Annotated in this window: 49 protein-coding genes and 3 pseudogenes; 29 read left to right on the top strand and 23 right to left on the bottom strand. The window is 71.4% G+C overall.

Annotated elements, in window-relative coordinates:
• Positions 1-750 precede the first annotated feature (750 nt).
• From OIE51_RS05350 to OIE51_RS26865, 3 genes and pseudogenes are all read left to right on the top strand, one after another.
• Positions 751-1,389, top strand: a complete 639-nt coding sequence (locus OIE51_RS05350) for a choice-of-anchor C family protein (RefSeq protein ID WP_326595908.1) — start codon at positions 751-753, stop codon at positions 1,387-1,389.
• A 234-nt stretch (positions 1,390-1,623) separates the two neighbouring features.
• Positions 1,624-1,836, top strand: a complete 213-nt coding sequence (locus tag OIE51_RS05345) for a hypothetical protein (RefSeq protein WP_326595906.1) — start codon at positions 1,624-1,626, stop codon at positions 1,834-1,836.
• A 254-nt stretch (positions 1,837-2,090) separates the two neighbouring features.
• Positions 2,091-2,315: pseudogene (locus tag OIE51_RS26865) on the top strand (transposase); the annotation flags it as partial.
• Positions 2,316-2,745: 430 nt separating this feature from the next.
• Here OIE51_RS26865 and OIE51_RS05335 read toward each other — a convergent pair.
• Positions 2,746-3,735: a hypothetical protein gene (locus OIE51_RS05335; RefSeq protein ID WP_326595902.1), complete on the bottom strand. Its 990-nt coding sequence runs from the start codon at positions 3,733-3,735 to the stop codon at positions 2,746-2,748.
• Between the two features lie 674 nt (positions 3,736-4,409).
• Here OIE51_RS05335 and OIE51_RS05330 point away from each other — a divergent pair.
• The 5 genes from OIE51_RS05330 to OIE51_RS05310 all read left to right on the top strand — a co-directional run bounded on the left by OIE51_RS05330 (position 4,410) and on the right by OIE51_RS05310 (position 8,080).
• Complete coding sequence (locus OIE51_RS05330; RefSeq protein ID WP_326595900.1) at positions 4,410-4,922, top strand: hypothetical protein; 513 nt, start codon at positions 4,410-4,412, stop codon at positions 4,920-4,922.
• A complete protein-coding gene (locus tag OIE51_RS05325) occupies positions 4,919-5,362 on the top strand; it encodes an ATP-binding protein (protein ID WP_442811867.1) in 444 nt (147 codons plus the stop codon). Before OIE51_RS05330 ends, OIE51_RS05325 begins: the two co-directional genes overlap by 4 nt.
• On the top strand, positions 5,359-5,760 hold the full coding sequence (locus OIE51_RS05320) for a hypothetical protein (RefSeq protein ID WP_326595896.1): 402 nt from the start codon (positions 5,359-5,361) through the stop codon (positions 5,758-5,760). The genes OIE51_RS05325 and OIE51_RS05320 overlap by 4 nt, the downstream gene beginning before the upstream one ends.
• Positions 5,761-6,330: 570 nt before the next feature.
• Positions 6,331-6,933 carry a hypothetical protein gene (locus OIE51_RS05315; RefSeq protein ID WP_326595894.1) on the top strand — a complete coding sequence of 201 codons (603 nt, stop codon included), beginning with the start codon at positions 6,331-6,333 and terminating at the stop codon, positions 6,931-6,933.
• 223 nt (positions 6,934-7,156) lie between these two features.
• Positions 7,157-8,080 (top strand): endonuclease/exonuclease/phosphatase family protein, encoded by a 924-nt coding sequence (locus tag OIE51_RS05310; RefSeq protein ID WP_326595893.1) that lies wholly within the window; start codon positions 7,157-7,159, stop codon positions 8,078-8,080.
• A 731-nt stretch (positions 8,081-8,811) separates the two neighbouring features.
• Here OIE51_RS05310 and OIE51_RS05305 read toward each other — a convergent pair.
• Positions 8,812-9,978 carry a Dyp-type peroxidase gene (locus OIE51_RS05305; protein WP_326595890.1) on the bottom strand — a complete coding sequence of 389 codons (1,167 nt, stop codon included), beginning with the start codon at positions 9,976-9,978 and terminating at the stop codon, positions 8,812-8,814.
• Between the two features lie 103 nt (positions 9,979-10,081).
• Here OIE51_RS05305 and OIE51_RS05300 point away from each other — a divergent pair, with 103 nt between their 5' ends.
• The gene (locus OIE51_RS05300; RefSeq protein WP_326595888.1) at positions 10,082-11,422 is read left to right on the top strand and encodes a right-handed parallel beta-helix repeat-containing protein; all 1,341 of its coding nucleotides are present in this window, start codon (positions 10,082-10,084) and stop codon (positions 11,420-11,422) included.
• A 7-nt stretch (positions 11,423-11,429) separates the two neighbouring features.
• Here OIE51_RS05300 and OIE51_RS05295 read toward each other — a convergent pair whose 3' ends face one another.
• Positions 11,430-12,320, bottom strand: coding sequence for a hypothetical protein (locus OIE51_RS05295; RefSeq protein ID WP_326595887.1), 891 nt, complete (start codon positions 12,318-12,320; stop codon positions 11,430-11,432).
• A gap of 141 nt (positions 12,321-12,461) precedes the next feature.
• Between OIE51_RS05295 and OIE51_RS05290 the strand changes: the two genes are divergently transcribed.
• A complete protein-coding gene (locus OIE51_RS05290) occupies positions 12,462-14,987 on the top strand; it encodes an SdrD B-like domain-containing protein (protein WP_442811866.1) in 2,526 nt (841 codons plus the stop codon).
• A gap of 125 nt (positions 14,988-15,112) precedes the next feature.
• Here OIE51_RS05290 and OIE51_RS05285 read toward each other — a convergent pair whose 3' ends face one another.
• On the bottom strand, positions 15,113-15,343 hold the full coding sequence (locus OIE51_RS05285) for a hypothetical protein (RefSeq protein WP_326595885.1): 231 nt from the start codon (positions 15,341-15,343) through the stop codon (positions 15,113-15,115).
• Between the two features lie 389 nt (positions 15,344-15,732).
• On the opposite strand from OIE51_RS05285, the gene OIE51_RS05280 reads away from it, so the two are divergent.
• Positions 15,733-16,866 (top strand): cation diffusion facilitator family transporter, encoded by a 1,134-nt coding sequence (locus tag OIE51_RS05280; protein WP_326595884.1) that lies wholly within the window; start codon positions 15,733-15,735, stop codon positions 16,864-16,866.
• A 13-nt stretch (positions 16,867-16,879) separates the two neighbouring features.
• Positions 16,880-17,533, top strand: coding sequence for a class I SAM-dependent methyltransferase (locus OIE51_RS05275; protein WP_326595882.1), 654 nt, complete (start codon positions 16,880-16,882; stop codon positions 17,531-17,533).
• A 61-nt stretch (positions 17,534-17,594) separates the two neighbouring features.
• Here OIE51_RS05275 and OIE51_RS05270 read toward each other — a convergent pair whose 3' ends face one another.
• Complete coding sequence (locus OIE51_RS05270; protein WP_326595880.1) at positions 17,595-17,777, bottom strand: hypothetical protein; 183 nt, start codon at positions 17,775-17,777, stop codon at positions 17,595-17,597.
• Positions 17,774-18,439, bottom strand: a complete 666-nt coding sequence (locus tag OIE51_RS05265; protein ID WP_326595878.1) for a class I SAM-dependent methyltransferase — start codon at positions 18,437-18,439, stop codon at positions 17,774-17,776. Before OIE51_RS05265 ends, OIE51_RS05270 begins: the two co-directional genes overlap by 4 nt.
• A gap of 86 nt (positions 18,440-18,525) precedes the next feature.
• Between OIE51_RS05265 and OIE51_RS05260 the strand changes: the two genes are divergently transcribed.
• The gene (locus OIE51_RS05260) at positions 18,526-19,164 is read left to right on the top strand and encodes a TetR/AcrR family transcriptional regulator (RefSeq protein ID WP_326595876.1); all 639 of its coding nucleotides are present in this window, start codon (positions 18,526-18,528) and stop codon (positions 19,162-19,164) included.
• 717 nt (positions 19,165-19,881) lie between these two features.
• Here the strand turns inward: OIE51_RS05260 and OIE51_RS05255 are convergent.
• The 7 genes from OIE51_RS05255 to OIE51_RS05225 form a co-directional block, all read right to left on the bottom strand.
• Positions 19,882-21,402: an amidase gene (locus OIE51_RS05255; RefSeq protein ID WP_326595875.1), complete on the bottom strand. Its 1,521-nt coding sequence runs from the start codon at positions 21,400-21,402 to the stop codon at positions 19,882-19,884.
• A 232-nt stretch (positions 21,403-21,634) separates the two neighbouring features.
• Complete coding sequence (locus OIE51_RS05250) at positions 21,635-21,982, bottom strand: hypothetical protein (RefSeq protein ID WP_326595874.1); 348 nt, start codon at positions 21,980-21,982, stop codon at positions 21,635-21,637.
• 132 nt (positions 21,983-22,114) lie between these two features.
• Positions 22,115-23,101: a LacI family DNA-binding transcriptional regulator gene (locus OIE51_RS05245; RefSeq protein WP_326595872.1), complete on the bottom strand. Its 987-nt coding sequence runs from the start codon at positions 23,099-23,101 to the stop codon at positions 22,115-22,117.
• Positions 23,102-23,217: 116 nt separating this feature from the next.
• Positions 23,218-24,111, bottom strand: a complete 894-nt coding sequence (locus OIE51_RS05240) for a carbohydrate ABC transporter permease (protein WP_326595871.1) — start codon at positions 24,109-24,111, stop codon at positions 23,218-23,220.
• Positions 24,108-25,070 carry a carbohydrate ABC transporter permease gene (locus tag OIE51_RS05235; protein WP_326595870.1) on the bottom strand — a complete coding sequence of 321 codons (963 nt, stop codon included), beginning with the start codon at positions 25,068-25,070 and terminating at the stop codon, positions 24,108-24,110. Before OIE51_RS05235 ends, OIE51_RS05240 begins: the two co-directional genes overlap by 4 nt.
• Before the next feature lie 68 nt (positions 25,071-25,138).
• The gene (locus OIE51_RS05230) at positions 25,139-26,521 is read right to left on the bottom strand and encodes an ABC transporter substrate-binding protein (protein WP_326595869.1); all 1,383 of its coding nucleotides are present in this window, start codon (positions 26,519-26,521) and stop codon (positions 25,139-25,141) included.
• Positions 26,521-28,011, bottom strand: a complete 1,491-nt coding sequence (locus OIE51_RS05225) for a GH32 C-terminal domain-containing protein (protein WP_326595868.1) — start codon at positions 28,009-28,011, stop codon at positions 26,521-26,523. Before OIE51_RS05225 ends, OIE51_RS05230 begins: the two co-directional genes overlap by 1 nt.
• A 123-nt stretch (positions 28,012-28,134) precedes the next feature.
• Here OIE51_RS05225 and OIE51_RS05220 point away from each other — a divergent pair, with 123 nt between their 5' ends.
• A complete protein-coding gene (locus tag OIE51_RS05220; RefSeq protein ID WP_326600818.1) occupies positions 28,135-28,386 on the top strand; it encodes a hypothetical protein in 252 nt (83 codons plus the stop codon).
• 127 nt (positions 28,387-28,513) lie between these two features.
• On the opposite strand, the pseudogene OIE51_RS05215 reads toward OIE51_RS05220, so the two are convergent.
• Positions 28,514-28,960, bottom strand: a pseudogene (locus tag OIE51_RS05215) (LysR substrate-binding domain-containing protein); the annotation flags it as partial.
• Here OIE51_RS05215 and OIE51_RS05210 point away from each other — a divergent pair.
• On the top strand, positions 28,878-29,051 hold the full coding sequence (locus OIE51_RS05210; protein WP_326600817.1) for a hypothetical protein: 174 nt from the start codon (positions 28,878-28,880) through the stop codon (positions 29,049-29,051). The pseudogene OIE51_RS05215 and the gene OIE51_RS05210 overlap by 83 nt on opposite strands.
• 78 nt (positions 29,052-29,129) lie before the next feature.
• Here the strand turns inward: OIE51_RS05210 and OIE51_RS26860 are convergent.
• Positions 29,130-29,249 (bottom strand): annotated as a pseudogene (locus OIE51_RS26860) (helix-turn-helix domain-containing protein); the annotation flags it as partial.
• A gap of 360 nt (positions 29,250-29,609) precedes the next feature.
• On the opposite strand from OIE51_RS26860, the gene OIE51_RS05205 reads away from it, so the two are divergent.
• Positions 29,610-30,968, top strand: coding sequence for a cation:dicarboxylate symporter family transporter (locus OIE51_RS05205; protein WP_326595867.1), 1,359 nt, complete (start codon positions 29,610-29,612; stop codon positions 30,966-30,968).
• Between the two features lie 358 nt (positions 30,969-31,326).
• Here OIE51_RS05205 and OIE51_RS05200 read toward each other — a convergent pair whose 3' ends face one another.
• The 5 genes from OIE51_RS05200 to OIE51_RS05180 are packed head-to-tail and all read right to left on the bottom strand — an operon-like array spanning position 31,327 to position 35,767.
• Entirely contained in the window at positions 31,327-32,364 is a 1,038-nt protein-coding gene (locus OIE51_RS05200) for an amidohydrolase family protein (protein ID WP_326595866.1), read from the bottom strand.
• Positions 32,361-33,380: a 4-hydroxy-2-oxovalerate aldolase gene (gene dmpG, locus OIE51_RS05195; RefSeq protein WP_326595865.1), complete on the bottom strand. Its 1,020-nt coding sequence runs from the start codon at positions 33,378-33,380 to the stop codon at positions 32,361-32,363. The genes OIE51_RS05200 and dmpG overlap by 4 nt, the downstream gene beginning before the upstream one ends.
• On the bottom strand, positions 33,377-34,336 hold the full coding sequence (locus OIE51_RS05190; RefSeq protein WP_326595864.1) for an acetaldehyde dehydrogenase (acetylating): 960 nt from the start codon (positions 34,334-34,336) through the stop codon (positions 33,377-33,379). The genes dmpG and OIE51_RS05190 overlap by 4 nt, the downstream gene beginning before the upstream one ends.
• A 13-nt stretch (positions 34,337-34,349) precedes the next feature.
• Positions 34,350-35,138 carry a 2-keto-4-pentenoate hydratase gene (locus OIE51_RS05185; RefSeq protein ID WP_326595863.1) on the bottom strand — a complete coding sequence of 263 codons (789 nt, stop codon included), beginning with the start codon at positions 35,136-35,138 and terminating at the stop codon, positions 34,350-34,352.
• Positions 35,138-35,767, bottom strand: a complete 630-nt coding sequence (locus OIE51_RS05180; RefSeq protein WP_326595861.1) for a TetR/AcrR family transcriptional regulator — start codon at positions 35,765-35,767, stop codon at positions 35,138-35,140. The genes OIE51_RS05185 and OIE51_RS05180 overlap by 1 nt, the downstream gene beginning before the upstream one ends.
• 154 nt (positions 35,768-35,921) lie before the next feature.
• Between OIE51_RS05180 and OIE51_RS05175 the strand changes: the two genes are divergently transcribed.
• Genes OIE51_RS05175 through OIE51_RS05165 form a run of 3 tightly spaced genes read left to right on the top strand, consistent with a single transcriptional unit; the run spans position 35,922 to position 39,399 of the window.
• A complete protein-coding gene (locus OIE51_RS05175) occupies positions 35,922-37,502 on the top strand; it encodes a bifunctional 3-(3-hydroxy-phenyl)propionate/3-hydroxycinnamic acid hydroxylase (RefSeq protein ID WP_442811865.1) in 1,581 nt (526 codons plus the stop codon).
• A gap of 11 nt (positions 37,503-37,513) precedes the next feature.
• Positions 37,514-38,386, top strand: coding sequence for an alpha/beta fold hydrolase (locus tag OIE51_RS05170; RefSeq protein WP_326595858.1), 873 nt, complete (start codon positions 37,514-37,516; stop codon positions 38,384-38,386).
• On the top strand, positions 38,383-39,399 hold the full coding sequence (locus tag OIE51_RS05165) for a VOC family protein (RefSeq protein ID WP_326595857.1): 1,017 nt from the start codon (positions 38,383-38,385) through the stop codon (positions 39,397-39,399). Before OIE51_RS05170 ends, OIE51_RS05165 begins: the two co-directional genes overlap by 4 nt.
• Before the next feature lie 320 nt (positions 39,400-39,719).
• Here OIE51_RS05165 and OIE51_RS05160 read toward each other — a convergent pair whose 3' ends face one another.
• Entirely contained in the window at positions 39,720-40,601 is an 882-nt protein-coding gene (locus OIE51_RS05160) for a diacylglycerol/lipid kinase family protein (protein WP_326595855.1), read from the bottom strand.
• Positions 40,602-40,646: 45 nt separating this feature from the next.
• The gene (locus OIE51_RS05155; RefSeq protein ID WP_326595854.1) at positions 40,647-42,272 is read right to left on the bottom strand and encodes an FAD-binding oxidoreductase; all 1,626 of its coding nucleotides are present in this window, start codon (positions 42,270-42,272) and stop codon (positions 40,647-40,649) included.
• A gap of 71 nt (positions 42,273-42,343) precedes the next feature.
• Between OIE51_RS05155 and OIE51_RS05150 the strand changes: the two genes are divergently transcribed.
• The 8 genes from OIE51_RS05150 to OIE51_RS05115 all read left to right on the top strand — a co-directional run bounded on the left by OIE51_RS05150 (position 42,344) and on the right by OIE51_RS05115 (position 51,714).
• A complete protein-coding gene (locus tag OIE51_RS05150) occupies positions 42,344-42,940 on the top strand; it encodes a TetR/AcrR family transcriptional regulator (RefSeq protein ID WP_326595852.1) in 597 nt (198 codons plus the stop codon).
• Entirely contained in the window at positions 42,937-44,511 is a 1,575-nt protein-coding gene (locus tag OIE51_RS05145) for a glycerol-3-phosphate dehydrogenase/oxidase (RefSeq protein ID WP_326595851.1), read from the top strand. The genes OIE51_RS05150 and OIE51_RS05145 overlap by 4 nt, the downstream gene beginning before the upstream one ends.
• A 324-nt stretch (positions 44,512-44,835) precedes the next feature.
• Positions 44,836-46,896: a dynamin family protein gene (locus OIE51_RS05140; protein ID WP_326595850.1), complete on the top strand. Its 2,061-nt coding sequence runs from the start codon at positions 44,836-44,838 to the stop codon at positions 46,894-46,896.
• Positions 46,897-46,959: 63 nt separating this feature from the next.
• The gene (gene fxsT, locus OIE51_RS05135) at positions 46,960-49,089 is read left to right on the top strand and encodes an FxSxx-COOH system tetratricopeptide repeat protein (protein ID WP_326595848.1); all 2,130 of its coding nucleotides are present in this window, start codon (positions 46,960-46,962) and stop codon (positions 49,087-49,089) included.
• Between the two features lie 163 nt (positions 49,090-49,252).
• Positions 49,253-49,864, top strand: coding sequence for an RNA polymerase sigma factor (locus OIE51_RS05130; protein ID WP_326595847.1), 612 nt, complete (start codon positions 49,253-49,255; stop codon positions 49,862-49,864).
• The gene (locus OIE51_RS05125) at positions 49,861-50,508 is read left to right on the top strand and encodes a hypothetical protein (RefSeq protein ID WP_326595846.1); all 648 of its coding nucleotides are present in this window, start codon (positions 49,861-49,863) and stop codon (positions 50,506-50,508) included. Before OIE51_RS05130 ends, OIE51_RS05125 begins: the two co-directional genes overlap by 4 nt.
• A gap of 329 nt (positions 50,509-50,837) precedes the next feature.
• Positions 50,838-51,347: a hypothetical protein gene (locus tag OIE51_RS05120; RefSeq protein WP_326595845.1), complete on the top strand. Its 510-nt coding sequence runs from the start codon at positions 50,838-50,840 to the stop codon at positions 51,345-51,347.
• Positions 51,337-51,714 carry a DUF5955 family protein gene (locus tag OIE51_RS05115; protein ID WP_326595844.1) on the top strand — a complete coding sequence of 126 codons (378 nt, stop codon included), beginning with the start codon at positions 51,337-51,339 and terminating at the stop codon, positions 51,712-51,714. Before OIE51_RS05120 ends, OIE51_RS05115 begins: the two co-directional genes overlap by 11 nt.
• Before the next feature lie 210 nt (positions 51,715-51,924).
• Here OIE51_RS05115 and bla read toward each other — a convergent pair whose 3' ends face one another.
• Positions 51,925-52,806: a class A beta-lactamase gene (bla, locus tag OIE51_RS05110; protein ID WP_326595843.1), complete on the bottom strand. Its 882-nt coding sequence runs from the start codon at positions 52,804-52,806 to the stop codon at positions 51,925-51,927.
• Positions 52,807-53,415: 609 nt separating this feature from the next.
• On the opposite strand from bla, the gene OIE51_RS05105 reads away from it, so the two are divergent.
• Positions 53,416-53,997: a TetR/AcrR family transcriptional regulator gene (locus OIE51_RS05105; RefSeq protein WP_326595841.1), complete on the top strand. Its 582-nt coding sequence runs from the start codon at positions 53,416-53,418 to the stop codon at positions 53,995-53,997.
• A gap of 94 nt (positions 53,998-54,091) precedes the next feature.
• A complete protein-coding gene (locus OIE51_RS05100) occupies positions 54,092-56,578 on the top strand; it encodes a molybdopterin-dependent oxidoreductase (RefSeq protein WP_326595840.1) in 2,487 nt (828 codons plus the stop codon).
• Positions 56,579-57,037: the final 459 nt, after the last annotated feature.

Raw genomic sequence — 57,037 nt, 5'->3', positions numbered from 1 at the left:
CTGCCGCGCATTTCATTTGAGCATAAGGGCTGGTCTCACCGCCGCTGCCGAGGGAAAGTAACCGAATTAATTTCAACGCCCCTCGCAACGAACGCCGGTGCGTCGTACGGTACGGCGTTCCCTGAATCGTTGAGGTTCGTGCCCGCCGGGAGGCGGCGGCGGAATCGCCTGCTCGGTCTCCATCAGCACACCGCCGACAAGTGGCAGCGCGAAGCCGGAGCCCTCGGAGCCGAGTACGCCGCCGACCTCACACATCGCTGAGATCCGAGGGCGACGCCAGCGGATACTGATCAAGCCAGCGTGACGAGCACAGCGGACTCCCAGCCTGGCCCCACTCCCGGGCATGACATCGCGTGTCGGCGGACGGTGTTCTCTCCCCAGCTACGAACATGCGAAAGCTACGAACACGCGAACGTGGCCAGCTGCTTGGACGGCGAGCGGCGGGGCCGTCTGATAGCCAACGTCTTTCCGGCTGCGTATCTCGATCAGGCTGCGGCATCACGGCGGAGCACGGACCAGCCGGGAAGGGGCACCCTTTACTCGTTGCTCACGAGACCGACGAGCCACTCGCCTATCGCAGGGATTTTGCCAAAACCAGCAGTTGGACCAGATACCGGGAAGGCGGCTATCAACGCGCCCGTCGGTCGCCTCGGCGCGCCCCCGTCCCGGGGTGGCCCTGCCCGATGCCGGGCTTGAGAGTGAGGTCAACGGCGCCCATCAGGGCGACGAACCCATCACCAGGGAGGGAACATGGTGGTCAACCGCACCGTGCTGGCCGCGATCGGCATGGCGGGCGTGCTCGTCTTCGGGAGCGGGACCGGGACCGCGCTGGCCGTGTCCGCAGACAGTGCCGGCATGGCGGGCCCCGCGCCCCAGCAGTCCATCCTCGTCAGCTACTTCGACGACGGGAGCTTCGAGTACCCCACCGTGCCGGCCAACTCGTACGCCACGTTCAGCGCGGGGCAGTCCATCGGCCCGTGGCTGGTCACCAGCGGGGGCGTGGACCTGATCCACAGCGGCTTCTGGCAGGCCGCCGAGGGCAACCAGTCCGTCGACCTCAACGCCCTCCAGCCGGGAACGGTGGCCCAGACCTTCACCACGACTCCTGGGACGACGTACACGGTGACCTACGCGGTGGCCGGCAACGTCGACTCCGGCCCGACCGTGAAGACCGGGCAGGTCCTCGTCGACGGTCAGGTCTTCCAGGACTTCGCGTTCGACATCACCGGCAAGACCAAGACCAACATGGGCTACGTGAAGCGGCAGGTGACCTTCGTGGCCTCCGGCACCACCACGACGCTGGCGTTCGCCAGTACCACCCAGGGCGCCGCGGGCCCGGTGCTCGACGACGTGAGGGTGACCGCCTGCTCCTGTTCCTGCTGCGGCTGACGGAACCCATCAGACGCCACAAGGCGGCCAACCCGCCGCCATCCAGGGTGCGGCGCCGTGCCATCGCGTAGCGATCCCGGTGAGCGCTCTTGGCGGCCCTTCGTGTTCCGCGCCCTGGAGAATCGGGCAGCCCTCGGCCCTTCGAGCTGTGTTCGACCACCTTCCGGGTGGGGACGTATCGCCGTACCTGACTGGCCGCATTCACGTGTACGCCACCGGACCGCCCTCTGCCACGTGCAACTGGCACAGCACGCCGAAGCCCTGGAGGCATACGCCGAGGCCGTGGCCCTCCTCGCCCAGCCGGCCGAGCGGAACCCCGCCGAGTACATACCGCGACTCCTGGAAGTCCTGGACGGACAGATCCACACACTCCGGGAACTGGGCAGGAACGACGAGGCCGAGGCCACAAAGACGTGGTCGGCGCAGTGGCGGCAAGCCATCGCCTGACGACGTGAGGCATCCGATCGTCGCAGCCCTCCACGACGATCGCCCCCACCCCCATTGGCTCGAGAAACCAACTGGGCACGGGGCATCTTGATGCCGTAGCTTCCGCCCAGACCCCCATCCTCGAGGCACAAACCCTTACCGGTGGCCGCGCGTCCGGCAAGATGGCTTCAGCCGACGGCATGAGCTGCCCCGGGTTCGGTGAAGTCCTTCAAGCCAGTCATGATCAGGGCTGGCAGGGAGGAGAATGACCGTCGATGGCGGCACCACGGAAGTACCCTCAGGAACTCCGCGACCGGGCGGTGCGCCTGGCATTGGAGTCGGACCGGCCGATCGCGCAGATTGCTCGGGACCTGGGCATACACAAGGAAGCGCTGCGGACCTGGGTGCGTCAGGCCGAGGCCGACGCCGGCAAGCGTCCGGAACAGATGTCATCGGCCGAGCGAGAGGAACTCAAGCGGCTGCGCAAGGAGAACGCCGAACTGAAGCGGGCCAACGAGATCCTGAAGGCGGCCAGGCGCGTTTTTCGCCGCGGAGCTCGGCCAGCCCCAGACGAAGTAGTCGCTGTGGTCGATCACCTCCTCGATGACTTCGGGGTCGAGCCAGTGTGCAGAGTCCTGGACCTGTGCCCGGGCACCTACTACGGCCGCAAGCGTCGGCCCCTATCGGCCCGCGCCCAGCGCGACGCCGTCCTGACCGAGCAGATCAGGGAGGTGCATGCCGCCAACTACGGCGTGTATGGAATGGATCAGCTGGTACAACCACCGCCGGCTGCCCTCCGCGATCGGCAACCTACCCCCTGCCGAGCACGAAGCAACCTACTACCGTTCGACCACCACCCTGGCACCAACCGGCGCCAGCTAAACCGGACTTCACGAAACTCGGGGCAGCTCATGGTGACGCTGCCGATCATCAGGCCGTGAGACTGCGCAGTTCTTCCCCGAACGACCGGACCTCCGGGAGCGCGGGATAGCGGTACAGGAGGCTGCGACGGACCTGCGTCGCGCGGTCGCGAATGGGCTGCACCAGGCGGTCGCTGGCCAGTGCCTGCCGTGCCGCAGCGATCGCGGCGTCGGGTTCCGCCAGCGCGGCGTGGGCGAGCGAGAGATCCAGTCGGGCGATGGCCAGTCGAGTCGGTGCGTGGCGAGGGTTCGAGACGGCCTGGTAGTGGTGGATGGCCTCCTCTGCCGCCTGGCGGGCACGTTGGTGGTCGCCCAGCCAGCCATGTGAGGACGCGTCGAAGGACAAGAGGCGGACGGCGTCAACGGCGAAGAGCCCGGAACCGTGAAGCGGGATGCTGTCACGGTAGCGATGCGTGCGGGAGGCTGCCTCCGTAAAGGCTTCGTGGTTCCCGAGCCGCGCCTGGACGCGGGTGAGCTGAGCAGACAGCCGGATGGCCGCGTTGCCATGCCGGGGAGCCACGGCCAGGCCGCGAGTCGCGGCGGTCAGAGCGTCCAGCGGCCGGTTGTCGTACAGGGCATCGGTGGCCCGAACATCCTCCGCCCACGCGCAGATCTCTGTGGCCTGGGCCTGTTCGCCGGCGTGCCAGGCGTCATCGCACAGGGCGTTCACCAGGTCCCCACGGCCCAGATCGTGTGCGATCCAGGCGAGGATGACCGAGAGCATTCCGGCATGGTGAGCCAGGTCTCGCCCTTCGCGCAATGTGTGGCGGAGTTCCGACAGTTCGGCAGCCCGGTGACGATAGGTCATCACGAGGGGCCAGAGGTCACGTGGTGGAAAGGTCGAGTAGGCATCAGCGAGGTGGTGCACCGCCAGTTCCAGGGACTCGATGTCTCCGGGCGAGAGTTCGCTGTGAGTCGCCTGTCGGGTGTAATTCCGGATGGTGTCGGCGCTGGCGGACTCGGGAGTCGTCAGCGGGCTCAGAGCGGTTCCACCGAGCATGGCGAGCGCGTTGCGTCGGTCCGTAGGATCACCTGCTTCGCCAGGCGCCGCCACAGACGACGCGAACGAGATGGGAGATGGGCTCCCGGCCGTGGTCCCGAGAGCAGTAGGCGGAGTGCGGGCCTGAGCGGTCCGCGAGGCGTCACTCTCCGCCCGGCCGCACGCAGCGGATGTCGCGAATCCGAGTTGGGCCATCGGCTTTTGGAAGTGCGTTTCGAGGACGCGCTGGCTCAACGGGTGTGGCATCGGTGGGTTCGCCGCCTCCCACTTCCGGTACTGCCGGAGGCTGAAGCTCGCGCGCCTGGCGATCTCCCCCTCGGCGTACATGCGGTCCGCGCACGCCTGGAGATCCTGGACGATCTCCTCTTGAGTGCGTTTCCTCGCGGTGCGCAGACCTCGCAGCGGAACGTTGACTCCGTCGCTCGCCACCACCATGGGCACCTCTCGGTTCTCTCACCTCACCTCACGGTAACGGCTCCCCGAGGTTCAAAGGAGCCTCCATCCGGCGCAACGGCGGCACGCGCCTCAAAGGGCCGGTCGAAGGCCAGCGAAAGGCCGCCGGGAGGCAAGCGGAAAGACCTGTTCACACCCCCGGAGCTTCGCTGCACTAGGTGATGCGGCGCGCACCGTGCGTGCTGACTCAGCAGTGAGGTCGGTTGTAGGGGAGCTACCTGATGGTGATGCATACCGTGCCGCCGCCAGAAGATCAGGCGTTGACCACATGTCTGGCCCGTGCCGCGTCGGTACTGGGAGCTGACGGGGTGTGGGCCGAGAACCCGGTCGTCCCCCGACGGTTGCGCTGCGGGATCACGTTCGACGCCGTGGTGTGCGATCTGTCTCTGATCGAGACGGCCTACCGACTGCTCGACAGGTACGAGCAGCAACTCGGTCCGGCCTTCGTCGTTCCATCGTTTCCGGTCGGCGCCCTCCTCGTTCCGGTTGGCGTCGAGGCCCGGTGGCCCGACATGGTGGCGGCCACCCAGTGGCCCGCGCGGGCTCCGCACCCCGTCTGCCTGGGGCGGGGGCAGATGATCGAGGTCCCGGCTCCGGCAGCCACCGCCGCGTCGTTGACCAGGTGGCTGCGCCAGCCAGAGTTTCTCTTCGGCCTGCCTCCCCACCTGACCAGCCCGATCCAGCTCGCGCGCTGCCTCGCTGAGGCCCTTCTCATCAGCCAGGGGACCCGATGAAGGCGCGGCGACACCGCGGAGTGGCGGCCCCCGTCCCGGACGCCCCGAACCCTTCGCCGGAAGGTGTCCGCGAGTGGGAGATGGCGCGCGACGACCGGGCGCCGCGGGCAGCGCGTGTGTGCGTTCAGGAGGCGCTCGTCGCCTGGGGGTTGACGGGTGTAGTGGACGAGGTGCTGCTCCTGTGCAGTGAGCTGGTCACCAACGCTGTGGTTCACGGTGCGGCTGAGCGGATCTGGGCGTGCCTGACGTACGGCGGGGGTGTGCTGCTGCTCGCCGTTGATGACGGGTCGCCTGGGCGGGCGTACGTCCGGGAGGCGGGTCCTGAGGCGGAGAGCGGCCGGGGGATGGCCATCGTTGAGGCGCTGTCCGCCGGGTGGGGCACGGACGGTCCGCGCACCTGGTGCACGGTCACCGTGCCGGAAGGAGGCGGGGAACGGTGACGACGAACAGCGGTCGCGGACCCGGTTCGGGTGATCTGTCGGACACGGCCCGCGCTGCCGACGTGCTGGAGGTGGCGCGCCGCGTGCTGCTCGACGCGGGGTTCCTGTGCGAGGCCGCTGTCGTGCTGGCCCGCATCGGCGAGGCGGCCTGCCGGGCCGGTGACCGGGCCGCCGCGATCCAGGCTCTGCGGCTGGCCGAGCGGGAGTTCGCCGCCCTGGGGCGGGACGACTGGCGTGCCCACTGTCTGGTGTGGGCGGGCCTGGCCGCCGGCCGGGACAACCCGGCCGACATGCGCGCCCTGGGCGCGCAGGCCATGTGCCTGTCGCCCGACGTCGTCCATGCCGCCGCGCGGTCCCTGAAAGCGGCGCTGATCACCGGCCGTATACCCGTCGCCTGACACCGCCGTATCCGAAGCCCCCGCCTGCGATGGAGCCTTCCGATGACCACCGCCGTATGCCCGCCGCAGTACCGGATCGAGGGCCAGGCCCTGATCCTCGGCGAGGCCGGTGTCGTCCTGATGATCCGGCCGTCGGCCGGCCGTTCTTCCGGTTGCCCGGGGGAGTCCGCGGCCGGGCGAGCCGTTGTGGGGGACGGTCGTCCACGAGCCGCTCGACCAGGCCGGCATCGAAGTTCACCCGCGACGTCCTGGTGGCCGTGGACTGGCTGCCGCCGGTCGAGGACACGGGCTGGCCTGGCACGCACATGCACGTCTACGACCGCGGGACGTCGACAACGAAGTCCCCGCACCGGGCGACGGCTGCGAAGTCCGGTGGATCTTCCCCGAGGAACCTCAACGCCCACTGCGCGCCTCCCACGGCCCACCGTGTCCGCGCCGCGGTGTGTCGGCAGCGGCCCCAGCGGACGGTATCGCCGAACCCGGCTACGGCACCGCTCTTTCTCCCACCTCCAGAGTGACCCCCCGGTCATCCGGCCCCGTCCCCGCCTCCGCACGACGAAGGATCTCTCCGTGCCTCCAGCTTTCCCCGGCCCACTCCCGACGGCGATCCTCGGTGAGGCACTCCTGGCCAGCCCGAGGGGTCACCTGCTGCTGATGCGCCCTCCCGGCGAGGAGCACTTCCGGCTCCCAGGCGCCGTCGTGCCGGATGGTGCCCGGGACTGGGAGGCGACCGCCTCGGCCGTGCGGGACGCGACCGGTCTCCGCGTGACGCTGCTGCGGCTGGTCGCCAAGGACTTCCTTCCGCCGGGCACCGCAGCCGCTACGCCTGTCTCCCAGCACCGACCACGTAGCCCGCGCCAGGACCGGCGCCCGGCCGCAGCGGCAGCGCGGATCCACCTGGTCTACAACGCTGGGCACGTTCCGGAATGGGCCGTCCCGCCGGGGGACAGCGGCCCACTGCCACCGCAGGTGCGATGGGTTTCCCGCGACGACCTGGATTCCTGGTGCGCACCGAGGATCGCCGCGCGGATCCGCGCGGCCTGTTGGGCGGCCATCACCGGGACCTTCGCCGAGCTGAACCACGGCTGCCCCATCCGACGCAACGACGTCCCCGGGGCAGGTTGCCCCGCCTGCCTGCGCACCTTCGACCCGGAAACCACCGCCTGCACGTGAGGGCGCTTCCCTTCCACTTCGTCAACAGCGTCTGCGCCCTGGCCGACCGTGCCGGCCTGACCCGTGTCCGGACCGGTCACACCCTGCCGCCCACCGGCACGGAGATCGATGCCCGGCCACATGGTCGGCCCGCACTGGCATCACCACGTGACGGAACCCCTTCCTGCCCCATCCACCCCGAACCCCGAGGGAATTCCAGCCCATGGCTCATCAGATCACCGTCGTGACCAGCGACTTTGAAAGGAACGGCGGCGGCGACCGCGCCAAGTGGACGGCCATGCACGAACGTCTCCGCTCGCTCCACCCGGACCTGCTACTGCGCCAGGAACTCGTCGGGTGCGCCGCGGCGGGGCGCGAGTCGGAGCTCTGGTATGACTCCGAAGAAATGCTGGGGATGCGGGGCTGGCTCGGCCCCGGTCCCGGAGCGACCGCCCTGTACATCTCCGACGCCTTCCGCCCCGTCCGCAACTGGGCGAACGAAGTCGGCCTCGGCCTGTGGGAACTGCCGCCCACGGTCCTGAGCGTGATCCTGGACGGCACCACCGTGCCGATCGTCTGCGGCAGCGTCCACCTCGCCTACGACTCCGCGCCCCTGCGCGAACTGGAATCCGCCTGGCTGACACGCCTGGCCGACAAGTGGCGCCACATTGACGGCTACAACGACCAGACGCAACTCCCGGCACTGATCGGCGGCGACTTCAACTCCGACCCTGTCCCCGGCCCTGACGGGGACACGGCAGTCCCGAAGCTGCCCCTGATCCGCGACATGCCCCACCGCGCGCACCGCAGCCGCCCCGGGACCGGCCGGCAGCGGGTCATCGACACCGTCGCGGACGAGAACCTCCACACCGCCGGCCTGTTCGACACCGCCCGCCACCTCGCAGGCGTGTGCGGCAAACCAGATGTGCTCGCACCCACCATCGCGGCCAGCCCGACACACGGCCCGGCCCGCCGCATCGACCGCATCTACCTCTCCGCCGCACTGACACCCGCCGTGGAGAACGTCGAAGTCATCGACATGACCGGCCTGTCCGACCACCACGCCCTCCGCGTCACCCTGCAGCGCGACACACTCCACGACCTCCTCTCACACTGGCCGGTCGAACACGCCGCAGCCACCAGCCGAATGACCGACGCACTGCCCTGAACCCCCTGGTACCCGCTCCGGTGGCAGGTCTTCGACGGGCTGGTTACCCCCCGGCCGCTGCGGCGGCCGACAGCCCCCGTTCCCCTGACCTCCCACTCTCCACGTTCTGGAGTTGATCGTGATGGACGCGTTCGCCTGCGCCTTGACGGCGTTGCCAGTTGAGGTGACGGGCACCTGCCGCGCCCTCGGGGTCCTGCCGGAGGAGGCGGTGGTCGACCGCTTCGATGTGGCGGCGGCCTGCGGGCTGCCCCTGAGCGGGCGGGCCGGTGCTGCTGGTGCCAGGTGCTCAGGGCGTGTACGGAGGGGGCGAGCGCCTGGGCGGCGGGAGTGAGGGCGTAGGTCTGGCCGCTGGCGCGTATCCGGCCGGTGGGCTGGATGAGGCGGTGGAGTGTCAAGGGCGGCGTGCCCAGAACAGGGCATGTCCGCTGTCGCCCTTAGGGATGAATCCTCCCGCTCGACCGTCATGCCGGCCTGTTCGATCCGCTCACGGTTGGTACCAGCATCCGCATGGTTCCACCACATCGGGGCGCCGCCCCCGAGCCAGTTCTCCTCGGTTCCGGTCCACTCGCCGTGTCCCGTGGTGGCCACGAAGCAGCCTCCCGGGCGGAGCCACCTAGCTTGAGGGACCCCTGATCGCGGGGACACCGTGTGGTGTCCGAACGTCTCAGGGTCGGGCCGCTGGACGATACCGTCGATTCATATCCGCGGAGGTCACATGTGGTGATCGTGGATCAGCCGAACAGGGTGGAACCGAGCGGGCGTCGCGGGTCGTAGCCGGGGAGGATCAGGAAGGTCGCGCTGGCGGTCGTGGTGGTGAAGGGCAGCAGCGCGTCGGAGGTGTCCATGCGGGCGAGCGTGGCCGTGAAGGTCCGCAGGTCGTTCTGGAAGCTGATGAAGAGCAGACCGGGGGCAGGGTCGTCGATGCTGTAGGAGCGGCGGAGCATATGGCCGACGCCGACCACAGTGGGGTTCGCCCTGCGTACGTGGGCGTCCACGGGGATGAGATAGCGCCCGTCGGGTGTCTTGGCGCTGAGTCCGGGGGCCGAGTCGACGCTGCCGCCGGAGAGGGGTACGCCGCTGGCCCGGCGCCGCCCGAAGACGGCCTCCTGCTCGGCGACGGACAGGGCGGCGAACCGTGTCAGGTCGATTTCCATGCGCCGCAGTACGGCCAGGGTGCCGCTGGCGACCGCGGGGGGGCCGGCCAGCCACAGGTCACGTTCCTGCTCGGCGGTGGTGTGCGGGCCCACGATGCCGTCGATGAAACCGAGCAGGTTGCGCGGTGCGGAGCGGTCCTCGGCCACGGGCACCTCCGTACCGCGGCGTCCGAACTGCCGCCAGCGCTCCTGGATGCGGTCGCCGGCCTGGTCCAGGAGCGCGGCGGCAGCGACCGGCAGGAGCAGGGCGTCGCCGGCGCAGATCTGGATCAGCAGATCACCGCCGCGTTCCCGCGAGGCGACACGCTCGCGGGAGAACCGCGGGAGGTCGGCCGCGCCGGGCAGTGTGGCACCGGCCGTCCGTACCAGCCGTGGGCCCACGCCGACGGTCACGGTCACATCGCCCGGGGACCGGCCCAGCAGGCGTGGGTCGGACCCGGCGGTGAGGGTCCGGATGGTCTCGCCGAGTTCGGCCAGTAGAGGGCCGGGCATCACCGTGGCGCCGAGGTCGGCCACCAGGGCCAGCAGGTGGGGCTGGGCCGACCGGGGAAGTGTCACGCCCGCCTGATGCCGGCCCGTCACCGCGACCGGCGTGGGCGTGGTCGACGTGGAAGGGGCGGGATCGCCGGACCGGTCGGACCGGGCGGAGTCCCCTGAGCAAACGGCGAGGAGACCGGCGGCCACCGTGGCGCCCGTGACATCGAGGAACGCGCGGCGTGACGGGGGAAGGTCGGCGCGGTGCATGATGCGTACAATGCCACACCCGGCCTGAGGCTGCCGTTCAACCATCATATGGTGAGCGGGAGTTCGACGTTCCGACGGGGCGACGCCGTGCCAGACTGGGATCATGTCTCGATTGGCTCTTCGCGTGATGACGGCTGCCCTGGGCACACTGGCGCTGGTGACCGGCTGTAGCGGCGGTGGCGACGACGGATCGGGCGAGGGTCGGCGGCCGGACGGCGCGGAGGTGACGATCCGGGTGCCTGCCGACGCTCCGACGATCTCGGACGCGGTGTCCCTGGCCCGGCCCGGTGACCTGGTACTGGTGGCGCCGGGCGTGTACCACGAGTCGGTGCTGATCGACACGGAGCGCATCACTCTGCGGGGCGAGTCCCGGGCAGAGGTGGTCATCGACGGGCAGGTGCGGCGGCCGAACGGTGTGGTCGTCACGGCGCCCGGGGTGGCCGTGGAGAACCTGACCGTCCGGAACAACACGCACAACGGGGTGCTGGTCACCGGTTCGGCGGCGGCGGTCACCGCACTGCCGGGGAGCGGTGGCTACGACACCGGCGACGAACCTGTCAGCCTCCTGGAATCGTTCCTGGTATCGCATGTGACCGCGACCCGTAACGGCCTCTATGGCATCTACGCGTTCTCCGCGCAGAACGGTGTCATCGAGCACTCCTACACCTCGGGCGGGGCGGACTCGGGGATCTATGTCGGCCAGTGCAGGCCGTGCCGGATCGTGGTGCGGGACAACGTCTCCGAACTCAACGCGGTCGGTTACGAGGGCACCAACGCCAGTGGTGACATGTATGTGGTCGGCAACCGTCTGGTCGGCAACCGTGTCGGACTGACCATCAACTCCGACCACCAGGAGAAACTGCTCCCGCAGCGCGACGCCGTCATCGCGGGCAACCTGATCGCGGACAACCAGCAGCCGCAGACCCCCGAACAGGCCGACGGCGGCTGGGGCATCGGCATCGGCGTCGACGGTGGCAGCGACAACCGGTTCATCCACAACCGGGTCACCGGCAACACCAACGCCGGGCTCATGATCACCGCGACCGCCGACCTGACGGCGGACCGCAACCGGATCACGGACAACACCTTCACCGCCAACGGCGTCGACATCGGCTGGACGTTCCCCACCGCCACCCAGGGACAGGGCAACTGCCTGGAGGGGAACGAGCTTCTGACGACCGTGCCCGCGGGGCTCGCGTCCACCGCGTCCTGCCCTGTCCCCGCCACATCCCCCACGCCCTCCGGCAGTTGGCGCGGCCCGGCGGCGCCCGCGGGCATTCCTTTCACCGACGTGGCCGCGCCCGGCCCGCAGCCGGAGTTCCCGGAGGCCGGCACGGTCGGCGCCACCGTCGTGCCGGACGTTCCGGCGCTGCCGGTCATCGCGGACATCGCGCTGCCGTCGCCGTCACTGCTCGCCGACGGCGCGCGGGTACGGACCTCATGAGCGGCGGCTACGGCGTCGGGGCGGCTCCGGGCAGCGGCTGGACGGGGACATACGTCTGGGTGTCGAAGTCGAAGACCACCGGCTCGGGCGCGGAGGCGATACCGACCTCAACCCGGTACATGGTGCCGTCCGAGCCGATCCAGTAACGCACGGTCTGTGACGTACTGGTGCTGGTGTCGCCGCCAGGGACGTCGGCACCGGACTCGGCGTCGGCTTCGCCGCTGGCACTGGAATCGGCCTGGGCACGCGGCCCGCTCATGATGTCCGTCCGATGGCCGCGTACCTGCTCCTGCCCGACCCAGGTGGCGCCGTTCTGCGGCAGCAGCGCGGCGTTGTCCGGCCGGTCGCTGCCGAGGTCGAGCACGATGGCCAGCGCACTGTCCAGGGTCATGCCGGATGTCAGCAGCGGACGGCTGTACCAACCGGACGCGGGCGGCGACGCCGGGACAGCTGCCGGGGGGTCCGCCATCGGGTGAACGAGGACGGTGGTGGCCGTCCACCGGATCAGCCCGTCGCTGGACGTGTCGTGCCCGGTCCCTCGCACCACCCCGTAACCGGTGTGGGTGCGGTAGTCGACTGATGCGGTGATGACCAGCCCACCGGCGACGTTCGGCACGTTGATCGTCACTGCCCGGCCTCCGGCCTGGTAGTTGAGGAATCGCGTGACTGCCAGCCGGTTCACTTCGTCCGAGGTCAACGCCCGCGGGGCGGCGGGGCCATCGCCGTCGCCGAGGAGGACGAGGGCGCTGGTCGCGGCAGCCGCGACGCAGACGACGGCTGCCGCTGCCCAACGTAATCGTGGCCACCGGCGACGCTGCTTGATGTTGGTGTCCCGCGCGCTGCTGCTCCGCGCCTTGATGCCCCGCGCTCTGACGTCCCGGGCTCTACTGCTCCACATGCTCCGCACGCGGCGCGAGCATAACAGTTCGCACCGAGGCACCCTCAAACTCCGGGGTTGGCCAGACACTTACGGCTGGTCAACTGTAGTCTCTGCGCGGAAGTCGCTGGGTTTGCATTAGCTCAGGACGAGAGGAGCGCTATGCGATTAGGTGTACTGCTGCGGATGGGGCTGTCTGGTGTGCTCCTGGTAGGGGGCGGCGCGGGCATGATCCTGACCGGCGCCGGGCAGGCCGGAGCCGCGGCCCCCGACGGCACCCTGACCGTCGAGGTACTGCGGGACTTCTTCGGCACCGGCGTGATCAACGCGACCATGGATGTGCCCCAGCGGGGAATCCAGGTCGATGTCCTCGACCTCGAGGGCAACCGTGTCACCGGTGTCACGGATGCCACGGGAAGGGTCGTCGTGCCGCCGTCGAGCGAGCTGACCGGCGGCCGGTACCGGGTCGACGTCACCGTCCCGGAACCCTACCAGGACTATCTGCGGGCGGCGCCCGCCTCGACCGAGCCGAACCACTTCGACAGCTTCACCACGTTCGTGGACGTCTCGGACGGCAAGGACGACTCGGTGACCACCGGGGTCTGGAACCCTGCCGACTACGCACTGCCCGACTCCCGTTACTTCGTGCCGATCCAGAGCGGCGCGGGCGGGACGGACACCCGGGCACTGGTGGCGTTCGGGACGGACGCCCGGGGCACCTGTCCCGAGCAGGAGGCGTGCCCGGAGGTCCTCAACACCCAGGACCAGGTGGGCACGACCTACGGGCTGGCCTACGACCGGTACCGCGACCAGCTGTTCCAGTCGGCGTTCGCCCGGCGGTACACCGAGTACGGGCCGGAGGGCGGTGGCGCGATCTACGTCCAGCCGGCCGACGGCGGTGCCCCGGCGCTGTTCGCGACGGTGCCGGGCGCGGCGGAGACACCGCACGACACCGACAACCTGATCAAGGACGCCGGGTTTACCGACGCGCCGGGCACGGAGAGTATCGGCGGCCTGGCCCTGTCGGAGGACGGCTCGACCCTGTACGCGGTGAACCTGCTCACTCGTAGCCTGGTCAGCTTCGACGCGACCGGGCCCACGGCCTCGGCGCCCGAGGAGACCGTGCCGATCCCCGACCCGGGCTGCGCGTCGGCCGGGGACTGGCGTCCGTTCAGTGTGGCCGCCCACGACGGCAGCCTGTATGTCGGGGGTGTGTGCAGCGCCGAGAGCACACAGGACCGTGCGGACCTGAGGGCCGTCGTCGCCACCTATGACGGCGAGGAATTCACCACCGTGCTGTCCCAGCCGCTGGACTTCGAGCGCGGCAACGTGCTCGTCAGCAACTCCGGCCGCGACCAGGTCAACCACTGGAACCCGTGGAACACCGACCTGGCGGACTGGGACTCCTTCCAGCCGGCCGGCGCGATGATCAATCCGCAGCCGGCACTGGCCAGTATGGCCTTCGCCCGCGACGGCTCGCTGATCCTCGGCTTCCGTGACCGGTTCATGGACGTCGTGAGCTGGGGCGGGCTGGACCCGAGGCCGGGCAACGACACACCGCAGAACGGGATGTCCGGCGGCGACATCAATATGGCCTGCGCCAGGCCCGACGGCGGGTACGACTGGGAAGGCACCGGAATCTGCCCCGACCACGCCACGGGCCCGACCCTTGACGGGGTCCAGCCCGGCAGCGTCGTCGAGTACTTCCCGGGTGACTTCTTCCCGAACGGCGGCTCCGCGACCCAGCCCGGGCCGCACCAGGAGTCCTCCCTGGGATCGGTCGCCTATATCCCGCAGCAGCAGTGGATCGTCAGCACCCAGATGGACCCGACCGGCCGGGTCATCACCAGCGGAACCGGCTACTACGACGTCGCCACCGGCCTCGGCCCCGGCAACGACCCGGTCAACAACGCGTACGAGTTCGTCGGCCCGAACCAGAACGGGTTCGGCAAGGCCGGCGGCCTCGGCGACATCGCGTACGCCGCGGCGAACGCACCGATCCAGATCGGCAACGTGGTCTGGTACGACGGCGACCGCAACGGCCTCCAGGACCCGGGGCACGTACTGCTGCCGGGTGCGACGATCAACCTCCTGGACGCCGATGGCGAGCAGGTCGCCACGACCACGACCGATGCCGCCGGTGAGTACTACTTCGGCGGGGTCGGCGCGGACTACGAGCTGACACCGGGCGCCGAGTACACCGTGCAGTTCGATGTCTGCACGGCGGACACCAGCGGGGTACCGGGCCAGCCGGCTGCCACCGACCTGCGGTTCACACGGCCGCGCGCCGGTGACGACCGGGTCCATGACTCCAATGTGACCCCGCCGACCTCCGGCCGGCTCTGCAACGGCTACGCCCCGGTCACCGCGCCGGACACACCAGGAGGGGTCGATCACACGATCGACGCCGGCGTCCACATCCCGGAGCCGGAATCCCCGACACCGACACCGACACCGACGCCGACGCCGACGCCGACGCCGTCCCCGACGCCGTCCCCGACGCCGTCCCCGACACCGCCCCCGGCGCAGTCGACGGGCCCGGCGCCCAACACCCCGGCACCGGGCGGCGGCCTCGCCGAAACCGGTATGTCCGGCCTCGGAGGCGTCATCGCCCTCACCGCCGTGCTGCTCGGCGCGGGCGCGACAGTGGTCCTCATCACCCGTCAGCGGCGCGCACGACACCACTGACACCAGAAACACCCGGAAACACCCGACGGGCCGGTGCGCCGCACCGGCCCGTCGGCCTGACCGGCGCGATCACCCACAGCATCGAAGCGGACCGCCCGCATTTTCTGAAAGAGCGTCTTGTCCGGTCAGGGGTGTGGGAAAGCCGCCACGACGCAAGCGGCTCTGGCGTCAAGGACACCCCCAGCCCCGATCACTGCGTCTCCGGATGCGGCAACATCCTCCGAACCGACCACCACGCCGCCCAACTCCGCGACCGTGCGGACGTCCTGGACAGACGCGCCGTCCACACCCCGCAGCCGATCGGCGACCGCCTGCGGGAGAACGCCGACAGACTCCGCGTCTATGCCGACCAGCACGCCGGCACCCGACTGACTCTTCAGGAGAGCGCATGACCCCGGCCCTCGACGAGCGCGAGCGTATCCGCGCCGCGATGGACCGGATCGGCGGCCCGACGAGACCTGTACTCCCCACGGCCACGGCGCCGGTTCAGGCGTCACTCGAAGGTGTCCGGACAAGGAGATCCACGGCCGGTTCGAGCTGCATATGAACCCCGTCTCGACCTTGACGTGGCTGACGCCTGAGGACCGAGCCCGACCCGCGGACCGGGCAGCCGGCGCTTTGACGCTGCTGGGTCGGCGGCGATCTCCCAGTGACTCACGGGGGGCACTTGCGATTGCGTCGCACCTGGTCAGGGGGTGTATGACGGCTGTGGCCGCAATCGAATGGGTGTGCCACCGTGTGGGTCATGAAGGGGAATGGGCACACCCACGGACACAGCGACCATGGAGACCACCACCACGACGTTCACGGCTCGGGGCAGGGCCACGGCGGGCACGGCCACGGGCGTTCGCGGCTGGCGCGGCTGTGGCACCGGCTGGCGCATCTGGTGACGCCGCACAGCCACGAGGCGGCGGACAAGGTCGACGCGGCGATGGAGACCTCGCGGGAGGGGATGCGGACGCTGTGGATATCGCTGGCCGTGCTGGGGGCGACCACGGTGGTGCAGGCGGTGATCGTGGCGCTGTCGGGGTCGGTGGCGCTGCTGGGCGACACCATCCACAACGCCGGTGACGCGCTGACGGCCGTGCCGCTGGGGGTGGCGTTCGTGCTGGGGCGGCGGGCGGCGAACCGCCGCTACACCTACGGCTACGGCCGGGCCGAGGACCTGGCGGGCATCGCGATCGTGGTGACGATCACGGCATCGGCGGCCCTGGCCGCCTTCACGGCAGTCGACCGGCTGCTGAACCCTCAGGATGTCACCCACCTGTGGGCGGTATCCGCCGCAGCGTTGGTGGGGTTCACCGGGAACGAGTGGGTGGCCCGGTACCGCATCCGCACCGGCCGGCGGATCGGGTCGGCGGCGCTGGTCGCCGACGGGCTCCACGCCCGCACCGACGGCTTCACCTCCCTGGCCGTTCTCTTCGGTGCCGGCGGCGTGGCGCTGGGCTGGCGGTGGGCGGACCCGGTCGTGGGGCTGCTGATCACCGTGGCGATCCTGTTCGTGCTCAAGGACGCCGCCGGTGAGGTCTACCGGCGGCTGATGGACAGCGTCGACCCGGCCCTGGTCGAGGCCGCCGAGGCCGCGCTGCGGGGCGTGGACGGCGTGCAGGGTGTGGGGCAGGTGCGGATGCGGTGGATCGGCCACGCCCTGCGCGCGGAGGCCGACATCGTCGTCCCGGCGGACCTGACCGTCGTCCAGGCCCACCGGCTGGCGGTTGCCGCCGAGCACGCCCTGATCCATGCGGTGCCGAGACTGACGGCCGCGACCGTCCACACCGATCACGCCCCGCACGGGGCCGATCCGCACGCCGAACTCGCCCACCACACCCGTCCCGTGCACCGCCCGGCCGTGGCTGCCGGTGCTGCCGGTGCCCGCTGAGCAGGATCAGAGCATGACGGATCCCGCCTTCATCTCCGCCTACTGGGACGCCGCCGCCGAGGGCTTCGACGATGAACCCGACCACGGCCTGCGGAATGCCGAGACCCGCGCCGCCTGGTCGCGGCTGCTGGCCTGTTGGATGCCGTCGGCCCCGGCGGACGTGCTCGACGTCGGCTGCGGCACCGGCTCCCTCTCCGAGCTGCTGGCCGAGGCCGGTCACCGGGTGACCGGCGTGGACCTGGCCCCGCGGATGGTCGAGCAGGCGCAGGCGAAACTCGCCGCCGTCGGTCTGCCGGGCCGTTTCCTGGTCGGGGATGCCGTCGCTCCGCCCACCGGCGAGGAGCGGTTCGATGTCCTGCTCTCCCGCCATCTGGTGTGGACGCTGCCCGATCCGCTGGCAGCCCTGGCCGAGTGGACCGGGCGGCTGCGGCTCGGCGGCACCCTAATCCTGGTCGAGGGCCGCTGGCGGGAGGCCGGAGGGGCCGGGGCGCCCTACGTTGCCGGTGCCGAGACCCTGCCCTGGCACCACGGCGTCGCGGCCGAGGAGCTGGCCGCCGCCGTGCGTCCGCTGGTGGACCAGGTGCGCATCGAACGGCTCAGCGACAATGCCGTCCTGTGGGGTGGGGCGGTGACCGACGAACGCTACGCCCTGATCGCCCGGATCTGACAGGCCGCTCCCGCCCGCGTGAGCTTGTGGCCGCGCGGGCGGGGGTGGAGCAGGAGATCGTTCAGCTGGGGCGGTGGCGCAGCCACCAGTAGCCCAGCGCCGCGGCGGCGCCGTGCGCGGCGAGAGCGGCGGCGGCCAGGACGAGCCCGGCCGAACTTCCCCGCCACACGTGCCAGGCCACTCCGGCGAGGACCGGCACGAGGGTCAGATGGCGCAGGACGCCCCGGGACGGGCGGCGGTTCACCGGCTCGCCGCCGCGGCCGGCCTGGCCGCCCGCACCCAGTGCAGGAATGGGCGCATATCCCCCGAGGTGCATGCGCCGAAGCCGGCGCCGCGGACCATGGGCGTCATCAGGTCGACCGGGTTGTCCCGCATGGCCGGGCCGGCCGTCGCGCCGACCAGGCGCCGGGCCGCCCGCCCCCGGGGCGGGCGGAAGTCGGCGAGCAGCAGCCGCCCGCCCGGACGCAGCACTCGGAACATCTCCGCAAGCGCCCGCTCGCGCCGGTCTTCGGGGATGTGGTGGAACGCGAGGCTGGAGACCACCAGGTCAACCGACCCGTCCGCGCAGGGCAGTTCTTCCGCCAGGCCCTGGGTGAAGGTGCAGCCGTCCTGCCGGACGTGACGCCGGGCGTAGTCGATCATCGCCGCAGCGGGGTCGATGCCGGTCACCGTCCCGCCCGGGGCCACGGCATGGGCCAGCAGGCCGACGAGATAGCCGGTGCCGCAGCCGATATCGAGCGCCCGCTCGCCAGGCCGGGCGCCGCTCAGTTCCACCAGCCGCCCGTACAGCCGCCGGCGCCGCCCGGCGAACACCACCGCGGACAGGGCTTCGTACGCGCGGGCCCGTCCGATCGCGCCGGGCGCCGAGGGATCGTTCGGGCCGTGCAGGAGATGCCTGAGATCCATCCCCACTCCTAACTTAGTGACGACTAAGAACAACGATAGCTTAGTCGCCACTAAGTTGCTGGGCGGGGCGGGCTACCCTGAACGGCGTGAGTTCCTCCCCGCCGCCGACCCGCCCGGAACAGCCGCCGCGCCGCAAGCGCCTGACCGCCCCCGAGCGGCGCGCATCAATCCTTCAGGCCGCCACCGAGGTCTTCACCGAGACCGGCTACCTGCGGGGCAGGACCTCCCTCATCGCCGCCCGCGCCGGGGTGAGCGAACCGGTGATCTTCAACAACTTCGGTACCAAGCCCGCCCTGTACGCGGCCGTACTGGAAAGCGCTGTGGCATCCGTGTGCCACACGCTGGGCGAAGCGGCCCGCGGCGGGGAGAGCGTGCCGCAGGTGCTCGCGCGGTTCCTGGAACCGGCCCACGTCGAACGCTTCCACCGCCCCGGTGCCCCCGGCTTCCTGTTCGCCGACGCCTCAGCCCTGACCTCCGACCCCGAGGTCGGCGACGCGGCCCGCGAGAGCCTGCGCCGCTTCGCCGCCGAACTGGCCGCCCTGCTGCGCCAGGGCCAGCGGGCAGGCGGCATCCGTGCCGGGATCAACGCCGAGGCCGCCGCCTGGTGGCTGCTGTCCATGCTGGCCACCCGGACCTTCCGCGCCAGCGCCATGCCCGAGGCAGGCGGTCTGGAAGCCGAGCTGACCGCCATGACCCTGGCCACCCTCGCCCCGGCCGACACCTAACATCCTCCCGGGCACCCGCCCGGAAACCCCCAGCCGCCAGCAGCCCCGCCCGGAATCCTGTTGCACCGGTGCCGAAAGCGGCCGTTCCAACGGTTGTGCCCCGGCCGCGCGGTCGCGGCCCGGGCACAACGCAGACGGGGCTACCGTCGGAGCTCCTTCTTGGACCCGAACGCGGACCGTGGCAATAACGTGACCGTTAATGATCAGGGTCGGGTGTGTGGCCGCACGTCGCGGCCCCAGCGACGAGCTTCGCCGAGCGCAGGCCGTCGCATGAGAAGTTCCCTCCTCCTCAGGCCCGGCCCCAGGGACCGGTGTCCTCGGTGATCCACCGGGGGTTTGTGGCCCGCGCCGTCGTAGTGGTTGGTCTTGTTGCCGCTGGTGGATCATGTGCCGCCGCTGTTGGTTTCCTCGGTCCAGGAGCGGAATCCGGGAGGGCGGGATCGAGTTGCCAGGTCTGGCGTTTGGTGCCGGCGGTCTGCATGGCTCCGAAGAGAACTCCTCGCGGCCGCCGCTCGCGTTGCACTGCTGATCCGCGGGGACCGGGGCCGGCGGCGGGCGCTTGCCCGCGGCAGCCGTCCGACGTGCGCGCCGACGAGGACGAGGCGTGCCCGCGGGCTGTCCAGCTCCGCAGCCGTTCGGGAGAACTCCAGCTCCTGTAGGCGTAGCGGGCCACCACGGCGAGCGCGGCGAGCGCGCCCGCCCGCCCGCGAGATGGCGTCAGCTCGTCAGCTCCGGAGCGACTCGGTGCCTGGTGGCCTTCTCGTACGAGGCGGCCAGGCTGATCAGCAGGGGCTCGGTGAAGGGGCGGCCGAGGAATTCGAGGCCGGTCGGGAGGCCGGCGTCGCCGCCGTAGCCCATGGGGACGCTGATCGCCGGGAAGCCGGTGTTCTCGCTGAGCCGCGTGAACACCCCGCCCTGCTCGACGCCGATCTTGGCGGGGAACTTCATGGCGCTGGCGTAGCTGATGGCGTCCAGCTCATGGATGGCCATCTGCCCGTACACCCAGTCTTGAAGCGCGGTACGCGCCGAGAGGATCTGCTGGTATTGCAGGTCGGTGCCCAGGGAGGCCGGATCGACCTGGATCTCGCGGTCGAACGCCTCCTTGGCGTAAGAGGAGTACGCGCCGGAGTCGTACAGCTCACGGAAGGTGCTGACCGGTGCGGTGCCGTGCTGGGACGCGAGGTAGGCGTCGACGTCCCGGGCGGACTCCTTGGTGATGGTGGAGCCGGCGCCGAGCAAGCCCCGGTCGGGGCCGGGGAGTTCGACGATGGTGGCCTTGAGTTCGACCAGGTCGGCCATCGCGTCGTCGAGCAGCTGCACGATGCTGGGATCGTTCCGGCCGAAGAGGGCCAGGCCGGTTCGGATGACTCCGATGCGGAGGTGGGTCAGTCTGCGCGGCTTGGCGAAGGAGACATAGCCGTCCTGCGGTGTCCGGTCGAAGCCGCGCGCCGTCACCGAGTCAGCGGGGTCGAAGCCGGCCATCAGGTCGAGGCCCGCCGCTGCGTCGGCCACCGTTCGTGCCATGGGGCCGAGGGTGTCCTGCGTCAGGCCGCGCGGCATCGCTCCGTCTCGGCTGACCAGGCCGATCGTCGGGCGGAGGGTGACGATGCTCGTGAAGGCTGCGGGGATGCGCAACGAACCGCCGGCGTCCGAGCCGATGGCCAGCGGCACATAGCCGGAGGCGACGGCCGAGGCGCAGCCGCCGGAGGAGCCGCCGACGCTGTAGTCCGTGCCGTACGGGTTGGGCATGGCGCCGGTGAGGGAGCTGATGCCGTAGACGGCGGCGGCGAAGTCGTCGAGGTTGGCCTTGGCGACGATGATGGCGCCGGCGTCCCTGAGCTTTTTGACGACCGTGGCGTCGTTTTCCGGGTAGAAGTCCGCGAACAGCTGCGAGCCGCCGGTCGTGGGCAACGATGCGGTGTCGATGGTGTCCTTGATGATGACGGGCACGCCGTGGGCGGCGCGCAGCCGACCGGTCGTCGCGAACTCCTCGTCCAGCTCCTCGGCGAGGGAGAGAGCCTCGGGGTTGACGGTGATGACCGCGTTGAGCTGGGGACCGGCCTGGTCCAGCGCCTCGATCCGGGAGAGGACGGCGCGGATCACCTCGGCGCAGGTGGTCCGGTGCTGTTCGAGGTCCTCACGCAGGAGTTGGAGGGTGAGTTCGTCAACGGCGGTCGCTCCGCTCGTCGTTGCCGCGGTGGCTGCCGTAGCGGTGTGCGCGGATGGCGCCTGGGCCAACGCTTCCGGCTGCCCGAGGACGGCCGCGGCGGCGGTCAGGCCGCCAAGCGCCAGAAATCTTCGTCGGTCAGGGCCGCCCGAAGGGGAGTAGCCGGAAGGGGAGTCGCCGGATTCTTGGTCGTCGGATCCGGGAGAGGACGGACGGTGGCTGTGCAAGGGAGCTCTCCTGCCAGGAGTCACAAAGATGGGCTGAAAGCTAAGTGCGCCGCGTTACGCATGGTGCCGTCGCTGATCACAGTGGTATGTCCGGGACTCTGGGACGTGGGGGGTTGTACGAGGCGGTGGCCGGGTTAAAAGGACTCGACGAGACCGATCGCCGCCCCAACTCCTGGCTGGTCTCCAGCAGTCGGTCGACGACCGTGGCGGCGTAGGCGTTCATCGCCTGCTGGAGGGTGCCGCGGCCGCGGTGCGGCAGCATGGTGTGGGAGAGGATCTGCCGGACGGCACGGTAGTGCGGGCCGTCGGCGCCGAGCACCGCACCAAGCAGCGACCCGGCGGCCGGGTTCAGCCCGGCACCGCTCTGAGCGGCAAAGGCGCCACCGTCCTTGAGCGCCGCGCGGATTCCGGCGTGCCGGGCCACCACCCACTGCCGCAACGGGTGGGGAAAGCACTAGCAGAGAGTCCACAGTTTCTTGGCCGGTTCCTTGGCGCAAAGGAGCACGAGCGCCCAGTTGTCGGCGTGACGGAAGACATTCTGTCGGTCCGTCTGATTTCACACGGAGTGCCGGGGGATCGCCGGGCAGGGGATCAGGGTGCGGGTGGGTGCCGGGGCGGGTGGGGTGAGGGCCTGGGTGAGGAGCCAGGTGAGGCTGCGGTGGCCGAGTTCATAGTGCGGGAGGGCGACCGTGGAGAGGGCGGGGCGGAGGTGGGCGGCGATGATCTCCTGGTTGTCGAAGCCGACCACCGCCATATCGTCGGGGACGCGGACGCCCTCCTCGCGCAGCGCGTCGTAAAGCCCCATCGCCACCCGGTCGTTGTAGCAGAACACGGCGGTCGGGCGCAGTGTGAGGCGTAGCAGGCGGTGGCCGACGTCGTAACCGGCCTCCTGGTCGGGGTGTGAGACGGTGAGCACCAGGTCCGGCCGGTAGCGGATGCCGTGGGCGCGCAGCGCGGCGCGGTAGCCGCGCAGGCGGCCGGCGGAAGCGGGCGATGGCTCGCTGTGATTGATGAACGCCACGCGGCGGTGGCCGGCCGCGAGCAGCAGCTCGGCGGCCGACCGGCCGCCGCCCTCCTCGTCCGGGACGAACGACTGGACCTCATCGCCGTCGGTGTAGCAGTTGGCCAGGACCAGCGGAACGCCGCTGAGCCCGGCCGGGTGCCGCACCAGCCGGTGGTACCAGGTGGAGTAGACGACCCCGCGTACCTGGTGGTCCAGCATCATGCTGGTCGCCTCCCGGGCGGCCGCCGGGTCGGACTCGGTGTTGGCGATCAGCAGCACGTGGTGGTGGGCCCGGGCGGCGTCCTGCGCACCTCGGATCAGCTCTCCGGCGAACGGGGTGGTGGCCACCGAGTCGGTGATCAGCCCGATGAACGACGTCCTGGCCTTGCTGAGGTTGCGCGCCATCGCGTTGGGCCGGTAGCCCAGCTCGGCGGCCACCGCGAGGACGTGGTGCCGGGTGGCCTCGGAGACCTTGGTGGTCTCCTTGGCGTTGATCGCGAACGACGCGGTGGCGATGGAGACCCCCGCCCGGTCGGCCACCTCCTGCATGGTGACGCGACCGGTGCGCTTTCGAGGAGCCCGTCCCACTGGCCACCTCCGTGAACGCGTCTGCCTCGCCGCCGCGATGATACGCCGCGGGTGCCGCCGCGCCCCGCTCAGGACCGGCCGCCGGACTCCAGTCCGCGCACCACGATCCGGTTGAAGACGAGGAACGCCAGCAGCAGCGGAGTCACGGTTACCGAGACGGCCGCGAAGGTGGCGGTCCAGTCCGTGGATCCCATGGCGCCGAGGTAGCTCTGCAGCCCGAGCGGCACCGTCTTCCTCTCCTCGCTCAGGATGAACGTGTTGGCGAAGATGAAGTCGTTCCAGATGAAGATGGAGTTGACGAAGACGACGGTGACGATGGTGGAGGCGGACATCGGCGCGGTGATCCGCAGGAACAGCCGGTAGGGGCCGCAGCCGTCCAGCGCGGCGGCCTCGTACGTCTCCTTCGGCACGTAGCCGTAGAAGGATATGAAGAGGAAGACCGACATCGGCAGGGCGAAGCCGGCCAGCGGCAGGATCATCGACAGGTGGGTGTCGAGCAGGCCGATATTGGCGTAGTTGATGAACAGCGGCACGAGCGCCACCTGCACCGGGACCACGATGCCGCCGAGGAAGAACGCCAGCACGGCCCGGCTGAGCCGGAAGCCGAGCACCTGGATCGCGTAGGCGCCCATCATGCCCAGCACGACGATCAGCACGTTGGACGCGACGGTGACGATGGCGCTGTTGAGCAGGAAGCGCGGGATGTCGCCCTGTTCAAAGGCCCGGGAGAAGTTGTCGAGGGTGACGTCGGTGGGCGGCGCGAAGGCGTTGTCGGAGGCGAACGACTCGGCCGGGCGCAGGCTGGTGGAGACGATCCAGAAGAATGGATACACCTGGAGCAGCAGCACCAGGACGACCAGGACGCGGGAGAGCAGCCGGGCGCGGGTGGCGTTGGCGTGGGAGACGGGCCGGCGGGACGCCGGGCGCGGCCCTCGCCGGGGGAGCAGGGTGGTGGCGGTCATACCAGGGCCTCGTTCTTCCGCCGGAGCAGGGTGAGGATGACGGCGACCGCGACCAGGCACTGGAGCACGATGAAGACCGAGATCGCGCTCGAGTAGCCGTAGTCGGTGCTGGTGAAGGCCGTCTTGTACATGTAGGTGGTCAGCAGCTCGGAGGAGACGCCGGGGCCGCCGTTGGTCAGCAGATAGGGGACGTCGAAGCCGCGCAGCCCGTAGGTGACGGCCATGATCAGGGTGGTGGCGAGCACCGGGCGCAGGTGCGGCAGCCGGATCCGGAAGAGGATCCGGGTCTCCGACGCGCCGTCCAGGCGGGCGGCCTCCTCGATCTCGCGCGGGACGGTGAGCAGCCCGGCGAGCAGGATGACGACGTACAGGCCCATGAACCGCCAGCCTTCCGGCAGCGAGACGGCGGTCAGCGCGGTGTCGACGTCGGACAGCCAGGGCCGGGTCCAGCCGTCCAGCCCGACGGCGCCGAGGAGTTGGTTGAGCAGACCCTCCGGCTCGAAGGAGTAGACGCGCTGGAAGAGGAGGGCGATGGCCACGGTGGAGAGCACGGCGGGCAGCAGGTAGAGGGTCTTGAGGAGGTTTCGGCCCCGGCGCAGGTAGGTCAGGGCGTTGGCGATCAGCAGCGCGCCGCCGATCTGGATGACGAGGTTGATGGCCAGGTAGCCGAAGGAGTGGAGGAAGGCGGCCCGGAAGGTGCTGTCCGATGTCAGCAGGTCGTGGTAGTTCTCCAGGCCGACGAACTCCAGATCGGTGATGCCGTCCCAGCGGAAGAAGCTGAGGAAGAGCGATTCGGCGATCGGGAAGGCGACGGTCGCCACGTACAGCAGCAGCGGGGGCAGGAGGAACACCAGCACGGCCTTGCCGTGGCTGCCGGGCAGCACCGAAGGCGGGCGGGGGCGGCGGGATTTCGAGGAGGTGTGCCGCCGGGTACGGCGGCGGGGGACGACTTCGCTCACGGCGTGCCTCATTCGGACGGTGCGGTAACGATGCTGCGGGTTCTGCGGGTTTGTGTGGCGGGCGGCCGTTATTCGGGGAAGTAGCGGGGCGCGTTGGTCCGGATGGCGTCGTCCACGCTCTCCTGGAACGCCTCCGGGCTCATGTCCCCCTGGGCCAGCAGCGTCAGGTTCTGCTGGACGACGGTGTTGGTGGACGGATCGAGCATGGTGTCCCACGGCTTGGCGGTCTGGTCACCGAGCCGGTCGGCCTCGGCGAGCACCTGTTCGTACAGCGGAGTGGCGTTCTCGGGCACGGGCGTCTCGACGCCCTCGGTCGGGGAGAGCTGGCCGAGGGACGCGTAGACGGCCGGGTAGTGCTCGAGCAGGTAGCGGACGAAGTCCTTCACCAGCGGGTCGAGGGTGTCGGCGTTGACGGCCATGCCGATGCCCGAGCTGACGACGTAGTCATCGGGTCCGGTGGCCCCCGGGGCGTCGGCGGTGGGCAGGGCGAAGTAGTCGAGGTTGTCGCGCAGGGCGTCGGGAACGGCGTCGGTGGCGAGGTTGCCCAGCTCCCAGGTGCCGATGTTGAGCATGGCCGCCCGGCCGCTGCCGAACAGGTCCATGGCATCGGTGTAGCCCGCCGAGGAGAAGCCCTCGGCGAAGCAGCCGGCGTCGCCGAGCCCGGCGATGAACTCGGCCGCCGCCCGCCCCGCCGGGTCGGACATGGCCGCGTCACCGCTCTTGAGCCGGCCGGCGAAGTCGTTGCCGGTCAGCCGGAAGGGGTAGTACGACAGGTAACGCTCCAGCGGCCAGCCGTCCCTGCCGTCCAGCGCGATCGGCACGTACCCGGCCTCCCGCAGCGCCGGGCAGGAGTCGGTGAACTCGTCCAGCGTGCGCGGCGGGGAGATCCCGGCCTCGGCGAAGGCGTCCTCGTTGTACCAGAAGTACTCCATGGCGAACTCAAGCGGCAGGGTGTAGAGCCCGCCGTCGTCGAACCGCTGGTAATCCAGGGCGAGCGGCCGGAAGTCGTCCGTGGTGCCGAACTCGTCCAGCAGGTTCCCGATGTCCACCAGCCGGTCCTGGTCGCGGAGCTTGGCCGCGAACGGGGTCGGGTCGGTGTCGAACAGCTCCGGCAACTCCCTGGCGGCGGCCAGCGTCATCACCTTCTGGAGGTAGGCGGGCCGGTCCGGGGTGGAGACGATATTCAGGCGGAAGCCGGGGTGCTCCTCGGCGTAGGCGTCGGCGACCTGCCGCACGGCCTGGATGACCGGGCCGTCCGCGGGCCGGGAGTTGAGCCAGGTGATCTCGCGCGGTTCGATCCCGCCGGAGACCTCGCCGCGCACGGCCGCCGGATCACCCGCCGTGGCGCACGCCGTGACGCCGGTCAGCAGCAGCGCGATCAGGGCCGGAACGAGCCTTCTCGCCGGTCCGCTCCACAGGCTTCTCCGCGGTCCCTTCCCCGGGCGACTCATCACGCCGCTCCGTTCTGGCGGGTGCGGACGCTGACGTCCGTGAACTCCGCCGATCCGTCGCCCACGAACAGCCCCAGACATCCGGTACGGCGGTCGTACATCCGGAAGCTCATCGCGACGGCCCCGTCCAGATAGGCGACGGCGGCCGAGTCGTCGATCAGCACCGTCAGCTCGTGCGGCACGTCCGGGTCCAGCGCGGCCGGGCGTTCCAGCTCCAGGGCGTGCGGCACGTCGCCGGCGATATGCCACTGCTGCGGCCCCGGGGCGGTGCGCGGCCAGCGGTCGAACACGAGTCGGCCGCGGGTGGGCTCCAGGCGCACGAAGTAACCCTCGTCGAGGTCCTCGGCGCCGCGCAGGATCAGCCCGCATTCCCGGGTTCCGGGCGCGAACCGCACGGTGGCGGTGACCAGGCACCGGGGCGGGAGCTCGCCGAGGCGGAGCGTGGCGGGCGCGTCGGCGGTCTCGACGGCGGCGTCGGCGCCTTCGCCGGTCAGCCGCCAGTCGCCGGTGACGGGGGTGCCGGGCGCCTCGGGGACCCCGGCGCCGAACGCCTCCCGCACGGTGGCGGGGAGCCGGACGTCCAGGGTGCCGTCCGGGCGGGCGGTCAGCTCGTGCACCGCCAGGTCCCCGGCCCACTCCCAGGCACCGTCGTCGCGCAGACCGAGCCGGGTCGGGATCCAGCCGAAGGCGTAACGCCGCCCGTCGTCGCCGGCGGCGGTCTTGGCGGCGTAGTACGCCCGGCCGTCCAGCGTGTCGTCGGCCGGCGCGCGCCACGGGCCTTCCGGCCCGTCGCCCACCCGGTACCGGACGGTGAACTTCTCGGAGAACTCGGAGTAGACGAGGTACCAGCGGCCGTCCAGCTCGAACAGGTCCGGGCACTCGTGCGTGAGGAACCGCGCGGGCGCGGAGAACGGCTCGGTGACCGTCCATCGGCTCAGGTCCGGCGACACCGCCCGCGCGACGCAGCCGCGCCGCCGCTCCGGGCCGGACTTCGTGCGGGCGGCGAGGAGCATGGTGTATCCCTCGCCGCCCGGGGTCGGATAGACGAACGGGTCGCGCCAGTCGGCCGGTTCATGCCGGTCGCCGGGTGCGTAGAACGTGTCCGCCGGGATCTTCCGCCAGGTCAGCAGGTCGGAGCTGACCGCGTGCATCACCGCCTGGAGCGGCTGCCCGGTCTCCTTGTCGCGGAACGCCGGGTTGTAGCCCGTGTAGAACAGATGGTGCTCGCCGGCCGCCTCGATCACGCACCCGGTATACGCGTGCAGGTCCTGATCCTCCGGCCCGCCGTGCCGCAGCACCTCCCCCGCGTAGTCGTAGGTCACGAAGTCGCGGGTCCGGGCGAGGTGCCAGGACATCCCGGCGTCGTACCGGCCACTGCGGGTCTCATGCAGGTAGAACAGCCAGAACTCGCCCCGCCAGTGGTAGGGGATGACGTCCCCGACCCAGCCTTCGGGCGGCCGGAAGAAGACAGGGGTGGTGTGTGCGGTCACGTTGCAACTCCAAGCAAAGCGCTTAGCCTGTGATGACGGGCACGTTATAGAGCGGCGTCCTGAAGGTAAAGCCCCTCGCATCGACGACTTCCCCTCGCGCCCACCCGGTCACCTGCCGTATCCATGGCGGTCCGGGCGTGGCGGCTACAGCCCGTAGCGCCTGGCCGATTCCTCTTCCTGCGCGAGCCGGTCGGTGCCATCTCCTTCCACTGCGAGGACATCACCGGTACCAGCTACGAGTCCGGCTCCCAGGCCACCATCGGTGTGGAGAACGAGACCGGTACGGTCGCGTTCGAGTACTCCGCCAACACCGCCGGTGTGCTGTCCGACGGCCTGGCCGTCGACTTCCGCACCACCGGACAGCGGATGTGGTGAGCGGCGACGGCATCGGCCGTGCGTCACCGACCGACCCGGCGGACGCGACCTGACGCAGCGATGTCGAGGCGTGGTGGGCGAACCGCCGGATGTCGGGTGTGGCGTGCTTCCGCGACCAGACCGCGCGCAACGGCAGGCGCGGCCCGTCGGTCAGACGGATGCTGACAGTCCCCTCGGGGGTGCCGGCGCCGTTCTCCGGAGGGACGGTGAGAGCCACTGCCTGTCCGAGGCGGACCACGGCCAGCATCCGCAGGCCGTCGCTGACTTGGGGACCCCGACGGGCGGGCGGCCCGTCGGGCCACAGGCTCGGGTCGAGCAGCGGTGCGTCCGGGCCCAGCCAGTCGACCAGCGTCTCATCGGCGAGGTCGGCCACCGTCACCGTCTCCTCATCCGCGAGCCGGTGTCGGCTGCCCACCAGGACGCAGCGGTGCTCGCGGCGCAGCAGGATGCCGTCCAGGCCGGGGTCGGTGAGGGCCCCGCACCACAGCGCGATGTCGGCCTGCCCCACGCGCAGCCGGGTGAGCTGGTCGTCGAGGGTGCCGACGGCGGCGCTGGCCCGGCGGGGCGGGCCCACGCCGTTGTACGACCGGACCAGCGTGTCCAGCGGGTACGCGTCGCACCCCGGGCTGGTCACCGTCAGTGGGGTCTGCGACGCGGCCGACTGACGTACCCGGGAGACCGTGTTGGCGGCTTGAGCCGGCAAGGTCCTGCCCTCGTCCAGCATGACCTGTCCCCGCGGTGGTGAGCACGAGGCCCTGCGGAGGCCGTTCCAGCAGGGCGGCGCCCACGGACTTCTCCAGAGCCTTGATCGCACGGGACGGTGCCGGCTGTGCGGGTCCGGCAGAGCGGAGCGGCCGTGCAATTCATCACGCGGCGGGCGCCGCCCTCCTCCCGTCACCGCCGGTACGCCGGGTGCGGGTCCGTGAAGAAGCCCTCGTCCAACACGTCCGCCGTCATCGCGCCCTCCCTCGCACGCCGCCCCAACAGGGCCGTTACGAAAGGGAAGTTCGACACTCGGCCAGCCCAGGCCGCCTGTCGGCGGAGGGGCGTCCTCCTGCTCACGGCGTGAGTACGGCCGATAGGTCTTGTGGCGCCGGATGAGCGGATGGCGCCGGGCGAAACGCCCGCGTCATGCTCCCGTTTCACACGCGGAACGCACCTGGGTGACGATATGCGGAATCTCCCCTCCGCTTGACGGAATAATTCCGCCTTGAAGGATTCGCATGCACAGAAGTACCGCTCTGCTGCGCTCCCCGTTCGCGCACGTCATCATCGCCGTCCTCCTCGGCATCGCCACCGGCGTCGTCTGGCCGGACACCGCCGACACGTTCAAGCTGCTCGGTGACGGCTTCCTGCGCCTCATCAAGATGGTCATCTCGCCTCTTGTCTTCTGTGTCGTGGTGATGGGCATAGCCAAGGCCGGCGACCTCAGGTCGGTCGGCCGCATCGGCGTCAAGGCGCTCATCTGGTTCGAGCTCGTCACCACGGTCGCGCTGCTGCTCGGCCTGGTCGTCGGCAACGTCGTGCGCCCCGGGGCCGGCTTCGCCGGCGGGGACCCCGTGCTGGACGCCAGCGCCGTGGACGAGGCCACCGCCGGGAACCACCTGCCCGGTGTCTCCGGCTTCATCATGGAGATCATCCCCGTGAGCGCCGTGGGCGCGTTCGCGGAGAACAGCCTCCTCCAGGTCCTGCTGCTCGCCGTGCTGTGCGGCACCGCGCTGCTGCACCTGGGACGGAACCGGGTACCGCAGGTCTTCTCACTGATCGACCAGGCCAACGAGGTCATCTTCAAGCTCATCGGCTACGTGATGCGGCTCGCGCCCATCGCCGCCTTCGGCTCGGCCGCGTACCTCATCGGTCAGTACGGGCTCGACGCGCTCTCCTCCTACGGCAAGCTGATCGCCGCCTGTTACGGCGCCGGCCTCGCGTTCATCCTGCTGCTGGGCGTGCTGCTGCGGGTGTTCACCGGAGTGAGCCTGTGGCGGTGGATGGTCTTCATCCGCGCCGAGCTGTCCCTGGCTGTGGCCACCGCGTCCAGCGAGTCCGTGATGCCCCAGCTCATGCGGAAGCTGCGGGCCGCCGGGTGCGCCCCCGCGCCGACCGGCCTGGTGCTGCCGACCGGCTACTCGTTCAACCTGGACGGCGCCTCCATCTACCTCTCGCTGGCCATCCTCTTCATGGCCCAGGCGGTCGGCGTCGATCTCAGCATCGGCCAGCAGATCACCGTGGTCCTGGTGCTGATGCTCAGCTCCAAGGGCATGGCGGGCATCCCCGGCTCGGCCCTGCTCGCGCTGTCCGCGACGGTCACCGCGCTGGACGTGCTCCCGGTGGGCGTGGTCGCGCTGATGCTGGGCGCGGACCGCCTGATGGACACGATGCGCGTCGTGACCAACCTCCTGGGCAACTGTGTGGCCACCTTCGTCGTCGCCCGGTGGGAGGGCATGCTCGACACCGAGCGCGCCCAGAAGGTGCTCTCCGGCCAGATCGAGCCCGAGTTCGACGACCTGGACGACCTGGACGACGCGGACACGGACGGCGACGGCACCCGGACGCCCCCGGCCGAGGCGGTCCCCGCTCACTGATCGCCCCCTCGGCGCCCCAACCGGCCGCCTCCCCCGTTCCCGTGCGGGGGAGGCGGCCATCCGCCGTGCGCGCGGGGGCCAGATTCCCGGAGAAGGTGTGCGCGCGAGGGGGTTTCCGGGGGAACACGCGGGCCACACCGCCGATCCCTCTGGTGTCAGGGGTGGATCAGGGGGCACCCGGAGCTACCCTCGCTCGGTGCTCGGTGCTCGGTGCTCGGTGCTCGGTGCTCGGTGCTCGGTGCTCGGTGCTCGGTGCTCGGTGCTCGGCGCGCCCGGTGGGCGACAGCCTGCCCGGTGTTCTCGATTCCCGTGGTTCCGGCGGGGGCGAGGGGGCATCAGGGGCGTGCCTCTCGCCGGCTCAGGGTTGGACGAGTCGAAACGCGAGGCGGGCGGCGGCCCGCTTGGCGGACTGACGCAGTCGTCGGGAAACCGGTCGGGCCGGCTGCGGCGCGGGGGTGGCGGCCAGGCGGGGGAAGAGGATTTCGGCGTTGGCGCGGTTGACGGCGGTCAGGGTGTCGGGGCTGACGTGGGTGTCGAGGCCGGTGGCGAAGTACTGGCCGGCGGGCGTCGGGGCGAAGGGCCAGTCGCTGCCGAACAGGACGTGGCCGGGACGCGCGAAGGCGAGGAGGGTGGGCAGGGCGGCGGGGGAGGATGACAGGGCGGTGTCGAAGAAGAAGGCGCGGAAGTCGTCCATGACATCCAGGGGGCTGCGGCCCGATTCGCCTGCGATCGCGAGGGCCATGCGGTGGGAGGCGTAGGGCACGACGCCGCCGGCGTGGCTGAGGATGAACCGGATGCCGGGGAAGCGGCGCACGATGCCGTTGCGGACGAGGAGGTACGCGGCCCGGGTGGTGTCGAGGAGGAAGTCGACGACGAACGGCGGGATGCCGTCCACCACGGGTGCGGGCAGGGCGGCCGGGTGGACGAAGACCACGGCGCCCCGGTCGTCGAGGGCCCGCCACAGCTCCTCCTGGCCGCCGCTGCCCAGGTAGATGCCTCGGTGGTTGGCCAGCAGGGTGACTCCGTCGGCCCTCAGCTCGTCAAGGGCCCGCTCCGCCTCGGTCGCGGACGCGGCGGCGTCGGGCATCGGCAGGGTGGCGAAGAATCCGAAGCGGCCGGGGTGGCCGTCGGCCAGGGCGGCGGAGTGATCGTTGAGCCGCCTGGCCAGGGCGGCTGCCTCGGCCGGGTCGGTGAGGAAGCCGGTGCCGGGAGTGGAGACGGACACGATCGCTGTGGCGGTGCCGAGCAGCTCCATCAGCGCAAGTGCTCCCTCGGGGCTCCAGTCGGGCAGCGGGCGACCGCCCACCTCGGCGATCCGGGCCTTGGCGAGGAGGTCGCGGTAGAAGGACGGAAGGATGTGCTGGTGGACGTCGACCCGCCGGGCCGCGGCGGTCATGAGGCCGTCTCCTGGCCGTTGAGCAGGTCGAGAGCCACGTCGGTGAGCATGTCTTCCTGGCCGCCGACCATGCCGCGCCTGCCGACCTCGACGAGCAGGCTGCGGGCGTCGATGCCGTAGCGGGCCGAGGCGGCCTCGGCGTGGCGGAGGAAGCTTGAGTACACGCCGGAGTAACCGAGGGTGAGGGTTTCCCGGTCGACCTGGACGGGGCGGTCCTGCAGCGGTCGAACGAGGTCGTCGGCGGCGTCCTGCAGGGCGAACAGGTCGCGGTCCGGGGCCCAGCCCAGGCGCTGCGCGGCGGCGACGAACACCTCAAGCGGTGCGTTGCCCGCACCGGCGCCCATCCCGGCCAGGGAGGCGTCCACCCGGTTCGCGCCGTGCTCGACCGCGACCAGCGAGTTGGCCACGCCCAGGGAGAGGTTGTGGTGGGCGTGGATGCCGATCTCGGTGTCCGGGGCGAGGGCCTGGCGCAGCGCTTCGACCCGTTCGGCGACGTCCCGCGTCAGCAGCGCGCCGCCGGAGTCGACGACGTAGACGCAGGTGGCGCCGTATTCCTCCATCCGCTTGGCCTGTCGGGCGAGGTTCGCCGGGTCGGTCATGTGGCTCATCATCAGGAAGCCGACGGTGTCCATGTCCAGGGCGCGGGCGGCGGCGATGTGCTGGGCGGAGATGTCGGCCTCGGTGCAGTGGGTGGCCACGCGGACGACCGTCGCGCCGGCGGCGTGGGCCTCACGCAGGTCGTGGACGCTGCCGATGCCGGGCAGCAGCAGGGTCGCGACCCTGGCCCGGGTGATGGCGGTGGCGACGGCCTCGATCCACTCCAGGTCGGTGTGCGCGCCGAAGCCGTACACGCAGGAGGAGCCGGCCAGGCCATCGCCGTGGGCGACCTCGATGGAGTCCACCCCTGCCGCGTCCAGGGCGGTGGCGATGGCGACGGCCTGGTCGACCGTGTACTGGTGGCGGATGGCGTGCATGCCGTCGCGCAGGGTGACGTCGCTGATGTGGAGGCGGCTCATCGGGCGGCTCCGGAGGTGATCTGTGCGTGCTGGGCGATGCGCTCGGCGGCGGCGACGGCCGCGGAGGTCATGATGTCGAGGTTGCCGGCGTAGGCGGGCAGATAGTCGGCGGCGCCGGTCACTTCGAGGAGAACGGTCACCTTGGTCCCGGTGAACTTGCCGGTAGTGGGGATGTGCAACGGGTTGTCCGGGCCGTAGGTGTCGAACTGCACCTGCTGCTTGAGCCGGTAGCCGGGCACGTAGGAACGGACCCTGTCGGCCATGGCCAGGACGCTGTTCTCGATGGCCGCGTGGTCGCAGTCGCCCTCGACCAGGCAGTACACGGTGTTACGCATCAGCAGCGGCGGCTCGGCCGGGTTGAGGATGATCACGGCCTTGCCGCGGCGGGCGCCGGCGACCTCGCGCAGCGCCCGGGAGGTCGTCTCGGTGAACTCGTCGATATTGGCGCGGGTGCCGGGTCCGGCCGATAGCGCGGCGATGGAGGAGACGATCTCCGCGTAGGCGACGGGGGCGACCTGGGCGACGGCCGCGGCGATGGGGACGGTGGCCTGCCCGCCGCAGGTGACCATGTTCAAGTTCGGGGCGTCGAGGTGGGCGTCGAGGTTGATCACGGGCACGCAGTACGGGCCGACCGCGGCCGGGGTGAGGTCGAGGACCCGGACGCCGGTGGGCTCCAGCTTCGCCCAGTTCGCCCGGTGGGCGGTGGCCGAGGTGGCGTCGAACACCACCCTGATGTCCGCGAACCCGGGCAGGGCCAGGAGCCCGTCGACGCCGTCGGCCGTGGTGGCGACGCCCAGCCGGCGGGCGCGGGCCAGTCCGTCGGAGGCGGGGTCGATGCCGACCATCGCACCCATCGTCAGCGCGCCGGAACCGCGCGAGATCTTCATCATCAGGTCGGTGCCGATGTTGCCGGAGCCGATGACGGCGACCGGCCACGGTGCGGGAGCGGGGGGCATGAGAGCGGTCCTCCTAGGTGAAGGTCAGCGACACCGGGCCGAGGGCGCTGAAGCGCGCCTCGATCCTCTGGCCGGCTGTGACGAACGGAGCGGTGGTCATGGCGCCGGGCAGCACCAGGTGCCCCGGCGCCAGCGCGGTGCCGAAGGAGCCGAGCGTGTTGGCCAGCCAGGCGACGGCGGCGGCCGGGTGGCCCAGCACCGCGGCGCCGCTGCCCGCCGCGACGCGTGCGCCGTCGAGGAGCAGGTCGACGACGATGGTGCCGAGATCGGGCACGGTGTCCAGGGGCGTCCAGGCGCCGTGGACCAGGCCGGCGGAGCTGGCGTTGTCGGCGACCGTGTCGACCAGGGTGATCTTCCAGTCGCGGACCCGGCTGTCGACGATCTCCAGGGCGGGCGCCACCGCTTCGGTGGCCTCCAGGACGTCCCGGGCGGTGACCCCGGGGCCGCGCAGGGGCCGGGCGAGGCGGAAGCAGATCTCCGGCTCGACGCGCGGACAGCAGTAGCGGGTGGCGGAAACGGTGCCGCCGTCGCGGTGGACCATGTCGTCCAGCAGGTGACCGAAGTCGGGCTCGTCCACACCGAGGAGCTTCTGCATCGCCACGGCGGTGAGGCCGACCTTGTGGCCGACGACGACTGATTTCGTGGCCAGCCGGCGCGCGACGTTGGCCCGCTGGATGGCGTAGGCGTCGGCCAGGTCCAGGCCCGGCAGCAGGTCGGACAGCGGCTCCACCGGCACGGCGTGCCGCTCGGCCTCGCGCAGCAGCCGGGCGGCCCTTTCGCGCTCTTCGGCGGTCAGGGCCATCACGCGCTCCCGGGGGCCATGCGCAGGGCCGCGTCGTGGATCAGCCGTGCGTGCAGTTCGAACATCGCCACCAGGTCGATGTCGTCGCCGGTGATCTCCCGCTGGACGAACAGGCCGTCGGCGCCGGCGATGGCGTAGGTGGTGAGGGTGCGCACGGCGTCCTCGTCGAGGTCCGGCATCAGGGTCCGGAAGCTGTCGCTGATCCTCTGCCGGGCGATCTCGCGGACCTGGAGGAACACCGTCCGGCCGCGGGGCTCCTGGGGGCGCCGCTCCAGGGCGAGCATGAGGCCCAGGCGCAGGAAGTCGGGGGCGTCGATCAGGGACCTGGCCACTCCGGTGGCCACGGCGGTGACGCGCTCCAGCAGCGTGCCCGTCTCCTCCCCCGGGAGCTCGACGGCCGCGAGCCAGGTCTCGAAGCTGCGCTCGATGACCGCGGCGATCAGGTCGTCCTTGTCCTTGAAGTGCCAGTAGATCGAGCTGGCGGGCAGCCCGCACGTGGCGCTGACCGCCGCGATGGAGGTGCCCTCGTACCCGCGCTCGCCGGAGATCTCCACGGCGGCGTCGAGGATGCGCTGCCGGGACTCCACCCCGTTCGAGCGCTTTCTGCGCTCCGTCCGCGGCCTGGTCATCCGATCGCGCCCCTTCCTGCTCGTTCCGGTTCGGTGCTCGTTCCGGTTCCTGCTCGTTCCGGCCCACTTGACCGTCTCCGGCGCCCACCTTACCGTAGCGATCGATACAATTGGAGCGAACGCTACAGCAATGGGAAGACGGCAGCGAGGCGGCATGGTGAGCGAAGACAGTGCCTACGACGTGGCGGTGATCGGCTACGGACCCACGGGCGTCACCGCCGCGAACCTGCTGGGGGCGATGGGCCTGCGGGTCGTCGTCGTGGAACGCGACACCGAGGTCTTCTCCCGGGCCCGGGCGATCTCCACGGACGAGGAGGTCGTGCGGATCTGGCAGCGCGTCGGCCTGGCCGAGCGGCTCAAGCGGGACATGCTGACCGAGCGGCCCATCGACTTCGTCGACGCGCGCGGCCGGTCCTTCATCAGCGCGCACCCCACCCGCCGCGGGCACGGCCACCCGCCGCAGATGTTCATCTACCAGCCGGCGCTGGAGCAGGTCCTGCGCGACGGGGTCACCCGCTACCCGAACGTCGAGGTGCTGCTGCGGCACGACTGCCTGCGGCTGCGCCAGGACGCCGACGGCGTCGAGCTGACGGTGTTCCGCACCGCCGAGGACACGGTCCACCGCCTGCGCGCCTCGTACGTCATCGCTGCCGACGGCGGCTCCAGCCTCACCCGGGCGCAGCTGAACATCGGCTACGAGGGCCGCACCTACGAAGACCGCTGGGTCGTCATCGACACCGAGATGCTCAAGCCCTGGCCGGGCCACGACCGGCTGCGCTTCCACTGCGACCCGGCCCGGCCCGCCGTGGACTGCCCCACCCCGCTGGGCCACCACCGCTGGGAATTCCCCATCCTGCCGGGCGACGACGAGAAGAGCCTGACCACCGACGAGGCGGTGTACCGGCTGGTGGCGCGGTACGGGATCAGTAAGGACAGCATCAAGATCCTGCGGGCCACCGTCTACAGCCACCACGTGCGTTTCGCCGCCCGCTTCCGGATGGGCCGGGTCTTCCTGGCCGGCGACGCCGCGCACGCCATGCCGCCGTGGATCGGTCAGGGCATGGCCGCCGGGGTGCGCGACGTGGCCAACCTGTGCTGGAAGCTCGACGCCGTGCTGCGCGGCGAGCTGCCGGAGACGGTGCTCGACAGCTACGAGGCCGAGCGCAAGCCGCACGTCAAGGAGGTCACCAGGCGGGCGGTGTTCGTCGGGCGGATCATCACCGAACGGCGGCGGTGGGTGTCGGCGGTCCGGGACTCCGCGCTGCGCGCCCTCGACCGGATCCCCGGCTTCAACGCCCGGCTGCAGGACGCCAGCTGGATCCCCGTCGCCCACTACTCCGCCGGATTTCAGGCCCGCCCGCGTACCGGGGCCGCCGGGCGCCAGGTGCCCCAGCCCTTCGTGATCCGGCCCGACGGGGAACGCGTGCGGCTGGACGACGCGCTCGGCCGCCGCTGGCTGCTCCTGCACGCCGCGTCGAGCACCCCCCAGCCCGCATGGAACCGCCTGGCCGTCCCCTCGCTCACCATCTCGCCCCCGGGATCGCCGCCGGCCAAGGGCACGCTCGTCGACAGCGACGGCGTCCTGCTGCCCTGGCTGGCCGAGCACCGCACGGCCAGCCTCGCCCTGCGACCGGACGCCTACGTCTACGCCGCCGCGCCCAGCGGCGCCCAACTCCCGCCGCCGCCGGAAGGGTTCGTCCCGGCACCGCACCCGACCACCACGACAGCCCCGTGAGGACCGAGACGATGACGACGCACACCGCACCGCCGACGATGCGCGAATCGCTGTACGACATCGACGGAAAGAAGGTCTTCGTCGCCGAGACCGGGGACGGCCCGCCCGTGCTGCTCCTGCACGGTGGCGGTCCTGGAGCCTCCGGCGCCTCCAACTACTCCCGCAACATCAGGGAGTTGGCCAAGAAGCACCGGGTCATCGTGCCCGACCTGCCCGGCTACGGTCGCAGCGGCAAGGGCGTCGACGGTGGTGATCCGTTCGGGTACCTCGCCGACCATATCCGCGGCCTGCTCGACCGGCTCGGCCTGGACAAGGCGCACCTGGTCGGCAACTCCTACGGCGGCGCCTGCGCCCTGCGCCTGGCCCTGGACACCCCCGAACGGGTCGACCGCATGGTCCTCATGGGTCCCGGCGGCATCGGCACCACCCGCGCGCTGCCGACACGCGGCCTCAACAGCCTGCTGAACTACTACGCGGGCAGCGGGCCCTCGCGGGAGAAGCTGGAGAAGTTCATCCGTCAGTACCTCGTCTTCAACGCCGCCGACATCCCCGACGCGGTCATCGACGAGCGCTACGCGGCGAGTATCGACCCCGAGGTCGTCGCCTCCCCGCCGCTGCGCCGCCCCTCCGGCCCGAACGCCCCGCGCACCCTCTGGAGGATGGACTTCACCCGCGACAAGCGCCTGGCCCGCCTGCCCGTGCCCACCCTGGTGCTGTGGGGCGCCCAGGACAAGGTCAACCGTCCCAGCGGCGGCCGGATGCTGGCCGACCGCCTGCCCAACGGCGACCTGTACGTGGTCGCCAACACCGGCCACTGGGTGCAGTTCGAACGCGCCGAGCTCTTCAACCGCCTCTGCGCCGACTTCCTGGCAGGCCGCCGATGACCACCACTGCCGCCCTCCCGTCCGTCTTCGGCGCCGTCCACCTCGGCTACATCGTCATCGAGACCAACCGCTTCACCGACTGGCACCGCTTCGGCACCGACGCCATCGGCATGCACCACGACGCCCTCGACAGCGGCGTCACGCGCTTCCGCCTCGACGACCAGGAGTGCCGCTTCCTGCTCCGGCGCGGCCCCGCCGAGGACGTCGTCGCCACCGGCTGGCACATCGACGACCACGCCGCCTTCGAACAGATCGAGGCCCGCATCCGCGCCCACGGCGTCCCCCTCGTCCCGGGCTCCGCCGAGGACGCGGCCCTGCGCGGCGTCGAACGCCTGCTGCGCTTCCCCGGCCCCAAGGGCATCACCCAGGAGATCTACACCACGCCCCGCACCGCGCCCGATCCGCTGCGGATGCGCGCCTCCGGCTTCGTGACCGGCGAGGCCGGCCTGGGCCACATCGCCCTGACCTCCAGCAAGCCGACGCGGGTCCGCGGCTACTTCAACACGGTCTTCGACGCCCGCCTGACCGACTACATCGACGAGACCATCAGCGGCGTCAAGCTCAAGATCCGCTTCCTGCGCGTCAACGAACGCCACCACTCCATCGCCGTCGCCGCCACCCGCGGCCTGCCCCTGGACCCCATCCGCACCCGCGTCCAGCACCTCAACATCCAGGCCGCCACCCTCGACGACCTCGCCCAGAGCTACCAGCGCGTGGGGGAACTCGGCTTCGACATGGCCCTGTCCGTCGGACAGCACACCAACGACAAGGAACTCTCCTACTACGCCCGCACCCCCTCCGGCTTCGAATGGGAGGTCGGCTGGAACCCCCTCACCATCGACGAGACGACCTGGCGGCCCACCACTCACCAGGGCATCAGCATCTGGGGCCACACCCCCGTCGGCCAGACCATCGTCGACAAACTCGACCAGTTCCGCCGCGGCGCCCGCTCCCTCACCCGCCGCGAGGACACCGTCCCCGCCCTCAGCGGCACCGGCATCCCCGACGACTGACCCCGGAGCATGTCCCGGTCCTCGCCGAAGAAAGGGGTACCGCCGCACTCATATCCGCCTTCCTTGTGGGGACCGGTGGGGACCGGTGGGGACCGCTGGGGACCGGTGGGGACCGCTGGGGACCGGTGGGGACCGGGAACGCCGGCCACCGGGCGCGGCGCGGGTCGTTTCGGCCGACCGTCGCCGAACTCGGTGGCGAAGCCGAAGCCTTCACTCCGTTGCGTTGTCGCTGACTGTTGGGGCACGGAGCAGAGTGTGGTCGCCGTCGGGGGGCGTCAACCGCCGGACCGCGATGCTCGCGAAACCCCATATGTGGCGTCTCAGTACAGGATGTTGAGCGCCCCGGGCAGGACCCGGGCGGTGACCGGCACCGTCGCGTTCACCTCGCCGTCGGCGCCGTAGGGCACCGGGCGGTCCGCCTCGATCCGTATCTCCCGGCCGCGCAGCACCGCCACCTGCGGGCGGTTGACGTGGGCGCCGGTCTTGAGGTCGTTCATCGTGGTGAAGAACCGCAGTCTGGACGCCTCCTGGAGCACCACCACGTCCAGCAGCCCGTCGTCCACCCTGGCCCCCGGTGCGATCCTCCGGCCGAAGCCGTAGAACGCCGAGTTGGCCGCCACCACGGAGTAGCCGCGGAAGGCGTGCTCCCGGCCGTCCACGGTGACGCGGAACGCCGTCACCCGCCAGCCGAGCACGGCGCGCAGACCGCCGGCGTAGTAGGAGGCGGCGCCGCGCAGCAGCCGGGTCTCGTTGGCGTAGCGGTTGGCCAGCGCGTCCACGCCCGCGTAGACGCTGCCCAGCACGGCCGTGCGCGGGTGGACGGCCGACTCCACTTCGATGGCGTCGACCGGCCGCGGCTCGCCGCGCAGCAGCACCTCGGCCAGCGCGGCCGTCTCCGTGGGCAGGCCGAGGGCGCGGGCGAAGTCGTTGCCCCGGCCCGCCGGGACCAGGCCGAGCACCGCCCCGGTGCCGGCCAGCGTGCCACCGACCAGGCCGACCATCCCGTCGCCGCCCACGGCGAGCACCGTGCGCTTGCGGTCGGCGGCCTCCCGGGTCAGCCGCCGGGCGTGCTCAAGGCCACGGCTGTACTCCACGTCGAGACGGGCGCCGGCCGCGCGCAGCTCCCGGGCCAGCGGCACCAGCACGGCCGCGCCCACGGCGCCGCCCGCGGCGGGATTGACGACGGCGGTGAACTCTCGCATGGGCGTGGCCTCTTCGGGCTGGGGGAGGGGGGAGGGGGAGGGCGGTCAGCCGGCGGGCAGCAGCACGCCGGGGTTGAGGATGCCGGCCGGGTCGAGCGTGGCCTTGACGGCGCTCAGCACGACCATGCCGAGGGGCCCGGCCTCCCGGGCATACCAGTCGCGGTGGTCGGTGCCGACGCCGTGGTGGTGGCTGATGGTGCCGCCGGCCGCGATGATCGCCTCGTTCGCCGCCCGTTTGGCAGGTGCCCAGTGTGCCACCGGGTCCTCGCCCTGCGCCGAGACCACCGTGAAGTAGAGCGAGGCGCCGGTCGGATAGACGTGCGAGATATGGCACAGCACCAGCGGAGGGGTGCCGGCCTCGGTCAGCGTCCCGGTCAGCGCCTCGCGCACCTCCCGGTACAGCTCCGGCAGGGCCGACCAGAAGCCGGCGGTCTCCAGCGTCTCGGCGAACGCGCCCGCGTCCAGCAGCGCGTCCCGCAGGTAGGGCCCGGCGTACCGGCCGCGTTCCCAGTCCTGGCCCGGGGTCTCGCCCAGCGGTTCGCCGCCGCACCGGGTGAGCACCGCGTGGGTGGCGGCCCGGCGGTTGGCGGTCTCCTCCTCGGTGCCCTCGAAGCCGGCGATGGCCAGGCAGCCGGCGGCGTCGTCCGGTCGGCCCGTGAGGGAGTCCGGTCTGGCCAGGCCGATCATCGTCTCGGTCTCGTCGGACAGGCGCAGCACGGTGGGCAGCGGTCCGTCCTGCGCGAGGCGGCGCAGGGCCGCCGCGCCCTCCTCGAAGGAGCCGAACCGCCAGCCCTCGTACACCCGGGACGCCGGCGCCGGGCGCACCGCCACGGTCAGCGAGGTGATCACGCCGAGCGTGCCCTCCGAGCCGAGGACCAACTGCCGCAGGTCCGGGCCGGCGGCGGAGCGCGGGGCCCGGCCGACGTCCCAGGTGCCCTCGGGGGTGGCCACGGTCAGCGCGGTGACGAGGTCGTCGAACCTGCCGTAGCCGGCCGACGCCTGACCGCTGGAGCGGGTGGCGGCGAAGCCGCCGAGCGTGGCCCACTCGAAGGACTGCGGGAAGTGGCCCAGGGTGAAGCCGTGTCCGGACAGCAGCTCCTCGGCGCGCGGGGCGCGCAGGCCCGCCTGGAAGGTGGCGGTGCGGGAGACCGGGTCGAGGGCCAGCAGGCGGTCCAGCCGGCGCAGGTCGAGGGCGACGAAGGGGCGGGCGGAGCCGGCGGAGTCGCCGGAGCGGGGCGCCAGGCCGCCGACCACCGAGGTGCCGCCGCCGAACGGCACCACGGCCACCCGGTGTCGCGTGCAGGCCCGCAGAACGGCCAGCACCTCGGCGTGGTCCCCGGGCAGCACGACCGCGTCCGGGGCATCGGACGCCTCGCCGGAACGGATGCGCAGCAGATCGGGCGTTGACTTGCCGCGGGTGTGCCGGACGCGGCTCTCCGCGTCGGTGCGCAGGAACGCCGGTCCGCCGACCGCCGCGGTGAGGTCCGCCAGCTCCGGGCCGGCCAGCCGGGCGGGCGGCAGTGCGACGCCGGACAGTGGCACCGCGGGCGCGGCGTGCCGCACCCCGAGCAGCTCCCGCAGCAGGCCGGCCACGGAGTCCGGCAGCGGCGCCGCCCGGCCGGGGTCGCCCCAGCCGCTCCACACCATGTCCCGCATCGCTCTGTCGTTCATCGCTGCCCCTCTCCGTGGCGGCCCCCGGACTCCGGCGTCCTCGCCGGGACGGATACGTTACACTGTGACACATGACGCCTAACCGTCACAACGGCACCGCCGACGCCGTCCTCGACGCGGTGCGCGACTGCGTGCTGGCCGTCGGCGTGCGCCGCACCACCCTCACCGACGTGGCCCGTCGCGCCGGGGTGTCCCGGATGACGATCTACCGGAGCTGGCCCGACGTGCAGACGCTGGTCAGGGACCTGATGACCCGCGAGTGGACCGCCCTCGCGCGCTCCACGGCGGCCGGGCGGCGCCCCGGCCGGCCCGTCCTGGGGGAGCTGGTGGCGGGCGTCGTGGCCGGTCTCCGGGCGTTCCGCGCCCACCCGCTGTTCCGCAAGATCGTCGATGTGGATCCGGAGCTGCTGCTGCCCTACGTGCTGGACCGCCGCGGCGCCAGCCAGGAGGCCCTGCTCGACCTGATCGGTGAGGCGCTGCGCGAGGGCCACGCCGACGGCTCGGTGCGCCCCGGCCACCCGGCGCGCCAGGCCAGGGCACTGCTGCTGGTCGTGCAGTCCTTCGCGCTGTCCCTGCCCACCATGGCCGAGGACGCCGACCCCGAGCTGGACGAGGCCGCCTTCGCCCAGGAGCTGGCGCACATCCTGGAGAGGGCCCTCGCCCCATGACCGCACCCCCCGCCGACGCCTCGCTCACCGCCGCGCGCCGGGCGCGCGAACTGGCCGGGCTGGCCGAACCGGCCGTCGGCGGCGCCCGTTTCGTGGACCTGCTCGTCGTCGGCCTCGGCGCCACGGGCGCCGGAGTCGCCCTGGACGCCGCCTCGCGCGGGCTGTCCGTCGTCGCCGTGGACGCCCACGACCTGGCGTTCGGCACCTCCCGCTTCAGCTCCAAGCTCATCCACGGTGGCCTGCGCTACCTCGCCTCAGGACAGGTCGGCGTGGCCCACGAGAGCGCGGTCGAACGCGGGCTGCTGATGCGCGCCGTCGCGCCCCACCTGGTGCGGGCCCACCCCTTCGTGCTGCCGCTGACCCCGCTGGTCTCCCGGCGGCAGGGGGCCGTGATCCGGGCCGGTCTTGAGGCCGGCGACCTGCTGCGGGCCGCCGCCCGCACGCCCCGTGCCACCCTGCCCGCGCCCCGCCGGATATCCGCCGCCGAGACCCTCAGTCTGGCCCCCGGCCTGCGCCCCCACGGGCTGCGCGGCGGCCTGCTCTCCTGGGACGGCCAACTCGCCGACGACGCCCGGCTGGTCACCGCGATCGCCCGGACCGCCGCCGCGCACGGCGCCCGGGTGCTGACCCGGGTCCGGGCGCTGACCGTCACCGGCGACGGGGCCGAGCTGCGCGACGAGCTGACCGGGCGGACGTTCGAGGTCCGCGCCCGTGCCGTGGTCAACGCGGCCGGCGTCTGGGCCGGCGGGCTGGTCGGCGACGTCCGGCTGCTCCCCTCCCGGGGCACCCACCTGGTGCTGCGCGCCGCCGCCCTGGGCGGGCTGAGCGCCGGGCTGCACATCCCGGTCGCCGGCGCGACCAGCCGCTTCGTGCTGGTCCTGCCGCAGGACGACGGCCGGGTCTACGTCGGCCTGACCGACGAGCCGGCCGACGGGCCGGTCCCCGACGTGCCCGAGGCCCCCGAAACCGACATCGGCTTCCTGCTGGACATCCTCGGCTCGGCGCTCGACGTACCCGTCCACCGCGCCGATGTCGTCGGCGCCTTCGCCGGCCTGCGCCCGCTGCTCGCGCCGGGCGCGGCAGACGCCGTCGACGGCACCGCCGACATCTCCCGCCGGCACGCGGTGCTCGCCTCGTCCGACGGCGTGACCACCGTCGTCGGCGGCAAGCTGACCACCTACCGCCGGATGGCGCAGGACGCCGTGGACCGGGCCGTCGCCGTCCGCGGCTTGACCGCCGGGCCCTGCCGCACCGCCCGGCTGCCCCTGGTCGGGGCCGCCGCCCCGGCGGAGCTGGCCGGGCTGGACGCCCCGCGCCGACTGGTGCGCCGCTACGGCACCGAGGCCCCGGCCGTGCACGCGCTGGGCGCGGCGGACCCGGCGCTGCGCGAGCCGGTCGCCCCCGGAGCCGGGGTCACCGGGGCCGAGCTGCTCTGGGCGGTCCGGCACGAGGGCGCCCTGGACGAGGCCGACCTGCTGGACCGCCGCACCCGGGTCGGCCTGGTCCCCGCCGACCGCGCGGCGGCCCTGGACGCCGCGCGCGCCGCCCTCGCCCACGAGCGGGACCGTTAATGATGGGGGATCGGCTGTGATGCTGCCGCCCCTGACGGCCCGTCGGCCGGCGCGCTCACGCCGGTGGACGTCGATGTGACGGCTCGCGGTGCGAGCCGTCACATCGAGGCCCTCGCCCCGCCGCGGACCCGGTCCATCTCGCGGGAATCGCCGTGCGCGCCGACGACGAGGGCGCCGCCCTCCTCGACGCCTACCGCGCCCGCCGCGACCGGGACCGTTGTCCCGGGAGCGTCACGCCTCGGAAACAGTCCGCCGGATCCTCTGCCGGACCGGCTCCGGTGGAGGGGCGTTGCCGGTATAACACTCGCTCAAGGGGGCGAGACGATGACGACAGGTATAGAAGAGACGCGAGCCGGGCTCCGTGAGACGCTCGACCGGGCCGAGGCGTGGCTCCGCCGCGTGGCGACCCTTCCGGAGACTCCCGCCGACTGGGAGGCGCGGGCCCTTCAGGACGCTGACGGCGTACGGCAGTTGCGGACACGAGCATCCTCCGCGCTGATCAACGTCGCGCTGCTGGGGGCGTTCTCCTCGGGCAAGAGCTTCCTGCTCAGCGGGCTGCAGCACAAGCTCAAGCTGCTGGAGGTGGAACAGCCGGACGGGAGTGTCGCCGAGAAGTTCGTCGGGCTGCTGCCCTCCTCGCCGGTGCCGACCACGGCGTGCCCGGCGACCGTGCTGCCCGTCGACCCCGAGGACCGACCGGGCGGCGACGCGGACGAACGCCGTTTTCTGCGGGTCCAGTTCATGGATGCCGCCGAGGACGAGTGGGAGGACATCGGCGACCGCCCGCCGCCGGCCGTCGTGGCCGCATACGCGATGCACGACGCCGAGATCACCAACCGGCTGGAACCGCACTGGACCCGGGACGTCGCCGAGATAGAGATCCAGATTTCGCCGTACACCCTCCCCGCCAAGCTCTACGACCTGCCGGGCTACGGCTCCCCGAACGCCGTGCACGACCGCATCGTCGAACAGGCGATGGGGGACGCCGACTGCTTCCTCTACGTCTCGCACGCCTCCCGCTCCCTGTCCGAGAACGACCTCGCTCTCATCCGCTTCCTCTACCAGCACCACCGCGTCTCGAAGAAGCGCGTCGTGTGGGTGGTCACGGCCATCGACACGGCCACCCAGCTCGACCTGCGCGACATCCCCGCCTGGCGGGCCACCATCGACCGCAACAACGCCTATCTGCGTGAGAAGTTCACCGTCGACGGCCGCCCCGACCTGGGCTTCATCGGTGAGGGGTTCGTCCCGGCGTCGCCGGCGTCCGAGGCGCGCGGGGCGCTGATCGAGGACCCGGGCCGGGCGCGGCGGTTGACCGACGGCAGCCACATGGCCGCGCTGCGCGAGACCCTCGGCGGGCTGATCGAGCAGGAGACCGGGCGCCGCCGCATGGGGAAGGTCGCCGACGAGGCGCGCGGGCTGCTCGGTCGCCGCTTCTCGTCGCTGGCCGAACGGCTGCGGACCGAGCGCCTGCCCATCGAAGCGCTGGAGAACGAGCTGGCCGAACTCGCCACCAGGGCCCGGGAAGTGGAGGAGGCGATACCGCTCATCCGCGAGGACCTGGAGAAGAGGCTGCGGGACTACGTCAAACGCGCCGCGCGCTCGTTCAACGGGTTGTCCGCGCACCTGCACGCCGCCCTGGACGAACGGATTCGCACCACGGACGTCCGTCGGCCGGCGAAGGCCCACGAGATCCAGCGGGACCTGTTCCTGGCGAAGCGGAGCTGGGTCGAGGCGGAGCCGGACGGGCCGGCCGCGGTGTGGGCGGACCTGCTGGAGCAGTTCCGGAAGGAGGCGGTGCGCATGGTGCGCAGTCGGCTGGGAGCGGACGACGCCGCCGGCCGACTGCCCGACTACACCGTCGACTTCAGCGAGCTCGACCTGCCGCGCCCCCGGCAGGCACGCACCTCGACCGAGGACCTCGTGCAGCGGACGGCGGCCTTCCTGGGGATATCCGCCCCGATCGTCGCCACCGGGTCGTGGATGGGCGGCATGGTGACGGCGGGCATCGCCTTCCCGCCGGCCGCCGCGGTGCTGGGCCTGTCGGCGCTGGTGTACATGGGGGTGCAGCGCCACAGGGACCGTGCCACGTCTTTGGAGGTGACGCAGCAGGAGTGGATCGACGGGCTGGACACGGAGGCCCAGCAGGTGCGGGAAGCCTTCGAGTTGGCCATCGGCCTGAAGGGCACGGGGGTGCTTGAGAACCTTGAGTTCAACCTGTTGAAGTACCTGGAGGAGTTGGAGGAGTCCGCTGAGCGGGTCCGGGAACGCATGGCGCGTCCGGAGACGCAGGGACGGCAGGAGTTCGTGGAGGTGCTGAGCACGGTCGTCGACGAGGGCCGGGCCGTCATCGCGTCCCTGCGCGACACCGCCCTCGCCGACTGACGGTGAGGATGTGGATGGCGCCGCTTGCGGGATGGGCATGCTGGAAGGTAAGGGGGAGGTCTCTTGGACGACCCGGGGAAGGCAGCCGATCAGCCACCGCCTGTGGAAGTGCGCAACGTCCTGCGAGGCGGTGTGAACGGACCTGTCGTGCAGGCAGGCGCCATTCACGGGGATGTCTTCATTCGTTCGGGTCCCCCGCCCGCGTCTCAGGTGGAGGCGTCCGCGGGATCGTCCAGGCTGCCCCGCAGGCCGGTCGACGTGCTGTGGGGACGCGATCAGGTCCTCGCGGAAATCTCACGCCTGCTGGACACCGTTGACGGGAACACCCTGGGAGCCGCGGTCGTCGGCTTGGCGGGCATGGGGAAGACCGAACTGGCCCTGCACGCGGTCCACAGGTCAGCACGGCGCACGATCTGGTGGGTCTCGGCGGAGAAGCCCGACGCGGTCCTCCGGGGTCTCGCCTCCCTCGCCTACCGGCTGAGACCGGAGATACGCGAGTGGAACTCTGTGACGGACGCCGCGGACTGGGCCATGGAGTGGCTGCACTCGCACGACGACTGGTTGCTTGTCCTCGACAATGTCGAAGACCGCGAGAGCGTCGCCGAGATCGTGGCTCGATGCGGCAAGGGACCTGTCCTGGTGACGAGCCGATGGGACCTCAACTGGGACCGGATCGGCCTGGCCACGATACCGTTACCGGTCCTGGCCCGGTCGGACAGCGTCCGATTTCTGCTCGCGGAGACCGGACTGGACGACGCGGACGCCGCGGAGCGGTTGGCCCAGCGCATCGGTGACCTCCCTTTGATGCTGGACCAGGCATGCGCCCACATCCGCGAACAGGACCTCTCCTTCGACGAGTACACCGACCTGTTGGCCTCACAACCGCAGACGTTGCTTGGCTCCGCGGCCTGGAGCGACATCCACCGTTCGAGCGTCGCCCGGACATTCAGGCTCAGCCTGGACGCTGTGTCCTCCAGGCGGCCGAGTGCCGCAGAGCTCCTGGGCGTGATCTGTTGCTTCTCCCCGGACTCCGTACCCAGACGGTTCTTGCGGACCCAAGCGGAGGAATCGGTCGAACTCCGCGAGGACATCGGCATCCTCCGCGCCTATTCGCTGATCACCGCGAACAGGGACGAAGTCGGAGTGCATCGGCTGCTCTGGGAGTACGTACGGGCCGCTCTCACGGTCGAGCCCCGGGTGACGGCGGCGACTTACTTGCGCCGCGCTCTGCCCAGCCAAGACCTCGCCGATATCCCCAACTGGGCCCGATGGGCGGAGCTCGCGGATCACGTCGACGCCCTTGACCCGCTGATCGCCGAGGCCGGGATCCCGCAGGCGTCACTCGACTTGGCCAACTGCGCACACCGGGTCGGAGAGTTCCAGCTCTCCCAGGGCTGGCTGAAGGGCTCCCGACGCCTGCTGAGCCGCGCAGTCGAAGAACGCACACGATGGCTCGGCCCCGACGCCCCGGACACGCTGGCCGCTCGGCATCGGCTGGGCGAAGCGGTGCGCGGGGCCGGCGACCTGGACGAAGCCCTTGCCATGCACAGCGCCGTCCTGCGGACTCGTGAACAAACACTCGGCTCCGACCACCAGCAGACCCTCCAGACCAGGGAAGCCCAGGCGATCACCAAGAACGCGATGGGCCGGCTGGACGACGCCATCGTTGAACACCAGGCGATCTACCGTGCCCGGGTGGCGGCGCTGGGCCAGGACCATCCGGACACGATCTGGTCCTTGCACAACCTGGCGATCACCTACAAGAACAACGACCAGTTCGACTCCGCCATCGCGCTGCATGAACTCGTCCGCGCCAAACGCACCGCCATCTTCGGCGCCGACCACCCGGACACACTGCGATCCCTGCACAACATCGCGAACACCTATCACCACGCCGGCCGCTACGCCGAGGCGATCGAAGCCCAGGAGCGCAGTGTCACCGAACGGATCCACCACGTGGGTCCGCACCATCGTGACACCCTCCGCTCACAGTCAAACCTGGCCGACCACTACCTGGCAGCCGGCCGGGTCGAGGACGCGATCACTCTTCACCGATCGACATTGCGACAGCGTGAAACCGGGCTGGGCGCCGACGAGCCCGACACCGTTTGGTCGCGCGGACAATTGGCGAAGGCACTGGCGGCACGGGACAGTCCCGCCCCACGGACGCCCCAAGGCCAACGACCCATCTGACGGGGCATGTTTGTGACGCGCGTCCAAGCGGTCGGATCGAAGCCCGGGTTTCCGTCCGCCACGCCTCCTTCCCGTCCCGCCCCTGACCGGCGCTTGTAACGCTTCTCCGACATCCCGCCAAGTAAGGGTGTGAGGGCAGGGACAACGACAGGAGAGCCCGCAGGTGAACATACGCACCAGGAGCCGCGGCGGCCCGGCCGAGGCGGCCCGGGATCCGGAGCTTTTCGAGGAGTTCTACCGGCGGCATGTCGACGCGGTGACGCGATTCCTCGCGCGCCGCGTGGATGACCCGCACACGGTGGCCGACCTCACCGCCGAGGTCTTCCTCGCGGTGATCGACTCCGGGCACACCTACCGGCCGGGGCTGGGCAGTGAGCGGGGCTGGCTCTACGGCGTGGCGCGCAACATCGCCTCGGCCGAACGCCGCCGCGCCGCCCGTGAGTCCGTGCTCAGCGACCGCATCGCCGGGCGCCGCCTGCTGGAATCCGACGACATCGCGCGGCTGGAGGAGAAACTCGCCGCGGAGAACGAGGGCCGCCGCGCCCTGACCGCGCTGGCCGGCCTCCCGGAGGGGGAGCGGGCGGTCATGGAGCTCATCGTCGCCGATCAGCTCACCCTTCGCGAGGCCGCCGCCGCGCTGGGGATCCGCCAGGTCACCGCCCGGGTCCGGCTCCACCGTGCCCGTACGGCGCTGCGCGTCGCCACCGCACCACCCGCACCGCCCGAGGTGCCCGAAACCGTCAACCGCACTGTCTCCTTGAGGAGTGAGTCATGAACACCTCGTTCGAAGACCGTCTGCTGAGCGAACTCAAGCGCGAGGTGGCGCTGGCCGTCGCCGAGGAGCGGGAGCGCGCCCCGGCACGCCGTCGGCTGCTCACCCCGGCCCGGGCCGGCCTCGGCCTGGCCGGCGCCGCCGTGGCGGCCACCGCCCTGGTCGTCCTGCCGGGCGGGACGAGCACGCCGGCGTACGCGGTCGAGCAGACCGGGGACGGCGGGATCGTGGTGCACATCTCGGACTGGCCGCAGGGCGAGCAGGAGGTCACCGAGTTCGCGCAGACCCTGCGGGACGCGGGCGTGGCTATCGTCTACAACCCGCCTGAGGGCTACCTGTGCCGGCCGTTCCCGGGCGGCTCCCCGTCCGCCCCCCCCGAGGAACTGCCGCCCCTTCCGCCCGGCGTCGACACCGTGAGCCTCTTCAACTTCGCGGGCGGGGCCACCGCGATCGCTCCCCGGGTCGCCGGGGCGACGGTCCCCGGCGACGGCGCGTCGGTGGAGGAGCCCAGCACCACGGGTACTGAGGAGGACTTCGCCTACGAACTCCAGGAGGGGGACACGGTGATCCTCACGGAGATCGGGGGCGCGGGCTCCATCGCCTTCATCGAGGGCGCCTGCGACCCGGTGCCGGACTCCACGGAGTAACGGCACCTGACCCCGGGGCCCGCCGGCCCGGCCTCCCGGCGGGCCCCGGCGCGCTGCTCGCCCAGCTCGGCCAGATCCCCGGCGTCCGCAACGCGCTGGGTGACGCGTCGGCGCCGGGGCCTGGGTCGCGGCGGCAGCTCGGCGTGCGCGCCCGGTCGACGGACGGGGCTTGAGGCGTTCGGTAGTGCGTTGCCCGGGAACGGCCGGTCAGCCGGCAGGCCGCCGCGGTGCCCAGCTGCGATTCCGGGGGCCGGACCAGTCCGCGGCCATCGGGAGCCTTGCTGTTCGGCCCGGCTGTGTGAGACGAACTATCCCGGAAATGGGGTCGGTTGACTATCGTGGGCGGGGTCACCGGCGTGCGTGGTGACCGGGCCATGGACGAGGGCGGAGGGGGATCCGTGGAGTTATGGCAGTACGCGCTCCTCGGGGCGTGCGGGGGCGGTCTGATCGAGATCGTCGCGCTGTTCAACCGCCTCGGTGAGTGGCAGGCGGCCCGCCGTACGCCCACCGGGCGGATCCGCCGGAACCCGCCGAAGTTCACCAGCTACATCGACATCGGCCCGGTCCTGGCCATCACCGTGACACGGCTGATGCTCGGGGCGGCCGTCGCCATGGCGTTCGGGGGCAGCGGCCAGGTCGACGGGGGCTATGCGGCGATCACGGTGGGCGCCACCGCGCCCGCGCTGCTCGCCCAGCTCGGCCAGATCCCCGGCGTCCGCAACGCGCTGGGTGACGCGTCGGCGCCGGGAGCGCCGTCCCCACCGGGGGAGCCGGCAGCGTTGAACGTCGCCGTCCCCCCGATTGTGCCCAGCCAGGGAGAGGTCGCCAGTGAGCAGTGAGAAGTCCTTCGGGGCGCGGTACTTCGCCGGCTTGGTCGGCGCGTCGAACAACGTCAACGTCAGCCACGTCAACGTCAGCCACGTCAACGCCTCCACCGCGTCGGCCGCCCCGGCACGCGCCCGACTGGCCGAGGCGGTCGTCGTCCTGCGAGCCGAGCTGGCCCGTGAATGGGACGCCGTGCCGCCCGCCGACCGCGACGACGCGATGGAGGCCCTCGACGAACTCCGGGCCCTCCTCGCCGACCCCGATGCCGAACTCGGCAGGCTGCGCCGCCGGATCGGCATGATCACCGATGCCCTCGCGCACGTCCCGTCCCTGACGGCAGCGGTAACCGCCCTCGTAGCGGCCCTCCCCCAGGACGACTGACCCACCGCGCGCCCGCGCGCGCGGCATCGCCAGAGAGCGGGGAGGGGAGGGGACGGCCGGCGGCGGCGGGTGGCGTCGACCGTCAGCAGGACGGCCGAGTCCGGCCCCACCTCCGTCGGCGCCAGCAACGTGGCTCGCTTCCGCGTTCCGCGCGCGCCACATCCGGCGCCACATCCGGCGCGCCACATCCAGCGCCGGTCCAAGCGTCCGTCAGGTGAGTGCTGTCGCCAGCAGCGTGGCGGTCTTGGCGACCAGCGGTTCATCGGCCGGGGATTCGGCATCCTGTTGGGTGGACAGCACGGCCAGTACGAGAGGTTGCCGGTCTGGTGGCCAGGTGATGCCCACGTCGTTGGTGGTGCCGTAGTCGCCGGTGCCGGTCTTGTCCGCCAGAGCCCAGTCGGCGGGAAGTCCTTTGCGGAAGCGCTGTCCGCTGGTCGTGTTGGCCAGCAGCCAGCCAGTCAGCCGCTCACGGTCTCTGGGGGCAAGCGCGCTGCCGAGCGTGAGCCAGGCGTAGGTCTGTCCGATGGCGTGGGGGCTGGTGGTGTCCGTCACCCGCCACGGCTCGGCCGAGTTCAGTTCGGGCTCCCACCGATCGAGCCGGGTCGTCCGATCCCCGAGGGATTGGCAGAAGTGGGTGATCGCGGTCGGGCCTCCCAACTGTCGCAGCAGGAGGTTCATCGCCGCGTTGTCGCTGTAGTCGAGAGCTGCGGCGCACAGCTCGGCCACAGTCATGCCGTTCGCGAGACGCTCCGGCTGACCGGCGATGGGAGCGTAGCCCGAGTCCGTGACGTCCTTCTCGGTGTACCGGACGCGCTGGGCGAGGAACTCGCCGTGGCGGTCGAGATCCCTCAGAACCGCCGCGACGGCCATCGTCTTGGCCACCGAGCAGATCGGGAAGCGCTCATGCGCACGGTGGAGCACCGTCTGTCCGGTGGCCGTGTTGTGTGCGAACACGCCCAGCCGAGCGGAATGCTCCCGTTCAAGATCGTTCAGCTGACGCAGGACCCCGTCCTGGCCCGGTGACGCACCGTATGCGGGCGCGGCTGTGGGCAGGGCGGCGGCCAGTCCCGCCCCAGCGCCGAGCCGCAGCACCGCGCCACGAGACAGGCGTGAACTCCCGTTGCTCAAGGCTGACTACTTCCCGTCCGATGTCACGACTCTCACAGGAGAGGACGTCCTGACGGATCACATGATTCCACTTCGGGCGTATGACCCGAGCAGGGCCGCACGCTATGCGCTGACGTGCGATGGATCCACGCGTCGGAGAACGAGGGCGAGCTCAAGCGGTCAGCGCATCACCGTTGTTTCAGAAGGTCGGCGGAGACCGTCCCGGACGCGTTCCGCGACGGTCTCCGGCAGACCGCGATGGCCGGTGATTCCTCCCCGCATGCCAGTTCCCCTGGCCCGGTGAGTGCCGCGCTGGCATCTCCACATCCGGAACGTGGTGATCCTCAAGTCCGGGACGTCGGCCCGCGTCCGGGAGAACTTCGGCGCGTTCGGCTTCGAGCCGGACGCCGGCGACCTGGCGGAGATCACCGCCCTGAACACCGGCACCCGCCTGGGCCCGGCCCGGACACGTTCGACGGGAACTGACCGGCCCCCGCATCCGGCGAGTCCCCCGCGCGGACCGCTCGGGCGGGCCGGTCGCGTCACGTCGTCGGCCCCGAGTCACTATGATGGACGTCATAGAGAGGGGTGCCCATGGGGCGACGGTCGGACGCGCGTGAGCGCATGCTGGGCAGTGCGATGCGCTTGTTCCGGGAGCGGGGGGTCGCGGGGACCTCCATCGCGGACGTGATGGCGGAAGGGCAGGCCCCCCGGGGCTCGCTCTATCACTATTTCCCGGGCGGCAAGGCCGAGTTGGCCGAGACGGCGACCGCGCGGGCCGGGCGGGCCATGGGGGCCACGATCAGTGCGCTGACCGCCGAGCGCGGGCCGGTCGGGACCTTCACCGCCATCATCGACCTGTTCCGGCAGCAGTTGCTCGACACCGACTTCGCCGCCGGCTGCCCGGTCGCCGCGGGTGGGTTGGCCGAGGCCGATGCGCCGGGGGCCCGCGCGGCGGCCGGGGAGGCGTTCGCCTCGTGGGAGTCCACTCTTTCCGCCTCGTTGTGGCAGCACGGGATCCCGGCCGAACGTGCCGACCGGCTGGCCACCTCGGGGCTGGCCATCGTCCAGGGCGCACTGGTGCTGGCCCGGGCCCAGCGCAGCACCCGGCCGCTGGACCGAGTATGTGAAGAATTCGCCGCCCACTTGCGGGCGTTGCTTGATGAGCACGACTGAGGGTTGCCCCCCTCTCCGGCGAGCCGCAAGCTGGTGCCTCGGCAAGTTCTATGCCGATCGTCATAATCACCCTGCCGGAAGGGACGGTTCAGGGATGGACCGCGCGACGACGACCACCGCACGCAAGAACGCGTGCATCCTCTGCGAGTGCAACTGCGGCATCGAGATCACGCTCGAAGGCCGCCGCTTCGCCCGGATCCGGGGCGACAAGGCGCACCCCAACTCGGGCGGCTACACCTGCGAGAAGGCGCTGCGCCTCGACCACTATCAGAACGGCCGGCACCGGATCAGCTCCCCGATGCGCCGACGCCCGGACGGGCGGTACGACGAGATCGACTGGGACACCGCCATCCGCGAGATCGCCGCGAGACTGGCCGGCGTCCGCGACACCCATGGCGGGCACACGATCCTCCAGTACGGCGGCGGCCAGGGCAATCACCTCCCCGCCGCCTACGACCGGTCGTTGCTCACCGCGCTCGGCGGCGGGCTCACCTCCAACGCGCTGGCCCAGGAGAAGACCGGCGAGGCGTGGGTCGACGAACAGCTTTTCGGCGGGCACACCAAGGGCGACTTCGAGAACACCGAGGTCGCGGTGTTCCTCGGCAAGAACCCGTGGCAGTCCCACAGCTTCGTCCACGCCCGGACGACCCTCCGCCGCATCGCCGCCGACCCGGCGCGCTCGATGATCGTGCTCGACCCGCGCGTCACCGAGACCGCGGAGCTGGCCGACTTCCACCTCCGGGTCAAGCCCGGCACCGACGCCTGGTGCCTGACCGCCATGCTCGGCGTCCTGGTCCAGGAGGACCTGGTGAACCACGCCTGGCTGGCCGAGCACACCACGGGCGCGCCCGCCGTGCTGGCCGCGCTCGGCGACGTGCCGGTCGCGGACTACGCCCAGCGCTGCGATGTGGACGAGGAGTTGATCCGGGCCGCGACCCGCCGCATCGCGCGCGCCTCCAGCGTGTCCACCCTGGAGTACCTCGGGCTCGAACAGTCGCCCAACAGCACGCTGACGTCCTACCTGAGCAAGCTCCTGTGGATCCTCACCGGGAACTTCGCCAAGCCGGGCGGGATGCATGTGCACTCCTGGATGTTCCCGGTCTTGGGCTCCTGGTACCCGTCCAGCGCCCACCCGCTGCCGCCCGAGCCGACGCTCCGGGAACGGATCACGCTGGCGGCCATGAGGCTGACCGCGCGGCCCCTGCTGGCGCTGCTGCCCCGGATGGCCACCCGGCGGCGGTGGCGCGTGGTCGCGGACCGCCTGGCCGGGGCGGTGCTGTCCGCCTCGTACGGGACGGTCGCGCCCAGAATGGCCGACACCCTCGCGGCCTCGCTCATGCGGACGGACGGCCCGACACACACGCCGGCCACCAACGCGCCGCTGGCCAGCGGCATCTTCCCGCCCAGCGCCATCGCGGACGAGGTGCTGTCCGATCACCCGGACCGCATCCGCGCGATGTGGATCAACGCGGGCAACCCGGCGCACTCGGTGGCGGATTCACCCCGCTTCCGGGAAGCGATGGCCAAGCTGGAGCTGAGCGTGGTCATCGATGTGGCGTTCACCGAGACCGCGCGGTGCGCCGACTATGTGCTGCCCGCCAGCAGCCAGTTCGAGAAGTACGAGGCGTCGTTCTTCAACCTGGAATTCCCGCGCAACACCTTCCAACTCCGGCAGCCCGTGCTCGAACCGCTGCCCGGCACCCGGCCCGAGGCCGACATCATCGCGGACGTCGTGCGCGAACTCCGCCTGGTGGACGACGAGTCAGTGGCGGCGCTGCGCAAGGCCGTGGACGGCGGACCGAACACGTTCACCCTGCTGTTCTTCACCATGCTCGTCGCTCGGCCCGAACTGCGCCCGCTCTTCCCCCACTTGCTGTACGAGGCGCTGGGCCCGACGCTGCCGCCGGGGGCCGGTGCGGCGACGGTGCTGTGGGGGATCAGCCATCTCGCCGCGATCGCCCAGCCGGAGGCCGTCCGGCGGGCGGGCTTCACGGGCGCGGATCACGAGCTGGGCGGCAAGCTGTTCGACGCGATCATGAACAGTCCCTCCGGTGTCGAGTTCACCGTGGACGACTTCTCCGACGCCTGGAACTACGTGCGGTACCCCGATCGCCGCATCCACGCGGAGATCCCCATGCTCCTCGACGAGATGCGTGGCCTGGTGGACGCCCGCAGCGACTGGACGAGCGAGGAGTACCCGTTCATCCTGGCGGCGGGCGAGCGCCGGGCGTTCACGGCGAACACGATCATGCGGGATCCGGCGTGGCGCCGCCGCGACGCGCAGGGGGCGTTGCGAATGAGCCCGGAGGACGCGGAACGCCTGGCCGTGCGGACGGGCGCGCGGGTCCTCGTGGTGACGGAGACCGGCTCGGCGGAGGCGGTCGTGGAGGTCACCGACACGCTCCGGTCCGGCCACATCACCATCCCCAACGGCCTCGGCCTCGACCACCCCGGCGAGGACGGCGAACGACGCCGGACGGGCGTCGCTCCCAACGAGCTCACCGCGTCCCACCGCCGCGACCCCTTCTTCTGGACGCCCTGGCACAAGCACGTCCCGGCGCGGGTGGAACCGCTGAGCTGAGCCGGAGCCGGGCGGGGGGCGAGCGGAAGCGCGAAGCGTGGGGGTCTCCCCGCCGTCGCGGTTCCGGGACGCGCGGACCCGGACCGATCCGGGTCCGCGGGGGGACGGTTTCCGTTGGCGCCGGCAGCCTCGCACAGAGCCACGACCGCGCGGCCGTCACCGAGGGTCGGCGCGGGGGTGCGCCATGGTGGAGAACGTCCAAAGCGACAAGGTCGGGGTCGCCGGACAGAGTGGGGTCGGTGTGGGCAAAGCCGTGCCAGGAGGCGGTCTCGTTCCACCGTCCCGCGTCGTGGTGCGGCCATCCGACGAGCAGAGCGTACCCGGTGCGCGATCCCCTCGATCCCGTCGATCACCTGCGGTGGTCCCGCCGCCTGCCACGACGTCCTCCGTGCCCTGGCGGGCATGCGTTGTGCACACAGGGCAAACTTCTCGATTCCGCCGACTCCTACGTTGGGCCCG

The organism is Streptomyces sp. NBC_01803, assembly GCF_035917415.1.
GTDB lineage: Bacteria > Actinomycetota > Actinomycetes > Streptomycetales > Streptomycetaceae > Streptomyces.
This window is presented reverse-complemented; position numbering and strand designations above follow the sequence as displayed.

Coding starts and splice junctions, on each gene's coding strand:
- OIE51_RS05165 (WP_326595857.1), top strand. CDS start 38,383: ATGACCACCACTGCCGCCCTCCCGTCCGTCTTCGGCGCCGTCCACCTC.
- OIE51_RS05295 (WP_326595887.1), bottom strand. CDS start 12,320: ATGTGGAGCAGTAGAGCCCGGGACGTCAGAGCGCGGGGCATCAAGGCG.
- OIE51_RS05330 (WP_326595900.1), top strand. CDS start 4,410: ATGGTGATGCATACCGTGCCGCCGCCAGAAGATCAGGCGTTGACCACA.
- OIE51_RS05290 (WP_442811866.1), top strand. CDS start 12,462: ATGCGATTAGGTGTACTGCTGCGGATGGGGCTGTCTGGTGTGCTCCTG.
- OIE51_RS05170 (WP_326595858.1), top strand. CDS start 37,514: ATGACGACGCACACCGCACCGCCGACGATGCGCGAATCGCTGTACGAC.
- OIE51_RS05230 (WP_326595869.1), bottom strand. CDS start 26,521: ATGAGTCGCCCGGGGAAGGGACCGCGGAGAAGCCTGTGGAGCGGACCG.
- OIE51_RS05190 (WP_326595864.1), bottom strand. CDS start 34,336: ATGCCCCCCGCTCCCGCACCGTGGCCGGTCGCCGTCATCGGCTCCGGC.
- OIE51_RS05280 (WP_326595884.1), top strand. CDS start 15,733: ATGAAGGGGAATGGGCACACCCACGGACACAGCGACCATGGAGACCAC.
- OIE51_RS05175 (WP_442811865.1), top strand. CDS start 35,922: ATGGTGAGCGAAGACAGTGCCTACGACGTGGCGGTGATCGGCTACGGA.
- OIE51_RS05305 (WP_326595890.1), bottom strand. CDS start 9,978: ATGCACCGCGCCGACCTTCCCCCGTCACGCCGCGCGTTCCTCGATGTC.
- OIE51_RS05125 (WP_326595846.1), top strand. CDS start 49,861: ATGAACACCTCGTTCGAAGACCGTCTGCTGAGCGAACTCAAGCGCGAG.
- OIE51_RS05105 (WP_326595841.1), top strand. CDS start 53,416: ATGGGGCGACGGTCGGACGCGCGTGAGCGCATGCTGGGCAGTGCGATG.
- OIE51_RS05335 (WP_326595902.1), bottom strand. CDS start 3,735: ATGCTCGGTGGAACCGCTCTGAGCCCGCTGACGACTCCCGAGTCCGCC.
- OIE51_RS05210 (WP_326600817.1), top strand. CDS start 28,878: ATGTCGGCCTGCCCCACGCGCAGCCGGGTGAGCTGGTCGTCGAGGGTG.
- OIE51_RS05185 (WP_326595863.1), bottom strand. CDS start 35,138: ATGGCCCTGACCGCCGAAGAGCGCGAAAGGGCCGCCCGGCTGCTGCGC.
- OIE51_RS05160 (WP_326595855.1), bottom strand. CDS start 40,601: ATGCGAGAGTTCACCGCCGTCGTCAATCCCGCCGCGGGCGGCGCCGTG.
- OIE51_RS05240 (WP_326595871.1), bottom strand. CDS start 24,111: ATGACCGCCACCACCCTGCTCCCCCGGCGAGGGCCGCGCCCGGCGTCC.
- OIE51_RS05200 (WP_326595866.1), bottom strand. CDS start 32,364: ATGACCGCCGCGGCCCGGCGGGTCGACGTCCACCAGCACATCCTTCCG.
- dmpG (WP_326595865.1), bottom strand. CDS start 33,380: ATGAGCCGCCTCCACATCAGCGACGTCACCCTGCGCGACGGCATGCAC.
- OIE51_RS05180 (WP_326595861.1), bottom strand. CDS start 35,767: ATGACCAGGCCGCGGACGGAGCGCAGAAAGCGCTCGAACGGGGTGGAG.
- OIE51_RS05300 (WP_326595888.1), top strand. CDS start 10,082: ATGTCTCGATTGGCTCTTCGCGTGATGACGGCTGCCCTGGGCACACTG.
- OIE51_RS05325 (WP_442811867.1), top strand. CDS start 4,919: ATGAAGGCGCGGCGACACCGCGGAGTGGCGGCCCCCGTCCCGGACGCC.
- OIE51_RS05150 (WP_326595852.1), top strand. CDS start 42,344: ATGACGCCTAACCGTCACAACGGCACCGCCGACGCCGTCCTCGACGCG.
- OIE51_RS05275 (WP_326595882.1), top strand. CDS start 16,880: ATGACGGATCCCGCCTTCATCTCCGCCTACTGGGACGCCGCCGCCGAG.
- OIE51_RS05205 (WP_326595867.1), top strand. CDS start 29,610: ATGCACAGAAGTACCGCTCTGCTGCGCTCCCCGTTCGCGCACGTCATC.
- OIE51_RS05100 (WP_326595840.1), top strand. CDS start 54,092: ATGGACCGCGCGACGACGACCACCGCACGCAAGAACGCGTGCATCCTC.
- OIE51_RS05265 (WP_326595878.1), bottom strand. CDS start 18,439: ATGGATCTCAGGCATCTCCTGCACGGCCCGAACGATCCCTCGGCGCCC.
- OIE51_RS05140 (WP_326595850.1), top strand. CDS start 44,836: ATGACGACAGGTATAGAAGAGACGCGAGCCGGGCTCCGTGAGACGCTC.
- OIE51_RS05155 (WP_326595854.1), bottom strand. CDS start 42,272: ATGAACGACAGAGCGATGCGGGACATGGTGTGGAGCGGCTGGGGCGAC.
- OIE51_RS05350 (WP_326595908.1), top strand. CDS start 751: ATGGTGGTCAACCGCACCGTGCTGGCCGCGATCGGCATGGCGGGCGTG.
- OIE51_RS05145 (WP_326595851.1), top strand. CDS start 42,937: ATGACCGCACCCCCCGCCGACGCCTCGCTCACCGCCGCGCGCCGGGCG.
- OIE51_RS05220 (WP_326600818.1), top strand. CDS start 28,135: ATGGCGGTCCGGGCGTGGCGGCTACAGCCCGTAGCGCCTGGCCGATTC.